At 72.8% G+C, this 57,671-nt stretch carries 45 protein-coding genes, 1 tRNA gene and 1 pseudogene (2 of these 47 running past the window's edge); 21 read left to right on the top strand and 26 right to left on the bottom strand.

Annotated elements, in window-relative coordinates; all coding sequences use genetic code 11:
• Together Pen02_RS34230 and Pen02_RS34225 are read left to right on the top strand one after the other, a co-directional pair.
• A protein-coding gene (locus Pen02_RS34230; protein WP_239141768.1) for a hypothetical protein crosses the window boundary here: on the top strand, window positions 1–115 show its 3' end. It extends 410 nt beyond the left edge of the window; only the last 115 of its 525 coding nucleotides appear in the window; the start codon falls outside the window, past its left edge; its stop codon occupies window positions 113–115.
• Between the two features lie 14 nt (window positions 116–129).
• On the top strand, window positions 130–954 hold the full coding sequence (locus tag Pen02_RS34225) for a class F sortase (RefSeq protein ID WP_203870308.1): 825 nt from the start codon (window positions 130–132) through the stop codon (window positions 952–954).
• Between the two features lie 114 nt (window positions 955–1,068).
• Here Pen02_RS34225 and Pen02_RS34220 read toward each other — a convergent pair whose 3' ends face one another.
• Window positions 1,069–1,602 (bottom strand): HNH endonuclease, encoded by a 534-nt coding sequence (locus Pen02_RS34220; RefSeq protein WP_203870307.1) that lies wholly within the window; start codon window positions 1,600–1,602, stop codon window positions 1,069–1,071.
• Window positions 1,603–1,985: 383 nt separating this feature from the next.
• Here Pen02_RS34220 and Pen02_RS34215 point away from each other — a divergent pair, with 383 nt between their 5' ends.
• The 3 genes from Pen02_RS34215 to Pen02_RS34205 all read left to right on the top strand — a co-directional run bounded on the left by Pen02_RS34215 (window position 1,986) and on the right by Pen02_RS34205 (window position 5,165).
• Entirely contained in the window at window positions 1,986–3,005 is a 1,020-nt protein-coding gene (locus Pen02_RS34215) for a mechanosensitive ion channel family protein (protein WP_203870472.1), read from the top strand.
• A gap of 264 nt (window positions 3,006–3,269) precedes the next feature.
• Window positions 3,270–4,643: an MFS transporter gene (locus Pen02_RS34210; protein WP_203870306.1), complete on the top strand. Its 1,374-nt coding sequence runs from the start codon at window positions 3,270–3,272 to the stop codon at window positions 4,641–4,643.
• 90 nt (window positions 4,644–4,733) lie between these two features.
• Complete coding sequence (locus Pen02_RS34205) at window positions 4,734–5,165, top strand: globin (RefSeq protein WP_203870305.1); 432 nt, start codon at window positions 4,734–4,736, stop codon at window positions 5,163–5,165.
• A gap of 57 nt (window positions 5,166–5,222) precedes the next feature.
• On the opposite strand, the gene Pen02_RS34200 is transcribed toward Pen02_RS34205, so the two are convergent.
• From Pen02_RS34200 to ettA, 4 genes are all read right to left on the bottom strand, one after another.
• Complete coding sequence (locus tag Pen02_RS34200; protein ID WP_203870304.1) at window positions 5,223–5,846, bottom strand: type III secretion system chaperone family protein; 624 nt, start codon at window positions 5,844–5,846, stop codon at window positions 5,223–5,225.
• A 131-nt stretch (window positions 5,847–5,977) separates the two neighbouring features.
• Window positions 5,978–6,736 (bottom strand): DUF8185 domain-containing protein, encoded by a 759-nt coding sequence (locus Pen02_RS34195; protein ID WP_203870303.1) that lies wholly within the window; start codon window positions 6,734–6,736, stop codon window positions 5,978–5,980.
• An 11-nt stretch (window positions 6,737–6,747) separates the two neighbouring features.
• Window positions 6,748–7,176 carry an acyl-CoA thioesterase gene (locus tag Pen02_RS34190; protein WP_239141791.1) on the bottom strand — a complete coding sequence of 143 codons (429 nt, stop codon included), beginning with the start codon at window positions 7,174–7,176 and terminating at the stop codon, window positions 6,748–6,750.
• 79 nt (window positions 7,177–7,255) lie between these two features.
• Window positions 7,256–8,932 carry an energy-dependent translational throttle protein EttA gene (gene ettA / locus Pen02_RS34185; protein ID WP_203870301.1) on the bottom strand — a complete coding sequence of 559 codons (1,677 nt, stop codon included), beginning with the start codon at window positions 8,930–8,932 and terminating at the stop codon, window positions 7,256–7,258.
• Window positions 8,933–9,264: 332 nt separating this feature from the next.
• Here ettA and Pen02_RS34180 point away from each other — a divergent pair, with 332 nt between their 5' ends.
• Both Pen02_RS34180 and otsB read left to right on the top strand, forming a co-directional pair.
• Window positions 9,265–10,665 carry an alpha,alpha-trehalose-phosphate synthase (UDP-forming) gene (locus Pen02_RS34180; RefSeq protein WP_203870300.1) on the top strand — a complete coding sequence of 467 codons (1,401 nt, stop codon included), beginning with the start codon at window positions 9,265–9,267 and terminating at the stop codon, window positions 10,663–10,665.
• Window positions 10,662–13,271, top strand: a complete 2,610-nt coding sequence (gene otsB / locus Pen02_RS34175; RefSeq protein WP_239141766.1) for a trehalose-phosphatase — start codon at window positions 10,662–10,664, stop codon at window positions 13,269–13,271. The genes Pen02_RS34180 and otsB overlap by 4 nt, the downstream gene beginning before the upstream one ends.
• Before the next feature lie 118 nt (window positions 13,272–13,389).
• Here otsB and Pen02_RS34170 read toward each other — a convergent pair whose 3' ends face one another.
• The 4 genes from Pen02_RS34170 to Pen02_RS34155 all read right to left on the bottom strand — a co-directional run bounded on the left by Pen02_RS34170 (window position 13,390) and on the right by Pen02_RS34155 (window position 19,164).
• Window positions 13,390–14,883 (bottom strand): glycoside hydrolase family 10-like protein, encoded by a 1,494-nt coding sequence (locus Pen02_RS34170; protein WP_239141764.1) that lies wholly within the window; start codon window positions 14,881–14,883, stop codon window positions 13,390–13,392.
• Between the two features lie 443 nt (window positions 14,884–15,326).
• Window positions 15,327–16,868 carry a uroporphyrinogen-III C-methyltransferase gene (cobA, locus tag Pen02_RS34165; RefSeq protein WP_239141762.1) on the bottom strand — a complete coding sequence of 514 codons (1,542 nt, stop codon included), beginning with the start codon at window positions 16,866–16,868 and terminating at the stop codon, window positions 15,327–15,329.
• Between the two features lie 2 nt (window positions 16,869–16,870).
• A complete protein-coding gene (cobT, locus tag Pen02_RS34160; RefSeq protein WP_203870469.1) occupies window positions 16,871–17,953 on the bottom strand; it encodes a nicotinate-nucleotide--dimethylbenzimidazole phosphoribosyltransferase in 1,083 nt (360 codons plus the stop codon).
• On the bottom strand, window positions 17,953–19,164 hold the full coding sequence (locus Pen02_RS34155) for an aminotransferase class I/II-fold pyridoxal phosphate-dependent enzyme (protein WP_307837756.1): 1,212 nt from the start codon (window positions 19,162–19,164) through the stop codon (window positions 17,953–17,955). Before Pen02_RS34155 ends, cobT begins: the two co-directional genes overlap by 1 nt.
• A gap of 138 nt (window positions 19,165–19,302) precedes the next feature.
• Between Pen02_RS34155 and Pen02_RS34150 the strand changes: the two genes are divergently transcribed.
• Window positions 19,303–21,468 (top strand): transglycosylase domain-containing protein, encoded by a 2,166-nt coding sequence (locus Pen02_RS34150; RefSeq protein ID WP_203870297.1) that lies wholly within the window; start codon window positions 19,303–19,305, stop codon window positions 21,466–21,468.
• A 138-nt stretch (window positions 21,469–21,606) separates the two neighbouring features.
• Here Pen02_RS34150 and Pen02_RS34145 read toward each other — a convergent pair whose 3' ends face one another.
• The gene (locus Pen02_RS34145) at window positions 21,607–22,176 is read right to left on the bottom strand and encodes a GNAT family N-acetyltransferase (protein ID WP_203870296.1); all 570 of its coding nucleotides are present in this window, start codon (window positions 22,174–22,176) and stop codon (window positions 21,607–21,609) included.
• Window positions 22,177–22,210: 34 nt separating this feature from the next.
• Window positions 22,211–24,760, bottom strand: coding sequence for a cobyrinic acid a,c-diamide synthase CobB (locus tag Pen02_RS34140; protein WP_239141760.1), 2,550 nt, complete (start codon window positions 24,758–24,760; stop codon window positions 22,211–22,213).
• A 229-nt stretch (window positions 24,761–24,989) separates the two neighbouring features.
• Here Pen02_RS34140 and Pen02_RS34135 point away from each other — a divergent pair, with 229 nt between their 5' ends.
• On the top strand, window positions 24,990–25,823 hold the full coding sequence (locus tag Pen02_RS34135) for an SURF1 family cytochrome oxidase biogenesis protein (protein ID WP_239141758.1): 834 nt from the start codon (window positions 24,990–24,992) through the stop codon (window positions 25,821–25,823).
• Window positions 25,824–26,031: 208 nt separating this feature from the next.
• Window positions 26,032–26,661: a hypothetical protein gene (locus tag Pen02_RS42200; protein WP_239141756.1), complete on the top strand. Its 630-nt coding sequence runs from the start codon at window positions 26,032–26,034 to the stop codon at window positions 26,659–26,661.
• Window positions 26,662–26,686: 25 nt separating this feature from the next.
• Here Pen02_RS42200 and uppS read toward each other — a convergent pair whose 3' ends face one another.
• From uppS to Pen02_RS34110, 3 genes are all read right to left on the bottom strand, one after another.
• On the bottom strand, window positions 26,687–27,463 hold the full coding sequence (uppS, locus tag Pen02_RS34125; RefSeq protein ID WP_203870294.1) for a polyprenyl diphosphate synthase: 777 nt from the start codon (window positions 27,461–27,463) through the stop codon (window positions 26,687–26,689).
• A gap of 51 nt (window positions 27,464–27,514) precedes the next feature.
• Window positions 27,515–29,425 (bottom strand): ATP-dependent DNA ligase, encoded by a 1,911-nt coding sequence (locus Pen02_RS42195; RefSeq protein ID WP_239141754.1) that lies wholly within the window; start codon window positions 29,423–29,425, stop codon window positions 27,515–27,517.
• A gap of 169 nt (window positions 29,426–29,594) precedes the next feature.
• Window positions 29,595–29,801: a hypothetical protein gene (locus Pen02_RS34110; protein ID WP_203870293.1), complete on the bottom strand. Its 207-nt coding sequence runs from the start codon at window positions 29,799–29,801 to the stop codon at window positions 29,595–29,597.
• Window positions 29,802–30,112: 311 nt separating this feature from the next.
• Here Pen02_RS34110 and Pen02_RS34105 point away from each other — a divergent pair, with 311 nt between their 5' ends.
• Complete coding sequence (locus Pen02_RS34105; protein ID WP_203870292.1) at window positions 30,113–31,750, top strand: LPXTG cell wall anchor domain-containing protein; 1,638 nt, start codon at window positions 30,113–30,115, stop codon at window positions 31,748–31,750.
• 253 nt (window positions 31,751–32,003) lie between these two features.
• Here Pen02_RS34105 and Pen02_RS34100 read toward each other — a convergent pair whose 3' ends face one another.
• The 3 genes from Pen02_RS34100 to Pen02_RS34090 all read right to left on the bottom strand — a co-directional run bounded on the left by Pen02_RS34100 (window position 32,004) and on the right by Pen02_RS34090 (window position 35,366).
• Window positions 32,004–33,368 (bottom strand): dipeptidase, encoded by a 1,365-nt coding sequence (locus Pen02_RS34100; RefSeq protein ID WP_203870291.1) that lies wholly within the window; start codon window positions 33,366–33,368, stop codon window positions 32,004–32,006.
• 86 nt (window positions 33,369–33,454) lie between these two features.
• On the bottom strand, window positions 33,455–34,654 hold the full coding sequence (locus Pen02_RS34095; RefSeq protein ID WP_203870290.1) for a M48 family metallopeptidase: 1,200 nt from the start codon (window positions 34,652–34,654) through the stop codon (window positions 33,455–33,457).
• Between the two features lie 91 nt (window positions 34,655–34,745).
• The gene (locus Pen02_RS34090; RefSeq protein ID WP_203870289.1) at window positions 34,746–35,366 is read right to left on the bottom strand and encodes a uridine kinase family protein; all 621 of its coding nucleotides are present in this window, start codon (window positions 35,364–35,366) and stop codon (window positions 34,746–34,748) included.
• A gap of 49 nt (window positions 35,367–35,415) precedes the next feature.
• On the opposite strand from Pen02_RS34090, the gene Pen02_RS34085 reads away from it, so the two are divergent.
• Complete coding sequence (locus Pen02_RS34085; RefSeq protein WP_203870288.1) at window positions 35,416–35,826, top strand: rhodanese-like domain-containing protein; 411 nt, start codon at window positions 35,416–35,418, stop codon at window positions 35,824–35,826.
• Window positions 35,827–36,094: 268 nt separating this feature from the next.
• Here Pen02_RS34085 and Pen02_RS34080 read toward each other — a convergent pair whose 3' ends face one another.
• Together Pen02_RS34080 and Pen02_RS34075 are read right to left on the bottom strand one after the other, a co-directional pair.
• On the bottom strand, window positions 36,095–37,666 hold the full coding sequence (locus Pen02_RS34080) for a cobyric acid synthase (RefSeq protein ID WP_203870287.1): 1,572 nt from the start codon (window positions 37,664–37,666) through the stop codon (window positions 36,095–36,097).
• Window positions 37,663–38,742: a cobalamin biosynthesis protein gene (locus Pen02_RS34075; RefSeq protein WP_239141790.1), complete on the bottom strand. Its 1,080-nt coding sequence runs from the start codon at window positions 38,740–38,742 to the stop codon at window positions 37,663–37,665. Before Pen02_RS34075 ends, Pen02_RS34080 begins: the two co-directional genes overlap by 4 nt.
• Before the next feature lie 588 nt (window positions 38,743–39,330).
• On the opposite strand from Pen02_RS34075, the gene Pen02_RS34070 reads away from it, so the two are divergent.
• Window positions 39,331–40,668 (top strand): acyltransferase family protein, encoded by a 1,338-nt coding sequence (locus Pen02_RS34070; RefSeq protein ID WP_239141752.1) that lies wholly within the window; start codon window positions 39,331–39,333, stop codon window positions 40,666–40,668.
• A gap of 252 nt (window positions 40,669–40,920) precedes the next feature.
• On the opposite strand, the gene ssb is transcribed toward Pen02_RS34070, so the two are convergent.
• Entirely contained in the window at window positions 40,921–41,817 is an 897-nt protein-coding gene (ssb, locus tag Pen02_RS34065; RefSeq protein ID WP_203870285.1) for a single-stranded DNA-binding protein, read from the bottom strand.
• A gap of 171 nt (window positions 41,818–41,988) precedes the next feature.
• Here ssb and Pen02_RS42190 point away from each other — a divergent pair.
• From Pen02_RS42190 to Pen02_RS34030, 7 genes and pseudogenes are all read left to right on the top strand, one after another.
• A pseudogene (locus Pen02_RS42190) lies at window positions 41,989–43,020 on the top strand (alpha/beta hydrolase); the annotation flags it as partial.
• Between the two features lie 1,119 nt (window positions 43,021–44,139).
• Window positions 44,140–44,212 (top strand) — tRNA-Arg (locus Pen02_RS34055).
• Between the two features lie 163 nt (window positions 44,213–44,375).
• The gene (locus tag Pen02_RS34050; protein WP_203870283.1) at window positions 44,376–44,936 is read left to right on the top strand and encodes a hypothetical protein; all 561 of its coding nucleotides are present in this window, start codon (window positions 44,376–44,378) and stop codon (window positions 44,934–44,936) included.
• A gap of 48 nt (window positions 44,937–44,984) precedes the next feature.
• Window positions 44,985–45,608 (top strand): ATP-dependent Clp protease proteolytic subunit, encoded by a 624-nt coding sequence (locus Pen02_RS34045; protein ID WP_203870282.1) that lies wholly within the window; start codon window positions 44,985–44,987, stop codon window positions 45,606–45,608.
• An 83-nt stretch (window positions 45,609–45,691) separates the two neighbouring features.
• Entirely contained in the window at window positions 45,692–48,880 is a 3,189-nt protein-coding gene (locus Pen02_RS34040; RefSeq protein WP_239141750.1) for an AfsR/SARP family transcriptional regulator, read from the top strand.
• Window positions 48,881–49,011: 131 nt separating this feature from the next.
• Entirely contained in the window at window positions 49,012–49,518 is a 507-nt protein-coding gene (locus Pen02_RS34035) for a GNAT family N-acetyltransferase (RefSeq protein ID WP_203870281.1), read from the top strand.
• A gap of 195 nt (window positions 49,519–49,713) precedes the next feature.
• Entirely contained in the window at window positions 49,714–50,682 is a 969-nt protein-coding gene (locus tag Pen02_RS34030) for a DNA polymerase domain-containing protein (RefSeq protein ID WP_203870280.1), read from the top strand.
• A 12-nt stretch (window positions 50,683–50,694) separates the two neighbouring features.
• Here Pen02_RS34030 and Pen02_RS42185 read toward each other — a convergent pair whose 3' ends face one another.
• The 6 genes from Pen02_RS42185 to Pen02_RS34000 form a co-directional block, all read right to left on the bottom strand.
• Window positions 50,695–50,928, bottom strand: coding sequence for a hypothetical protein (locus Pen02_RS42185; protein WP_239141749.1), 234 nt, complete (start codon window positions 50,926–50,928; stop codon window positions 50,695–50,697).
• A gap of 839 nt (window positions 50,929–51,767) precedes the next feature.
• Entirely contained in the window at window positions 51,768–53,102 is a 1,335-nt protein-coding gene (locus Pen02_RS34020; protein WP_203870279.1) for an extracellular catalytic domain type 1 short-chain-length polyhydroxyalkanoate depolymerase, read from the bottom strand.
• 225 nt (window positions 53,103–53,327) lie between these two features.
• Complete coding sequence (locus tag Pen02_RS34015; RefSeq protein ID WP_203870278.1) at window positions 53,328–54,368, bottom strand: LacI family DNA-binding transcriptional regulator; 1,041 nt, start codon at window positions 54,366–54,368, stop codon at window positions 53,328–53,330.
• 93 nt (window positions 54,369–54,461) lie between these two features.
• Window positions 54,462–55,457 carry an asparaginase gene (locus Pen02_RS34010; RefSeq protein ID WP_203870277.1) on the bottom strand — a complete coding sequence of 332 codons (996 nt, stop codon included), beginning with the start codon at window positions 55,455–55,457 and terminating at the stop codon, window positions 54,462–54,464.
• A gap of 171 nt (window positions 55,458–55,628) precedes the next feature.
• Complete coding sequence (locus tag Pen02_RS34005) at window positions 55,629–56,402, bottom strand: Clp protease N-terminal domain-containing protein (protein WP_203870276.1); 774 nt, start codon at window positions 56,400–56,402, stop codon at window positions 55,629–55,631.
• A gap of 54 nt (window positions 56,403–56,456) precedes the next feature.
• The gene (locus tag Pen02_RS34000) at window positions 56,457–56,894 is read right to left on the bottom strand and encodes a hypothetical protein (protein ID WP_203870275.1); all 438 of its coding nucleotides are present in this window, start codon (window positions 56,892–56,894) and stop codon (window positions 56,457–56,459) included.
• 499 nt (window positions 56,895–57,393) lie between these two features.
• Between Pen02_RS34000 and alaS the strand changes: the two genes are divergently transcribed.
• A protein-coding gene (alaS, locus tag Pen02_RS33995) for an alanine--tRNA ligase (RefSeq protein ID WP_203870274.1) crosses the window boundary here: on the top strand, window positions 57,394–57,671 show its beginning. Its footprint extends 2,395 nt past the window's final position; 278 of the gene's 2,673 nt are visible here — the first part of the coding sequence; its start codon is at window positions 57,394–57,396; the stop codon falls past the right edge of the window.

Below are 57,671 nucleotides of genomic sequence, written 5' to 3'. Positions count from 1 at the left end.
GGCCAGCGGCCCGGGCGGGACGCTGATGGTCGTCGGCGGCCTCGGCATCGTCGCGCTCGGCATCGGCTTCGGGCTGGCCGGGCGGCGTCGACGACGTACCGAGCCGAGTAGCTGACCTGCGGACGGACCATGTTCCGCTTCCCCACGGCCGGTGGCACGTGGCGGGGCCGGACGGGCCGGTGGTGGGCGCGGACGGGACGGTGGCGACGCCGTACGGCCCGACTGGCCCGGCAGGCGACCGCGGCGAGCATCACCAGCCCGGATCCGGCCGACGGCACGCCACCGGGAACCCTGGACGCGACGCCGCCCCGGCCGGCCCGACGGTCGAACCGGCGCGGGCTGTCCCGCCGGCCCGGTCCGGTACCCGTGATCACCCTCCTGCTGGGCCTGCTGGTCACCCTCTTCGGGGTGCAGAGCGTCACCGGAATCACCCTGCTGCCGAGCGGGCTGCCGTTCGGCGCTCCGGCGCCACCCCGCAAGTTCCCGGTCATGGAGTCGAGCCCGCCGGTCGGGATCGGCATCCGGTCGCTCGGCCTGACCGCGCCGGTGCATCCGGTCGGGGTCGCGCCGGACGGCACCATCGAGGTACCGGCGTCGGACCGCCGCGACGAGGCCGGCTGGTACCGGCAGAGTCCGACCCCGGGTCAGTACGGCCCGTCGGTGATCGTCGGTCACGTCGACACCCGGACCGGACCGGCCGTCTTCCACGACCTGTCCGGGCTGCGTCCCGGCGCCAAGATCGAGGTCGACCGGGAGGACCGGTCGGTGGCGGTCTTCGAGGTCAACTCCGTCAAGCGGTTCAACAAGTCGGAGTTACCGGTCGACCGGGTCTACGGCGACTTCAGCCGGCCGTCGCTCCGGCTGATCACCTGCGGCGGTCGCTGGGTGGGCGGCTCCACCGGGTACGCCGACAACGTCATCGTCTTCGCGTCCCTGGTCTCGGCCCGGCAATGAGCGTCCCAGGTCTCCACTACACGATCAGCCGCACCGGCGAGCCGGCCGACGGCGGCCAAGCGCTCAGGCGCTCGGCGCGGAACCGGCCAGGCCGCCTCGGCCGCCGGAATCCGGTCAGGCCGCCTCGGCCTCGCGCAGGTCGAGCCAGTCCGCCCAGCGCGGGTCCGGCGCCCGGTGCCCGAGCACCCGCCAGGCGATGCCCTTCGGCGCGGCCGGCAGCGAGTGCAGCCGCCAGCCCAGCTCCGCCGGGGTCTTGTCGCCCTTGGTGTGGTTGCACTTGGCGCAGGCCGCGACGACGTTCTCCCAGGCGTGCCGGCCACCCCGACTGCGCGGGAAGACGTGGTCGATGGTCTCGGCCGGGCCTCGGCAGTAGACGCAGCGCCAGTTGTCCCGGGCGAAGATGGCCCGCCGGGAGAGCCCGACGTGCGTCCGGTAGGGCACTCGGACGAACCGGGTCAACCGAACCACCGAAGGCACTGGCAGGGCATTTCGGGCACTGTGCAGGATACCGTCCCCGTCGGCCACACAGACGGCCTTGGCGGAGAGCACCAGGATGGCGGCCCGACGCACTGAAACGACACACAGCGGCTCATAGGTGGCATTGAGCACCAACGCTCCGGAGCCCACCGTGGGTCGTATGTCAGGCATCGCGCTCACCCTCTCGGTCGTACTCGTCCGCTCCCTCGCCCGCCTGGTGCCGGCCCCGCCCCGGCTGGTCGGTCGGACAGCACTGACCGACAGACCGCCAAGACCACGGCCGACGCCGGCAGATCACCGGCGTCCGTGCGCCAATAGTCCCCGATAGCCGGCGTGATTGCACGTACTAATCGGGGGTCCCGCAGAAAGCTTTCACGTCCCGTGGCAAGATGACCGGTTCCGTCCCGTCGCCGGGGCCGACCTCGACGGCACCCCCGGTCGGCGCCGGGCGGTGTCCGCCACGGGCCGGCGGGTCGGCCGACACCGACGGACGCCGGTACGGTACGAAGACAACCGTGAACCCCGCGACGCTGATCACTGCCGCCGTGCTCGGGATGCCGGAAGCCGAGACGCCGAATCCCGAGCCGAGCTGCCTGGACAACCCCTTCTGCAAGCAGGTCTGGCAAGTGACCAAGTCGGCGTGGTTCGCCGAGGGCAGCAACTACCTGCTGATCAAGCCGGCCACCATCGTGCTGATCCTGCTGGTCGCGATCCTGCTCCGCTTCCTGTTGCACCGGACGATCAACCGGCTGGTGCGGAGCACCTCGGAGAGCCGGATCCCCACCGTGCTCCGGCCGCTGCGGGAACGGATCCCGAGCGCCGCGCCGGACCCGCAGGCCGTCGTACCCGAACGGCGCCGGCAGCGGGCCGAGGCGATCGGATCGGTGCTGCGCAGCATGACCACGGCGGTGGTGTTCGCGATCGCCGGGTTGCAGATCCTCAGCGAACTCAGCTTCGACCTGGCCCCGCTGCTGGCCAGTGCCGGCATCGCCGGCCTGGCCCTCGGGTTCGGCGCCCAGACGCTGGTCAAGGACCTGCTGGCCGGGCTGTTCATGCTGCTGGAGGACCAGTACGGGGTCGGCGACACGGTGGACCTCGGCGAGGCGACCGGGGTGGTGGAGGCGGTCGGCCTGCGGATCACCACCGTCCGGGACGCGCGCGGGGTGGTCTGGTACATCCGCAACGGCGAGATCATCCGGGTCGGCAACAAGAGCCAGGGCTGGGCGATGGTCGTGGTGGACATGCCGATCGGCTTCGCCCGCACCGAGGAGGCCACCGCGGTACTGCGGACCGCCGCCGCCTCGGTCGCGGTCGACCCGGAACTGGAGCCGGAACTGGTGGAGCCGCCCGAGGTGCTCGGGGTCGAGCAGATCACCGTGGACGGTTCGGTGATCCGGACGATCGCCAAGACCACCGCCGACGGCCAGTTCGCGGTCTCCCGGGAACTGCGCCGCCGACTCGCCGAGGCGCTGGAGAATTCCGGCATCACCGCCGGCATCGCGGCGACCCGGATGTACCCCCGGCCGTCGACCCCGCCGGCCGACGGCGAGACCGGCCAGGGTGGAGCGACCTGACCGACCGATGCTCCACCGGACGGACCGGCCGGCGGGCCGCCCGGCAGGGGTCGCGTACCGCGCGGGCGGTCGGGTATCGTCCGTTCGACCAGTCGGGGATGCGACGATCTATCCGTTCGCCCTAGCCAGTTGTCATACGATCGGGCAGAATCCAGAACAAGCTCCCTCCCGGAGCGTGACGAAGACCTTGCTGATCCGAACGTCTAACGTTCCCGGCAGCCCCATCACAACTGGTCAGCGGTCGAGAACGATGGAGGCCCACCGGTGTCCGAAGAGACACGCGCTCCCGAACGGCCGGCAACCTTTCGGGAAGTGTTCGCCCAGCGTGAATACCGGGCGGTCTTCGCGGCCACCGTACTGACCTGGACCGGCGACTACCTCGCGAAGGCCGCCGTCACACTCCTGGTCTACCAGCAGAGCGAGTCCGTCGCACTCTCCGCCGCCGCCTTCGCCACCAGTTACCTACCGTGGCTGGTCGGTGGACCACTGCTCACCACCCTCGCCGACCGGTACCCGTACCGGACGGTCATGGTGATCTGCGACCTCGTCCGGCTGCCGCTGTACGCGGCCATCGCGATCGACGGTCTGGACACCCCGGTGATCCTGGCGCTGCTCTTCGCCGCGACGCTGGCGAACCCGCCCAGCCAGGCGGCCCGGTCCGCGATGCTGCCGCTCCTGCTCACCGGGGACCGGCTGGTCGTCGCGCTCTCGCTGCACGGCAGCGCGGGACAGGCGGCCCAGGTGCTCGGCTACGTCGCCGGGGCCGGGATCGCGTTGTACAGCCCGGCGCTGGCCCTGCTCGTCAACGCCGCCACCTTCGGCCTCTCCGCGCTGATCATCTTCTTCGGCGTCCGGCACCGGCCCGCCGTACCTCCCGAGCACGGCCGCCAGCACCTGCTCCGGGAGACCGCCGCCGGCTTCGCCCTGGTCTTCGGCACTCCGGTCCTGCGGGCCATCGCGATCCTGGTGTTCTGCGCGATGCTGTTCGCGATCGTGCCGGAGGGGTTGGCCGCGGCCTGGGCCACCGAGTTCGCGGGTGCGGGCGCCGACCGGAGCGCCACCCAGGCACTGATCATGATCGCCGCGCCGGCCGGCTTCATCCTCGGCGGGCTGCTGATCGGCCGGGGCGTCCGGCCGGACCTGCGCCGGTCCCTGGTGCGGCCGTTCGCGGTGCTCGCCCCGCTGGCCATGGTGCCCGCCCTGCTCAATCCACCGCCGCTGGTGGTCGCACTGCTGGCTGCGGTCGCCGGCGTGGCGGTCGCCGGCCTGCTGCCGGTGACGAACGGGCTCTTCGTGCTCTCCCTGCCGCACGGCTACCGGGCCCGGGCCAACGGCGTGATGAACACCGGCGTGCAGGTGATGCAGGGCGTCGCGGTACTCGCCACCGGCGTACTGGCCGAGCGGTTCACCATCCCCCGGGTGGTGGGGCTGTGGAGCGTCGCCGGAGTGCTGCTGATGCTGCTGCTGGCGCTGCGCTGGCCGCAGTCCGCGCAGTTCGACGCGGCGATCGCGCAGGCCGGGCGGGCCGGTGTCACGGACGGCCGGATCGCGTCGGCCCCGGCGGCCCGCAGGTCGGAGCGTACGCCGCCGCCGAACCCTCGGCCGCCGTCCTCCGAGGCCGGTATCGGCGCCGTCTGAACGGTTCCGCCGGGATGGTGTGAGCCAGCCCGCACCCGGCCGGCCGCTCCGGCTGCGGTCGATCACCGGGCCGGATGGCAGGATGGAGCGGTGAATCCCGCAGGTGAGCGAGAGCAGACCCGCCCGTCGCCGACCTTCTACGAGGAGATCGGCGGCGAACCGGCCTTCCGGAGGCTGGTCGACGAGTTCTACGCGGGTGTCGCCACCGACCCGGTGCTCCGGCCGATGTACCCGGAGGAGGACCTCGGCCCGGCCGCCGAGCGGCTCACGCTCTTCCTGATCCAGTACTGGGGTGGCCCGAACACCTACTCGGCACAGCGCGGCCATCCCCGGCTGCGGATGCGGCACGCACCGTTCCGGGTCGGGCCGGTCGAGCGGGACGCCTGGCTGCGGCACATGCGCGGGGCGGTGGACCGGCTGGAACTGACGCCGGAGCAGGCCGAGACGCTGTGGCAGTACCTCGAACGGGCCGCGTACTTCATGGTCAACACCATGGACGAGACACCTGGGCCGGCGCACTGAGCCCGGTCGGTCGAGCGGTTCGGGCCTAGCGTCCCCCTGGCACCGGGCTGACAGCCCCTAGAGCAGGGCGCCCTCGTCGTGCAGCCAGTCGACGAAGGTGGTCGCCACGGCGGCGCCGCAGTCGAGCATCTCGACGAGCAGGGCGTCGTGCGCCCCGGCGCTCAGCGGCACCTGTAGCTCGGCGTAGATCGGGAGCTGACCGCGCTCGGTGGGGTCACCGACGTACGCCTTGCAGAACCGGCGGGTGTGGTTCCACTCGTTGACCACCCGGTAGGCCCGGTCGGCCCAGTCCGGCGGCACGGTGGAGTGTGGACGGGCCCGCATGACGAGGATTTCGTCGTCCGGCCCCTCCAGGGCGAACAGCACGGCGTGCCGCTCCCACATGGCCAGCAGGCTGCCGTCGCCGTCGGCGAGATAGCGCACGTCGAGCAGGTCCAGCGCGTCCCCGACCCGGCGCAGGGTCACCGGTGCGATCACCGGGGGGATCTCCCTGATCGAGGCCCGGTCCCCCGGCCGGGAGTCCCGGTCACCGGGCCGGACGTCTGGCTCGGGTCGGCAGTCGTGCTCCGGCTCCCGAGGCGCCGGCGGCCCGACCCGGACGGCACCGTCCGACGGGATCCTGCTTCGAGTTTCCGGCTCGCCGCCACCGGCGTGGCCGGGGCGCCATGACCACCACGGCATCGCTTGCGCACCTCACTCCCCAGCGGATCCACATGCCTACGTTGCGTTGGATCCGAGGCCCGACGGTACCCGTACAGCCGGCTTGAAGCACCCCCCCAACTGCACCCCCAAGACAGATGGACCATGCCGGATCAGCCGTTCGGGTGATCACGCGCCGGTTTTATCGCAAGCTGACTGACTTTCTGTGACCATGCCACTCCGAATGGTGCGGCCAATCCGACCCAACGACCCATGATCCGCACCTGTACGGCGTCCCGGTCGGCCGGGCCGGAGGAGCCGAGAAAGCCCATCCGGACGATGGCCTGGACCAGTCGTTGAGAGACCTCGATCCGGCCGCCGTCCCGGGTCGGATCCGTCCCGCCGGCACCGCCGGTGACCACCACCGCGACGTGGTCGAGCAGCGCGTCCCGGACCGCCCGCTGGCCCACCGCCCGGCCGGCGACCCCCTCGGTGGCCGCGCCGCGCAGGGTCTCCGCCGCCGCTGCGGCGATTCGCCGCAGCTCGGGACCGGCGATCGTCTCCACCACCGACCCGGGCCCGCCGGGCACCGGCCACCGCCAGTCGGCGTCCCTACGTCGGGGCAGTGCCGCACCGCCGTCGGCGAGTTCCGCCAGCAGCTCGGCGGCGGAGACCGTGGCGTCGCCCGGTCCCGCCCCGGCCACCACCCGGCCCACCAGGACACCCCAGGGCAGTCGCGCCCAGAGCACCGTCCGGTCCGCAGGTCCGGCCGTCCCACCGGGTGTCCCCGACCGGAGTCGGACCACCGCCGCCGGGTCGAGCCGGGTCAGCCGGGCCAGGAACGCACCGGCGTCCGGCAGGCCGGACAGCCCGTGCCCGTGCCCGGTCGTCGCCACCACCGCACCACCCGCAGCCTTCTCCGCACCGGGCACCGAACCGCTCCCTACGCTCGCTTCTCCGGTACCGCCGGCTCGACCAGGTACCGCCGCAGGAACTCCTGCTCCGCCTCGGTCAGCCGGCGTGGACGCTGCTTCTCCAGATCGAACGGCACCAGTACGGACCGGGCCCGGCTGGCCAGTACGCCACCGTCGAACAGCTCGTACGCGATGGTGAAGCGGGCCTGCCGCAGGTCCTCGACCCACATCTCGATGCGTACCGTCGGGGCGCGCTCGGCGGTCGCCCGGCCGAGCGCGTACTCGACCGGGCGCAGGTAGTCGATCTCGTGCCGGTAGATCACCACACCGTCGGCGAACGAGCCGACGCCCCAGGCCCGGCCACCGGCGAACATCAGCGCGACCCGGGCCTCCTCGTAGAGGGTGAGGAAGCGGGCGTTGTTGACGTGCCCGTACGCGTCAAGGTCCGACCAGCGCAGCGTGCAGTCGTAGACGTACCGCCGGCCGTCGACCGGCTCGACCGGCGCGGCCGTCTGCGCCGGTCGGGCCTCGACCGGACTAGTCACGGGTGAGCTTGCGGTAGGTGACCCGGTGCGGCCGGGCCGCCTCCGCGCCGAGCCGGTCGATCTTGTTCTTCTCGTACGCCTCGAAGTTGCCCTCGAACCAGAACCACTTCGACGGGTTCTCGTCGTCGCCCTCCCAGGCCAGGATGTGCGTGGCGACCCGGTCCAGGAACATCCGGTCGTGCGAGATGACCACGGCGCAGCCGGGAAACTCAAGCAGTGCGTTCTCCAGCGAGGAGAGGGTCTCCACGTCCAGGTCGTTGGTCGGCTCGTCGAGCAGGATGACGTTGCCACCGATCTTGAGGGTCAGCGCCAGGTTGAGCCGGTTGCGCTCGCCGCCGGAGAGCACCTTGGTCGGCTTCTGCTGGTCCGGACCCTTGAACCCGAAGGCCGCCACGTACGCCCGGGACGGCATCTCGACCTTGCCCACCATCAGGTGGTCCAGCCCGTCCGAGACCGTCTCCCAGAGCGTCTTGTCGCCGGCCAGCCCCGCCCGGTTCTGGTCGACGTACGACAGCTTGACCGTCTCGCCGACCTTGACCGCGCCGTCGGTCGGCTGCTCCAGCCCGACGATGGTCTTGAACAGGGTGGTCTTGCCGACGCCGTTCGGGCCGATGATGCCGACGATGCCGTTGCGGGGCAGCGAGAAGCTGAGGTTGTCGATCAGCACCCGGTCGCCGAACGCCTTGCGCAGCCCCTGCACCTCGATGACGGTGTTGCCCAGCCGGGGGCCCGGCGGGATCTGGATCTCCTCGAAGTCGAGCTTGCGGGTCTTCTCCGCCTCGTTGGCCATCTCGTCGTAGCGGTCCAGCCGGGCCTTGGACTTGGTCTGCCGGGCCTTGGCGTTGGACCGGACCCACTCCAGTTCCTCGCTCAGCCGCTTCTTCATCTTCGCGTCGCGGCGACCCTCGACGGCCAGCCGGGCGGCCTTCTTCTCCAGGTAGGTGGAGTAGTTGCCCTCGTAGCCGACGGCGCGGCCCCGGTCGAGTTCGAGGATCCAGCCGGCGACGTTGTCGAGGAAGTACCGGTCGTGGGTGATCGCCATGACCGTGCCGGCGTACTTGGCGAGGTGCTGCTCCAGCCACTGCACGCTCTCCGCGTCCAGGTGGTTGGTCGGCTCGTCCAGCAACAGCAGGTCGGGCGCCTCCAGCAGCAGCTTGCAGAGCGCGACCCGGCGCCGCTCACCGCCGGAGAGCTGGGTGACGTCGGCGTCCGGCGGCGGGCAGCGCAGCGCGTCCATCGCCAGTTCGAGCTTGGAGTCGATGTCCCAGGCGTCGGCGTGGTCCAGCTCCTCCTGGAGCTGCCCCATCTCGGTCATCAGCTCGTCGGAGTAGTCGGTGGCCATCTGCTCGGCGATCTTGTTGAACCGCTCCAGCTTGGCCTTGGTCTCCGCCACCGCCTCCTCGATGTTGCCGAGCACGGTCTTGGCGTCGTTGAGCGGCGGCTCCTGGGCGAGCAGTCCGACGGTGTAGCCGGGCATCAGCCGGGCCTCGCCGTTGCTCGGCCGGTCCAGCCCCGCCATGATCTTCAGCAGGCTGGACTTACCGGCGCCGTTCGGGCCGACCACACCGATCTTGGCCCCCGGCAGGAAGCTCAGCGTCACGTTGTCCAGCACGACCTTGTCGCCGTGCGCCTTGCGCGCCTTCTCCAGGACGTAGATGTACTGGGCCACGGTGCGGCCTACCTCCCACGGATGTGTTTGTCCCCGGATGTCGTATGTTCGACCGACCACGACGTCGGGCTTGCGGTGGACCGCGCTGTCGGTTTCGTGCCGGCCACGCGGTGAGGCGAAGAGCGCCGTCGTCAATCCTGACAGGTCCGGCCCGGCCCGCCCACATCACCCTCCGCCGGACCCGCCGGCAGGCGTACCAGGTGGTCATGATCACCTTCGCGTTCTCCGGCGGATCCCGCAGGGCAGTAAGAGTGCCACTGGGGGTTAGGCACCGCAGCTACGCTCAGTACGCTCAGCGGTGGACACCCGTCATCACCGGAGGTGCACTGATTGTGACCGTTCGTAGCTCGTTCGTGGTCGTTGCGAATCGCCTGCCGGTCGACGAGGTGACCACACCGGAGGGGCGCCAGTGGCGGCGCAGCCCGGGCGGCCTGGTCACCGCCCTGCATCCGGTGCTCGCCCAGCACCAGGGCACCTGGGTCGGCTGGGCCGGTGGGGTGGGTGCGGCCCCGGAGCCGTTCGACCTGGAGGGAATCCGGCTGCACCCGGTGCCCCTGAGCGCCGAGGAACTCGAACGCTACTACGAGGGCCAGTCCAACGCCACGATCTGGCCGCTCTACCACGACGCGGTGGAGACCCCGGCGTACAAGCGTCGGTGGCGGGAGGCGTACCGGCTGGTCAACGCCAGGTTCGCCGAGGCCTCGGCGGAGGTGGCGGCCGAGGGCGCGACCGTCTGGGTGCAGGACTACCAACTCCAGCTCGTACCGGCGATGCTCCGCGAACTCCGGCCCGACCTGCGAATCGGCTTTTTCCTGCACATCCCCTTTCCGCCGATCGAACTCTTCATGCAGATGCCGCTGCGCGCCGAGGTACTGCGCGGGCTGCTCGGCGCCGACCTGGTCGGTTTCCAGCAGCGGCTGGCGGCGCAGAACTTCGTCCGGCTGGCCCGGCACCTGCTCGGGCTCCGCTACGAGGGCCAGATGATCCAGGTCGACGGCCGGCAGGTGAAGGCGGGCGCGTTCCCCATCTCCATCGACGTGGCCGAGATGGAGCGGATGGGCGCCGACCCGGCGGTGCAGGCGCGGGCCAAGCAGATCCGCACCGAGTTGGGCGACCCGAAGACCGTCATCCTCGGCGTGGACCGGCTCGACTACACCAAGGGAATCGAACTTCGGCTCAAGGCGTTCCGCGAGTTGCTGTCTGACGGAAAGTTGACAGTTCCCGACGCGGTTATGGTGCAGGTTGCTACGCCGAGCCGGGAACGGGTCGAGCACTACCAGGCACTCCGGGTCAAGGTGGAACGCGAAGTTGGTCGAATTAATGGCGAATTCGGCCGGGTCGGTGTACCGGCCGTCCACTACCTCCATCAGTCGTACAGTCGCAGTGAACTGGCCGCGCTCTACTGCGCGGCCGACGTGATGATGGTGACCCCGCTGCGAGACGGAATGAATCTGGTGGCCAAGGAGTACGTAGCAACACGCGCCGACTCGGGCGGCGCCCTCGTGCTCAGTGAGTTTGCCGGCGCCGCCACCGAGCTGCGCCAGGCATTCCTCTGTAACCCGCACGACCCGGACGGAGTCAAGGACGCACTGCTGCGTGCGGTCCACGTCGACAAGGTCGAGGCCCGGCGCCGCATGCGCATCATGCAGCGCCACCTGCGTACCCACGACGTCGGACACTGGGCCCGTTCCTTCCTCAACGAGTTGGGCGTACCCGAGACGGAGGACGAGTGAAGTCCGGCTCCCTACTCGACGGGGGTCCACGCACCCTCGACGCGATCGATCCCGAGCTGAGGGCCGCGGTCGGCCGGATCGCCCGGGTGCCACAGCTCCTGGTCGCCTGCGACTACGACGGCACCCTGGCGCCGATCGTGGAGGACCCGACCAAGGCCGTACCGCTGCCCGAGTCGGTCGCCGCCGTACGCGCGCTGGCCGCCCTGCCGCAGACCACCGTGGCGGTGGTCTCCGGTCGAGCCCTGCGTGACCTGGCCACCCTCTCCCGGCTGCCCAGCGAGGTGCACCTGGTCGGCAGCCACGGCTCCGAGTTCGACGTCGGGTTCGTCGAGCGGCTCTCCCCCGAGCTGATCGAGGTACGCACCCGGCTCCGTAACGAGCTGCGGCAGATCGTCGCCGGCAAGGTCCGGGTACGCCTGGAGACCAAGCCGGCCAGTATCGCGGTGCACACCCGTGGCGCCGAGCCCGAGGTGGCCGCCGAGGTGGTCGGTGCAGTCGACGGCGGCCCCGCCACCTGGCCGGACGTCACCGTCACCCGGGGCAAGGAGGTGATCGAGCTGTCGGTGATCCCCACCAACAAGGGCACCGCGCTCGAACAGCTCCGTACCCAGCTCTCGGCGAGCGCGGCACTCTTCCTCGGCGACGACGTCACCGACGAGAACGCCTTCGCCAAGCTGCACGGGCCGGACGTCGGCATCAAGATCGGTCCGGGCGAGACCCGGGCCACCTTCCGGATCAACGAGCCGGTCGACGCGGCCCGGGTGCTCGCGCTGCTGCTGGAGGTACGCCGGAACTGGCTCTTCGGCGAGCGGGCCGTACCGATCGAGCGGCACTCGATGCTGGCCAACGGGCGTACCGTCGCACTGGTCACCCCGGAGGCGAGCCTGAGCTGGCTCTGCCACCCCAAGCCCGACTCCCCGGCGATCTTCGCCGACCTGGTCGGCGGCCACCCGGCCGGCTTCTTCAGCATCGCCCCCGAGCGCGGCGGCCTGCCGCTCGGCCAGCGCTACCGGCCGGGCACGATGACCGTGGAGACCCGCTGGTCCGGGCTGACCGTCACCGACTGGCTGGACCGGCCGTCGACCGACAACGTGCCCACCGGCGCGGCGGTGATCAGCGGCGACTCGACCCTGATCCGGGTGCTCAGCGGCGCCGGCCGGGTCCGGCTGGACTTCGCCCCCCGCCCCGAGTTCGGCCAGGTCGCGGTGCAGCTCCAGCCGCTCGGCGACGGGCTGCTGGTGCTCGGCTCCAACGAGCCGATCGCGCTCTACTCCCCCGGTGTCGAGTGGCAGATCGTCAACGACGGCGGCTACGAGACCGCCCGGGCCGTGGTCGACCTGGCCGCCGCCGGTGGCCAGGTCACCTGCGAGCTGCGGTTCGGCTCGCACAGCCTGGAGCACCACCGGGTGCCGGTGCACGAGCGGCAGGCGGTGGCCGAGCAGCCGTGGCGGGACTGGGTCGCCGGGCTGCGGCTGCCGACCTCCGCCCGCGAGCTGGTCGGGCGGAGCGCGCTGACCCTGCGCGGCCTGGTGCACGAGGCCAGCGGCTCGATCCTGGCCGCCGCCACCACCTCGCTCCCCGAGGAGCTGGGCGGGGTCCGCAACTGGGACTACCGGTACTGCTGGCTCCGGGACGCCGCGATGACCGCGCGGGCGCTTGTCGACCTGGGCTCGCTGCCCGAGGCCGAGGGCTTCCTGCGCTGGGTCGACGGCTGCGTCGAGCGCACCGGCGGGCACCCGGAACGGCTGCACCCGCTCTACACCGTCGACGGGTTCGAGCTGGGCGCCGAGGCGGTCATCGACACCCTGCCCGGGTACGCCGGCTCCCGGCCGGTCCGGGTCGGCAACCTCGCCAACCACCAGCTCCAACTCGACGTCTTCGGGCCGGTCGCCGACCTGCTGGCGGCGGTCGCCGACCTGCGCGGCTCGGTACGCGACACCGAGTGGCGGGTGCTGGAGAACATGGTCGAGGCGGTTGCCCGACGCTGGCACGAGCCCGACCACGGGCTCTGGGAGGCGCGGCTGCCACCCCGGCACCACGTCTACTCCAAGGTGATGTGCTGGATGACGGTGGACCGGGCGCTGCACGTCGTACGCCAGCACGGCGACGGCGACCGGCCGGAGTGGGTCGAGCTGCGGGACCGGATCGGGCACAACGTGCTGGAGTTCGGCTGGCACGAGGGCGCCGGCGCCTACACCGTGGCGTACGGGGACGAGGAGATGGACGCCTCCTCGCTCTGGATCGGCCTGTCCGGGCTGCTGCCCGACGACGACCCCCGGTTCCTGGCCACCGTGCTGAAGGTCGAGGCCGACCTGCGCAGCGGTCCGGTGGTCTACCGCTACCGCTGGGACGACGGGCTGCCGGGTCGGGAGGGCGGCTTCCACATCTGCACGGCGTGGCTGATCGAGGCGTACCTGCGCACCGGTCGACGCTCCGACGCCGAGGAGCTGTTCACCCAGATGGTGGACACCGCCGGCCCGACCGGACTGCTCCCCGAGCAGTACGACCCGATCTCCGAACGCGGCCTGGGCAACCACCCCCAGGCGTACTCCCACCTCGGCCTGATCCGCTGCGCCCTCCTCCTCGACAACATGGTCAAGGCCTGACCGTCCTCGGGCGGAGATCGGCGCTGTTTCGGTGAAGTAGTGGCCTCACGGAGCCCGTGAGGCCACTACTTCCGGTTCAGAGCGCGATCTTGTCGTGTATGGAGGGCGATCTTGCGCGCTACGGCGCCACGGTGACCGCTGTGGGCGGGCTCTCGTGGTGCAGGCGGGAGACGGCGGTGACCAGGTAGCCCGGGGCGCCGACCGGGGGCGGTGCGGTGTCGGTGAAGCGCTGGGTGCCGGAGCCGGCCCGCTGGAGCCGGAGCAGGTTGCGGGCGGCGTCGATGCCGCAGCCGGCAGCGTCGGCGCGGTAGATCGCATAGTAGGCCGGTGCGGTACCGCCGGACGGGGCCGTCCAGGTCAGCTCCACGCCGGTACCGACCCGGCGGGCGGCCAGCGACCGGACCGCTCCGGGCGGCGTACCGCCGAGCCGGGCGTTGACCGGCACCAGCGCCGGATAGCGGTGGAAGTCGGTACGCAGCCGGTCGGCGAAGCCCAGCGGGTTGGCAAGCAGTTGCTTGACCGAGTAGTAGATGTCCCCGGAGACCCGGTGGTTCCGGTTCAGCAGCAGATGGTCCGGCATCTCCGCCGGGTCGCCCCACTCCGCGATCCGGTACGCCGCCTGGCCGACGTAGAGCTGCACGTCGGTGCCGGCGACGACCTCGGACCACCAGGGCACCAGCACGTCGTAGGCGGCGGCCGGGAAACCGATCGTCCAGTAGAGCTGCGGCGCCACGTAGTCGATCCAGCCCTGCTTCACCCACTTACGGGTGTCGGCATAGATGGCGTCGTAGGACTGTAGGCCGGTGGTGGCCGAGCCGAGCGGGTCGGTGCCGGCGTTGCGCCAGATGCCGAACGGTGAGATGCCGTACCTGACGTGCGGCTTGGCCTGCCTGATCCGAGCGCCCAACTCCTGCACCAGCGTGTCGACGTTGGACCGCCGCCAGTCCGCGAGCGACCGGCCCGCCCCGTACGCGTCGTACTCGGCCGCGTCGTCGAAGGTCTGGCCACTCACCGGGTACGGGTAGAAGTAGTCGTCGAAGTGCACCCCGTCGAGGTCGTACCGGGTCACCGCGTCCATGATCGCGTTGACCGTGTGCCGCCGGGCGGCCGGCACCCCGGGGTTGTAGTAGAGCTTGCCGTCGTAGCGTTCCACCCAGCTCGGGTTGACCCGGGCCGGATGCCCGGCGACCAGCCGGGCCGGATCGCCCTGGGTACTCACCCGGTACGGGTTGAACCAGCCGTGCAGTTCAAGGTTGCGGGCGTGCGCCTCGGCGACGGCGAAGGCGAGCGGGTCGTACCCGGGATTCCCGCCCTGGCTGCCGGTCAGATACTGCGACCACGGCTCGTGGGGTGACGGCCAGAACGCGTCGGCGGCCGGCCGGATCTGGAGGAACACCGCGTTGAGCCGGAGCGCGGCAGCCTGGTCGAGTAGGCCGCGCAGTTCGGCCTGCTGCGCGGCGGCGGTCAGTCCGGCCCGGGACGGCCAGTTGATGTTGGAGACGGACGCGATCCAGGTGCCCCGGAGCTGCCGCTTCGGGACGTCGCCCACCGGGCAGTCCACACTGGACCGGTCCGCGACGGTGGGCGGCGGCACGCCGTCCGCCCCGCCCACCGGACCTGCACCGCCCGCCAGACCTGCACCGCCCGCCAGACCTGCACCGCCCGCCAGACCTGCTCCGCTTGCCGGACCTGCTCCGCCGGCTGATGTCGGTGCTCGGTCGGCCGGCGGGAGCGCTCCGCCGGGCGTCGGGAGCGCCGCGCCGGCCGGTGTCAGGCCGGCGGCGGTCGTCGCCAGGGCCAGCAGCCCGGTCAGCAGCAGCCGCCGGGTACCGGTCCTGCCGTGCCACGAACGTCGCCGAATTCGCCCGTATGGGTCTGCCATCGCCAGCGCCCCTCGCCTCGTCGGCCGCACCGCCGACCGGGGTCGGCCGGCCTCGTCGGACGCCGGAACCGATCGCACCGCACACCGGGGCCGCCATCCTGAGTGGCGGCTGGATCAGCCCCGCCACCTATGGCGACAAGTTTCGCGCGACTCGATCGATATGTAAAGATGCTTCAATCGACTCGGCTGCCGGTGACGCCGCTGGTGGCGGGCAGTCCGGCCAGCGTCTCCACCACGTCACCGACGACCACCACGGCCGGCGGACGGAACCCGGCGGCCCGCACCTCCTCCGCGATCGCGCCGAGCGTCGACCGGAGCAGCCGCTGACCGTCGGTCGTACCCTCCTGCACCACCGCCGCCGGGGTCTCCGGCGACCGGCCGTACGCCCGCAGCGCGGCGGTGATCGCCGGCAGGTTGTTCAGCCCCATCAGTACGACCAGGGTGCCGCGCAGCTTCGCCAGCGCCGACCAGTCGACAAGCGAACCGGGATGGTCCGGCGGAAGGTGCCCGGAGACGACCGTGAACTCGTGCGCCACGCCCCGGTGCGTCACCGGGATGCCCACCGCTGCCGGCGCGGCGACCGAGCTGGTCACCCCGGGCACCACGGTCACCGGTATGCCGGCGGCGGCACAGGCCAGCGCCTCCTCGCCACCCCGGCCAAAGACGTACGGGTCGCCGCCCTTCAGGCGTACCACCCGGGCGCCGGCCAGGGCCCGGTCCACCAGGACCCGGTTGATCTCCTCCTGCGCGGCGGCCGGCCCGTGCGGGATCTTGGTGGCGTCCACCAGCTCGACCTCGGGGCGCAACTCGTCGAGGAGCAACCCGGGGACCAGCCGGTCGGCGACCACCACGTCCGCCTCGGCGAGCAGCCGCCGGCCACGGATCGTGATCAGCTCGGGGTCGCCCGGCCCCGCACCGACCAGCGCGACCCGGCCGACGGGACGCGTCGGCCGCCCGCCCGGGCTGCCTCCGTCCGCCATCGCCCTGTCGACCGCCGTCCCGTCGACCCTCGTCCCGTCGACCGCCGCCCCGTCGACCGTCGAGCCGTCCAACGTCAAGTCGTCCGGCATGGAGCCGTCGGCCGTCGAGTCGTCCATCGTCGCCGGGTCGGCCGTCGGGCCGTCGGTGCCGGTCCGCTCCGGCGAGACGCCGTTACCGGCCGCGTCCGCGCCGGTGGCGAGTGTTCCGCTGGCATCCGCAGCGGTGGCAAGTGCTCCGGTGGCATCCGCACCGGTGGCGAGTGCTCCGGTGGTGAGCGTTCCGGTGGCGAGCGTTCCGGTGATGAACTGCTCGCGGATCGCGTCCCGGACCGCCACGGCCCGACGCGGGTCACCGCCGCCGAGCACGGCGACGGTGAGCGGGCCGTACCGGGTCACCGCGGGGGTCCAGGCGGTCGCGGCGTCGCGGTCGTCGGCACGTACGCAGAAGATCTGCCGCTCCAGCGCGGCGGCGCTGACCGCCTCGGCGGCGGCCGGGTCGTCGACGGCCACCTGCACCAGCCAGGCTCCGTCGAGGTCGGCCGGCACGAACTCCCGGGCGACCCACTCCAGCCGGCCCGCGTCGACGTGCGCGCGCAGCGCCGGGGTCAGTTCGGGCGCGACCACCACCACCCGGGCCTCCGCGTCCAGCAGCGCCGGCACCCGCCGGGTCGCCACCGCACCGCCACCCACCACCAGCACCCGTCGGCCGGCGAGCCGCAGCGCAAGCGGATACATGATCATTTCTCCGACACTCCCGCCGCGTCGAACGTGGCCACCTCGTGCAGCACCCGCACCGCACCGGCGACCACCGGATAGGCAAGCAGGGCGCCGGTGCCCTCGCCGAGCCGTAGGCCCAGGTCGATTATCGGCAGCAGCCCCAACCGGTCCAACCCGGCGGTCGCGCCGGGCTCGGCCGAACGGTGGCCGGCGACCATCGCGCCGACCGCGTCCGGAGCGAACGCGGCGGCGACGAGCGCGGCGGCGACCGCGCTCACCCCGTCCAGCAGCACCGGGACCCGCCGTGCGGCGCCGCCGAGGATGAAACCGGCCAGCGCCGCGTGCTCCAGCCCGCCCACGGCCGCCAGCAGCCCGACCGGATCGGCCGGATCGGGTACGTGCCGGGCCAGCGCCGCCCGGACCACGGCCACCTTGCGGGCGTACGTGGCGTCGTCGATCCCGGTACCCCGACCGGTGGCCTCGGCCGGGTCGATCCCGGTACAGGCGGCGATCAGCGCGGCGGCAGCCGTGGTGTTGCCGATCCCCATGTCGCCGGTGACCAGGATTCCGGCGCCGGAGTCGAGCAACTCGTACGCCGTCCGGATGCCGGTCTCGACCGTCGCGCGTACCTCGTCCCTGGTCAGCGCCGGCCGGGCGGTCATGTCCCGGGTGCCGGCCCGCACCTTCGCGGTCACCAGCCGGGGTGCCGGGCTCCCGGACCGCTGCGCGGGCACCGGCGCGGGGGTCAGCGGGGTGGCCACCCCGACGTCGACCACGGTCACCGTGGCGCCGGTCTGCCGGGCGAACGCGTTCACCACCGCACCGCCGGCCAGGAAGTTGCCCACCATCTGCGCGGTGACCTCCTGCGGCCACGGCGTCACCCCCTGGGCGTGCACGCCGTGGTCGGCGGCGAAGATCGCCACCGCGGCGGGCTCGGGCAGCGGCGGCGGGCAGACGCCGGCCAGCCCGGCCAGTCGGATCGACAGCTCCTCCAGCGCGCCCAGCGAACCGGCCGGCTTGGTGAGCCGGGCGTGCAGGTCGTGAGCCGCGGCCATGGCCGCCTCGTCGAGCGGACCGATCTCGGCGAGGGTGGCGTCCAACATCATTCCTCCAGGATTCCGGCCAGCGCGGCCACGAACAGGTCGGTGGTGGCAGTGTCCCGTACCGCGAGGCGTAGCCAGTCGGGGCCCAAGCCCGGGAAGGTGTCCCCGCGCCGGACCGCGAAGCCCCGATCCCGCAGCGCCAGCCGTACCCGCGCCGCCCCGGGCAGGTGGATCAGCACGAAGGCGCTGGCCGGGGTACCCGCGACGCGTACCCGGGGCAGTTCGCCCAGCCGACGGACCAGGTACCCGCGTTCGGCGGCGAGTCGCGCGGCGATCCGGCGCTCGGCCGCCACCGCCTCGGGAGTGGCGCAGGCGGCAGCCGCCGCGAGCGCGGGAGTCGAGACCGCCCAGAGCGGTTGTACCGCCGCCAGCCGCCCGAGCAGCGGGGCCGGGCCGAGCAGGTAGCCGATCCGGAGTCCGGCCAGTCCCCAGGTCTTGGTGAGGCTCCGCACAACGACCAACCCCGGCAGGTCCCGCCGGCCGGCCAGCGACTCCGGCTCGGGCCGACCGTCCCCGGACTCAGGCTGACCGTTCCCTGGCTCGGAATGACCGTTCCCTGGCTCGGGCTGACGGCTGGATGGCTCGGGCTGACGGCTGGCGGGGTCGGGCTGACGGCTGGCGGGGTCGGTCTGGGGGTCAACGGGGGTGATGGTGGAGTCGGCGAACGCCTCGTCGACGACCAGGGTCCGGCCGGGACGGGCCAGGCCGGCCAGGACGTCGGCCGGGTGCAGTACCGAGGTGGGATTGGTCGGGTTGCCCACGAAGACCAGGTCGGCGTCGGCCGGTACCAGGTCGGGGTCCAGCCGGAAGCCGGTCTCCGGCGGCAGCAGCACCCGCTCGACCAGGTGTCCGGCCGCCCGCAGCGCGGCCTCCGGCTCGGTGAACTGGGGATGCACGACCACCGGCCGGCGGGCCCCCCGGAGAGCCTGGGCGAGCAGCACGAACCCCTCCGCCGCCCCGGCGGTCAGCAGCACCTCGTCGACCGGCCGCCGGTGCCGGGCGGCGACGGCGGCCCGGGCCGGGGCCGGATCGGGATAGGCGGTCAGCGTCTCCAGCGAGGCGACGATCGGCTCCCGCAGCCAGGCGGGCATCGGCTGCCGCTGGACGTTGACCGCGAGATCCACCAGGCCGGGGGCGAGCTCGACGTCGCCGTGGTGGCCGAGATCAGGCCCGACGGAGGGCGGAGCGGGTGCCGGCCGGTGCATGCGCATGATCCTGCCGGGCGGCCGACCGTGGCGGCCAGCGGACGTCTCGGAGCGGATCGGAGGTGATCGAACCGGTCGGGCCGGAGAGCGGCACATCCGCGAATCTTTATCATGTTTTGCCAGGACTTATCATAGCTTGGAAACGTGACCAACCCCACCACCCGCTCTGCCCCTGGTCGACTCGTACCCCTGCTCCGCTCCGGACTCATCGCCGGTGTGGTCGTCGCGGCGGCGCTGTTCCCGTTCGTCGCGGCCGGTGGCCTGGCCGCCAAGGCCGGCGCCGACCTGGTGCAGAAGACCCCGGCCGACCTGCTCGCCTCGTCGCCGGCGCAGACCAGCTATCTCTACGCCGCCGACGGCACCACCCTGATCACCACCTTCTACGAGGAACACCGGCGGTACGTGCCGATCTCGCAGATGTCGCCGTACATCCAGCAGGCGATCGTGGCGTCGGAGGACTCCCGGTTCTACGAGCACAACGGGGTCGACCCCAAGGGCGTGATCCGGGCCTTCGTCGCCAACCAGCAGGCCGGCGGGGTGTCCCAGGGTGCCTCCACACTCACCATGCAGTACGTCCGGATGGCCCTGCGGGACAGCGCGAAGACCCCGATCGAGGTCCGACAGGCGACCGAGCAGACGCCACTGCGCAAACTCCGCGAGATGCGGCTCGCCCTCGACCTGGAGAAGGAGACGACGAAGTCGCAGATCCTGGAGCGCTACCTCAACTCGGCCTACTTCGGCCACCGGGCGTACGGCATCTACTCGGCGTCGGAGATCTTCTTCTCCAAGCTGCCGAAGGACCTCACCCCGGTCGAGGCGGCCACCCTCGCCGGTCTGGTGAAGGCGCCGACGACGTACGACCCGGCCAGCTCGGACCGGAAGGCCGCCACCGACCGGCGCAACTACGTACTGGACCGGATGCAGGCGATGGGCTACCTGTCGCCGCAGGCCGCCACGGCGGCGAGGGCCGAGCCGATCCAGCTCCGCCTGAGCAGCCCGCCGAACGACTGCATGTCGGTGCCGGAGGGCCACAACTCCTGGGGCTTCTTCTGCGACTACCTGAAAGCCTGGTGGGCCGCGCAGCCCGCGTTCGGCAGCAACTCGCTCGAACGCCTCGACCGGCTGCGCCGGGGCGGCTACACCATCGTCACCAGTCTCGACCCGAAGATGCAGGAGGTCGCCGACGACCAGGTGCGGGCCGGCCAGTCCATCGGCAGCCCGTACGCGCACGGCCTGGTCGCCGTCGAGCCCGGCACCGGCTACGTCAGGTCGATGGCGGTCAACCGGGCCTACTCACTGGACCAGAGCGAGAACGGCACCCACTCCGACCCGAGCAAGCGCGGCCGGATGAAGGGCAACTACCCGAACACCGTCGTACCGCTGCTCGGCGGCGGGGACCTCCCCGGCTACCAGGCCGGATCGACGTTCAAGATGTTCACCATGCTCGCCGCGCTGGACGCCGGGCTGCCGCTGAGCACGGACTTCAACTCCCCGCACCGGTTCGTCTCGATCTATCCGGACGGCACCGGCGGCCCGACCGACTGCGGCGGATACTGGTGCCCGTCGAACGCCAGCGGCGCGATGAGCGGCAACCAGACCATGTGGTCCGGCTTCGGCAAGTCGGTGAACACCTACTTCGTCTGGCTTGAGCAGAAGGTCGGCGCCGAGAACGTGGTCCGGCTGGCCGAGCGGCTGGGCCTACAGTGGCGTACCGACATCGACAAGCGGCAGGCGTCGCCCAGCCAGGCGAACAAGTGGGGCTCCTTCACCCTCGGAGTCTCCGACGTCACTCCGCTGGAGATGGCCAACGCGTACGCCACGGTCGCCGCCGAGGGCCGGTTCTGCGAGGCGTTGCCGGTCACCTCGATCGTCGCGGCCGACGGCACACCGGCGACGTACCGGACCGGCGCCGGAATGGATCTGGAGATCGCCCTGCCCCGATGCAGCCAGGAGGTCGGCGCCGACGCGGCCCGGGCCGCCACCGACGCCGCCCGGTGCCCGACCGGGGACACCCCCGCCCGGGGCGGCTGCGGCGGCTGGTCCACCGCCGACCGGGTCCGAGGCATCGTCGGCCGGCCGGTCGCCGGCAAGACGGGTACCACCGACAGCGACCGGGCCGCCTGGTTCGTGGGCTACACCCCCGAGCTGGCCGTCGCGAGCTTCCTCTCCGACCCGGACAGCCCGATGAACCCGGTCGGCGGGGGCCCGGCGAACATACCCATCGACGCGGTCGCCGGCTTCCTGAAGAACGCGCTGAAAGACCAGCCGGTACGCCAGTTCAACCCGCCCTCGGACGAGATGACCGGCTGACGCGCGCAACGCCGCCACGCGGCGCGGGCCGGTTCACCGCCCGGCAGCCCAATGCAGGTCGCCTCGGCGCACGCCGCCTCGGTGCACGCCGCCTCGGTGCACGCCGGCACAGCGCAAGTGGGCTCAGTGCGGGTCGGCTCAGTGCAGGTCGGCCGCGACCAGGGACCAGACCTCCAGGTCGACCCGGCCGCTGTGCACGTACCCGGCGTTGCGCAGCAGCCCCTCGTAGGTGAAGCCGGCCTTCTCCGCGACCCGCCGGGACGCGGTGTTGCCGGGAGCCACCCGAAGTTCGAGGCGCTGGAATCCGTGCTCCAGGATCAACGCCACGGCTATCGCGTCGACCGCCTCCGCCGCCATACCGAACCCGCGCGCCTCCGGCGCGATCGCGTACGACACCTCGGTGACCCGGCCTCCCCAGTCGGTGCGTTTCGTCCACAGGCAGCCCACCAGCCGCTCGTCCTCGCGCCGGACCACGCCGTAGTGGTCACCGTTACCGCTGTCCCGCCGCTCCTGGGCCATCTCGGTGCACCACGCGTCGCCGTCGATCTGCCCGAGTTCGCGGTGGAACGGCAGCCAGCGCTGGGTCTGCTTGTCGGCGAAGATCGCCGATACCGCGCCCGCGTCCCTTGCCCGCAGCGGCCGTACGTGCACCCGGGGCGTCGACACGGTCAGGGTCGGAAAGCGGCGCACCGCCACCTCGCCGCTCATACCGTCGACTCACCCCACTCGCCACCGGAGCGGATCACGCCACCGGTCCACCGGCCGGGCTGCTCGGCACCGAGCCGGCCACCGGGTCGGGACCGGCCGCTCGCCCCGGTCCGGCGACGTCCGCCGCCGGGTCGGTCCCCGGCCGGCCGGAACCGGGCGGCCTGCCCGGGACGTACGCGGGGTCGGCCCCCGGCCTGGTAGCCGGCTCGCCGCTCCGGGCCGGCGCCGGTCGGTCGACGGCGCCCGTCGGCGCACCGTGCTCGTCGGCGGGTACCGGCCTCGGCCGGGGCGCGGCCCCAGTCCCGCCGGTGTCGGCCCCGGCAGCCGGCCGTTGCCGAGGCGCGGGAGGAACGATCGGACCGGCCCCGACCCCGTGCACGCCGGACGGCGGGTTGCCGGCCGGAACCGGGGGCGGACTACCGGCCGAACCGGGCGGTGAGCTACCGGGCGAGCCGGGTGACCCGGGAACGTCCCGCTGGGCAGCGGTCGACCCGGCCAACGGTGCGGGCGGACCCGAGTGTGGCCGGGGGGCGCCCGATCCGGCCGGCCCCGCTCCGGAGGGCGCGGCGGGGGCGCCGAACATCGAAGCAGGAGTACCCGGGCCACCGCCACCGGGTCCGGCCCAGCCCGGCCCGGACCGCCCAGGACCACCCGGCTGAGCGGGGCCACCCGCCTGAGCGGGACCAACCGACTGAGCGGGACCACCGGACGACACAGGGCCACCGGACGACACAGGGCCACCGGACGGAACCGGTCCAGCAGGCGAAACAGGGCCGCCGGGCGGAACAGGCCCGCCAGACGGAACAGAGCCGGCGGGCGGAACAAGGCCGGCAGGCGGAACGGAGCCGGCGGGTGGCACCGGACCGCCGGACGGTACGGGTCGGGCCGGAGCGCCCGGCGTCGGCTGGCCCGGTGCGGCTGACGTCGGAGCGGCGGGGACGGGCGGCCGGGCGGCCGGGCCGGACGGCGGAACCGGGGTGACCGGCCCACCCGGGGCCGGCGGCGAGACCGGCGCCGCCGGGCCCACCAGGCCCGACGGGGAGACCGGAGCGGCCGGGCCGACCAGCGCCGGTGACACCGGAGCGGCCAGACCCACCGGGCCGGGCGACACCGGAGCGGCCGGGCCCACCGGGCCGGGCGACACCGGGGTGGCCGAGCCGGCCGGGTCCGGGGCCGAGGCAGCGGCGCCGGCCGGGGCGGCGGACGGCACGGGCGCCGGTCCGGCCGGGTCGGGCGTTACGACCGACGCGGCGGCGGCGACCAGCCGGCTGGCGATCACCGGGCTGCTCGCCCAGTGCAGGGTCAACTGCGAGGCGTGGACCCGGCGCCAGACGAATCCCTCCGGCGGGCCACCGCCCCAGCTCCATGCCGGGGTCTGCCCGGCGCGCGGAGTCAGCAACCCGCGATGCTGCTTGTAGCCAACCACCCGGGCACCGAGCCGGGCCACCGGAGTGTCGGCGCGCGCTGTCGCCTCCCGGTAACCGACCACCGTCCGGTCCAGGCTCGCCCCGACGGCGTCCAGCACCCCGCACATCGGCCGCCCGTCGAACTCCCGGGCCAGCCAGAGCAGGCCGGCTCCCTCGGCGATCACGGGTCGACCGGTACGGGCCAGTTCGGCGACCGCGATGCAGAGCCGACGGTTCGCCGACAACTCCTCGGCGTACGCCTCCGGCAGCGCGCCGCCGATCACCAGCGCACCGGCACCGGACGGCAGCGCCTCGTCGCGGAGCGGGTCGAAGGTCACCACCTCGGCACCGGCCGCCGCCAGCAGTTCCGCAGTCTCGGCGTACGAGTACGACAGGGAGGGTCCACCGGCCAGCGCCACCACCGTACGCCGGGCCGGTGCCTCGTCGACCGGCCCCAGTTCGGCGAGCGCCTCCGCCGCCGACCAGGCGGTCACCGGCACCCGGGGTGCCGAGCGGGCCAGCGCCAGCAGCCGGTCGAGATCGACGGCTCCGGCGATCGCCTCGCCGAGCCGGCGCACCCCCCGGTACGCCTCGACCCCGCGCTGCATCACCGGCACCACCCCGTGCTGCCGGGACGGCAGGACGGCGGGCAGGTCCCGTCGGCGCAACGCCCCGAAGACCGGTACGCCGATGTCGTCCAGTGCGTCGCGGAGCAGTTGCTCGTGCCGGTCCGAGGCGACCCGGTTCAGGATCACGCCGCCGAGCCAGAGCATCTCGTCGTACGCCCGGAAGCCGTGCGCCAGCGCGGCGACGGACTGGCCCATCGAGCCGACGTCGACGACCAGCACCACCGGGGCGCGCAGCGCGGTGGCGATCGCGGCGGTCGAGTCGACCTCCGGCCGGCCGGCCAGGCTGTCGAAGAGCCCCATCGTGCCCTCCACCACCGCGATGTCCGCGTCCGCGGAGCCGTGCGCGAAGAGCGGCGCGATCCGCTGCGAGCCGACCAGCCGGGGGTCGAGGTTGCGGCCCGGCCGCCCGGCGGCGAGGCCGAGGTAGGCGGCGTCGGTGTGGTCGGGGCCGACCTTGAAACCGGCGGCGTCCAGCTCTCGGGCGGCGAGCGCGGCGAGCAGGCCGACCGCGATGGCGGTCTTGCCGTGTCCGGATGACGGTGCGCTCACCACTACACGTGGCGCAGCGATCATGGTCGGCTCCTCGGGGCGCGGTCACCGGCCCGGTGCGGGCGGTGCGGAGGGTGCGGTACGGACGGCGTGGGTGGTGCGCGGGACGGCCCGGCCCGACCCGTCGATCGAACCGACGCGCGTGAGGATACCCGGCACCGGGCGCCGCGCTCGCCCGCCGAGCCGGCCACCTGGGAAACCGCCGGAGGGGCCCGGGTAGCCTCGTGCTGTGTACCGGTTCCTGCTCACGCCCCGCTGGCTGGGCATCCTCGCGCTGACCCTGGCCGCGGCTGCGGTGATGGTGCTGCTCGGCAACTGGCAGTTGAGTCGCTACCAGGAGCGGGCGGCGATCAACGAGCGGATCGACGAGACCGCGACCCTGGCGCCGGTACCGGTGGACCAGGTGTTGCCCCGGCCCGACGGCGCGGCCGGCACGACCGGTCCGGCGCCGCCGGCCGGCGCGGCCTGGACCCGGGTCACGGTGACCGGACGGTACGACAGCACGAACGTGATCCTGATCCGCAGCCGCACCGTGGAGAGCAAGGTCGGGTTCGAGGTGCTCACCCCGTTGCGGCTGCCCGACGGAAGTGCGGTGCTGGTCGACCGGGGCTGGATCCCGCCGGCCGCCGGTGGCAGCGCGCTGGCCCGGCCGGAGATCCCCGCCGCCCCGTCCGGCGAGGTGACGGTGATCGGCCGGGTGCACCTGTCGGAGAGCAAGCCCGACGCCGTCACCCGACGGGACGGCCGGATCGAGACCCGGCGGATCGCCGTACCGGCGCTGGCCCGCGAACTGCCCTATCCGGTCTTCTCCGGGTACCTGCTGCTGGACGAGCAGACCCCGGCCGCCGACCCGACATTCTCGGCGATACCGATCCGGCACGAGAACGACTGGCAGAACGGCGGGTACGTCGTCCAGTGGTGGCTGTTCGCGCTGCTGACCCTGGTCGGCTTCGGCTGGGCGGCCCGCCGGGAGGCGCGCGGCGACCTCAAGGACGGCGACGACCGCCGGAACCGGGCCGGACTGGACCGACTGGACGAGCCGGCCAACACTCCCCGCTCCTGAACTCCAGCCGGCCAGCACTCCCCGCCCCTGAACTCGGGCCGGGCGTGGCACTCGGCGCAGCTACCGACGGCAGCGATCATGCTCCGGAGCTGAGGTGCGGTCGGAGGCTTCGGATCCGAGGGCTGGCGGGCGCTCCGGGGTGAAGGCTGGCGGGCGCTCCGGGTTAAGGTCTGCGGAACGGGCCGGTGTGGCAGTGGGAGGAGCCGGCATGAGCGTGGACCCGACCGGAGCGCCGGACGTACCTCCGCCGCCGACCGATCCGTGGCCGACCGACGCCTCGGTCTCACCCGGCTATCCACCGCCGCCGCAACCGCAGGACACTCCGTCCGGGCCGGCGACACCGCCTCCGGGCTACCCGGCCCAGCCGTACCCGCTCGGCGCGGAGCCGTATCCGGTAGCCGGGCAGTCGTACCCGGTGTCGGCGCAGCCGTACTCCGGTGGTGGCCAGCCGACCGGTGGGACCGGCTGGCAGGCGCCGGTCCCGGTGGAGCCGGTGGTCGCGCAGATCGGCGAGATCGCGGTCACCCCGTTGACGGTACGCACCCCGAGCGGCGTCCTTCCGCTGGCCGGCTCGCAGTGGCACGTCGCGGACTACTGGCACAGCGAACAGAAGACGCCGACCTGGGCGATCGTGCTGGCGGTGGTCGGGTTCTGCGTGCTGACCGTGTTCAGCCTGCTGTTCCTGCTGGTGAAGGAGACCGTCCACCGTGGAACGGTGCAGGTCACCGTGACCAACGGCGCGCGGCAATACGTCGCCCGGATCCCGGTCACCGCCGAGCCCCAGGTGCGGCAGATCCACCAGCAGGTGAACTACGCGCGATCGCTGGCCGCGATCTGAGCGGCGCCCGGGGCGCGGACCCGGGTCAGGCGCCGTACCGGCGCTGCCGCGCGGCGTACGACCGCAGGGCGCGCAGGAAGTCGACGTACCGGAACCCGGGCCAGTACGCGTCGCAGAAGTACAGCTCGGAGTAGGCCGCCTGCCACAGCAGGAAGCCGGACATCCGCTGCTCGCCACTGGTCCGGATGATCAGGTCGGGATCGGGTCGTCCCTGGGTGTAGAGGTGCGCCGCGATGTCCTCGTCGGTCAGTCGGCGTGCCAGCTCGGTCGGGGTCGCGCCGTCCCGGGCCGCCTCGTCCAGCAGGGCGCGGATCGCGTCGACGATCTCCACCCGACCGTCGTAGCCGACCGCGATGGTCAGGTGGAACCGGGCTCCACGCTCGGCGGTCGCGTCCCGGGCCAGTTTCAGCGCGTGCCGGGTCGAGTCGGGCAGCGTGTCCAGCCGGCCGGCGAGGTGCAACTGCCACCGGCCGGGACGTTCGGCGAGCCGGGCGGCGACGATCCGCTCGATCACCTCCATCAGGTACTGCACCTCGCCGGAGGCCCGCTTGCGCAGGTTGTCGGTCGAGGCGACGAAGATCGTCACGTGTTCGATGCCGAGTTCGGCACACCAGCCGAGCACCTCGTCGACGTGCTCCGCGCCGTACCGGTGGCCGACGCTCGGGTTCTCGAAGCCCTGCTGCCGTGCCCACCGCCGGTTGCCGTCCATCACCATGGCCACGTGCCGGGGCAACGACTTCCCGACGAGTTGAGCCCGCAGGCGGCGGACGTACAGCCGGTAGAGCGGGTGCCGGAAGATCATTGCCGAACGGTAGCAACCCGTCGCCGGTGGCGGTGGTAGCCGCGACGACCGTCAGTCGGGGCGCCGACCTGCGTGGATGGCCCGTACGGCCTCGATCGTGTCCGCCTCCGCCGCGCTCTTGTCGTCGCGGTAACGCACCACCCGGGCGAACCGCAGCGCCACCCCGCCCGGATAGCGCGGGCTGCTCTGCACCCCGTCGAAGGCGATCTCCACGACCTGCTCCGGACGTACCCGGACCACCCAGTCGCCGCGTTCCACCGCCAGTTCCTGGAAGCGCTCGGTCTGCCAGCGCAGCAACTCGTCGGTCAGCCCCTTGAACGTCTTGCCGAGCATCACGAAGCCACCGGTCTCGGGGTCGCGGGCGCCGAGGTGCAGGTTCGACAGCCAGCCCTTGCGCCGACCACTGCCCCACTCGACGGCGAGCACGACGAGGTCGAGGGTGTGCCTCGGCTTCACCTTGACCCAGGCGGCTCCGCGCCGCCCCGCGTCGTACGCCGCGTCCGGCGCCTTGACCACGATGCCCTCGTGCCCCGCGTCGACGGCGGCGGCGAACGCGGCGGACGCCTGCTCCACCGTGTCGACGGTGATCCGCTCGACGAGTTGCGTGGCCGAGACCGTGGCGGCCAGCGCGGCCCAGCGCTCGTGCCCCGGTGCGTCGAGCAGGTCGACGCCGTCCAGGTGCAGGATGTCGAAGAAGTACGGCGTCAGCACGACCCCGCCACTGGTGCTGGCCGCCGCGACCACCGACGGCGCGGCGGTCACCGGCCGGTCCGGCCCGGGAATCTCGGCGGGCGCTGTGCCGGAGGTGCCGATCCGGGGCACCTCGGAGATGTCCACCGGCCCCACCATCCGGGCCGCCCCGGCCGTCGACGGCGCGGCCGGCGCCGCCCCGAAACTCCGGGTACCGCCGCCTCCGACGACTTCGGCGTCGGTCTGCGCAGAACCGACCCCGGCGTCGCCTGCGGCATCCGGCGCGAAGCCGGCTTCGGCAGGTTCCGCACCGCCCTGGGCACGGCCCGCCTCGATGCCTGCCGGATGTCCGCCGCCCGCCTCGGCGCCTGCCGTAACGCCGTGAGCGCGGTCGGCCTCGTCGCGGACGGCTCGCCGGGCGCCTCTGGTCGCCGCCCGGCTGGCGGTCTCCTGGAACGGTCGGGGCCGGCCGGCGGCGTCGAGCGCGATCGCCTCGCCGTCCAGCACCAGCTCGCGGGCCGGCAGCGACCGGACCGCCGCCACCACCTCCGGAACCCGCGAGGTGATCTCGTCAAGGCTGCGGGTGAAGACCGCGATGTCGTCGCCGGAGCGGTGCACCTGGATGCGGATGCCGTCGAGTTTCACGTCGACCACCGCCGGCAGCCCGACGGCGGTCAGCGCCTCCTCGACCGAGGCGGCACTCTGCGCCAGCATCGGCGAGAGCGGACGGCCGACCTGCAACGCGAACCCGGACAGCGCGCCCGAGCCGCCGGTGAGCGCGGCCACCGCGACCGTCTTCAGGTCACCGGCCAGCAGCAGCGCCCGGCGGACCGTGGGCAGCGGCACCTCGGCCGCCCGGGCGATCGCCTCGGCCAGCAGGCCGGCCTGGGCGCCCTGCCGTAGCTCGCCGCTGAACAGGCCGAGCAGCATCCGCCGCTCGTCGACGGTGGCCGCCTCGAAGAGGGCGGACAGCAACTCGCGGCGGCGGTGCTGCGAGCCCGGCCCGCGCACCTCGGACAGCTCGGCTATCGCCGCGTCGACACCGGCCACCGTCAGGGTGGGCTGCTCGGCCGGTGGCGGCAGCTCACGGAGGCTGGCGTAGCCGACCCCGGTCTGCCGCTGCCGCAGCTCACCGGCAAGGTAAGCCGAACCAGCGGCGAGTTCGTCCGGCGCAAGGTCGCGCAGCGCCCCGGCAAGCAGCTCGACCTTGGCCCGCCGCCCGGAGGTGGCGGCGACGGCGGCGGAGGTGGTTGCCAGGTCAACGAAGCGCACGGCTCCATCCTGGCAGCCACCACCGACATCTTCCGGCCGTCCGACCTCATCCTCCGGCCGCCCGGCCACGTTCTCCGGCCGCCCTCGCTCCCCGTCCCGCCCTCGTCCTGGCCCCGTCCCGCCCTCGTCCCGGCTTCGGTCCGGCTTCGGCTCGGCGGGGTGTGGGCGGTCAGGCCGGGGCCGGCTCCTCGATGCGCAGGCCACGGGCACGCACGCTGTCGGCCACCCGGGCGAGGGCGGCATCGAGCGCACAGAGAACGGTGGAAAGATCGCCGAGCTGGTCCCGGAGCGCATCCTCGGACCACGCGGAGACGTCGACGTCCCGCAACGCACTGACCGCGGCGTCGAGCCGCGCGATGGCCTCGTTCGTACTCATGTTCGAATCCTATCGTCCCGACCGTCCCGCCGGGCGCTTTCTCCGCTTTCTTCCCACGGATCTCCCGTCGCGGCGGAAGTGGGCTATCTTTCGACTACGGACCTCCGTCCTCTGTCCACACTCCCCTCCAGCCGATCGCCGTCCCGCATCAGGGACCGGGCACCGGCGAGAGACCCCGGAGAGTCATGCCGAACGCCATCCTTCGCCCAGGCGGCAGACGGGTTGCCGCGGCCGCCGCCGCAGTCCTCGCGACACTCGCTCTCCCCGTCACGACCCGCCCGGCGTACGCTGCCGCGCAGCCGCAGTTGCAGGTGTCCAGCACCGCCGACGTCCGGATCGGCCCTGCCGGCACCACCGTCGGATTCCAGCTCCGCAACGCCGGAGACGCCCCGGCCACCGGGGTCGGCGCGGTCTACGACGCCGGGACCACCAGCGACGACGTGATCCTCTCGGTACCCGAGGGCAGCACCGACTGCCGCCAGGTGGGCCGGACGGCGGACTGTCGGCACGGCGAGCTGGCTGCGGGGCAGGACCTGCTGGTCTATCCGATCGTGCTGCGGAGTACCCCGGACGCCCGGCCCGGCCCGGCGGGCACCGTCAGGGTCAGCGTCTCGGCCCAGGGTCCTGACGGCGCGGTCTCGGCCAGTTACGAGCTTCCGGTCAGCATCCGGGCAAGCGGCTCGGGCCTGGTGGCCAGCGTCGGCGATCTCGGCTCCGCACAGCAGCGGGTCGGCGGCGGCGATCGGCGACCGCTGGACGCCACCGTCTTCAACTTCGGCGACACGGCGCTGCCCGGCTTCCTGCTGAACATCACCCTGCCGCTCGGCGCGACCTTCGGCGAACGGTACAGCGACTGCGTCTACGACGACGACTGGCCCGGCGAGCCACCGGCCGGCTACGTCTACGGCCCGCAGCGGGTGACCTGCCGGATGAACCTGATCCTCGAGCCCGGTGCCGGAGTCGCCTTCTCCGATCCGCAGTCCGGCGACGCGGCGTTCAACCTCGTCTTCGGCAAGAACCTGCCGGGGCCCGCCGAGGAGGCCGGCTGGTTCGAGGCCGCCGAACTGGACGACCAGGCCCTGCCGGACGCCCTGAGCCGGACCGGTACGACCGCCGGCCCGTCGCTGGCCGACAAGATCGCCGAGCTGCGCGCCGAGGCGGAACAGCGGAACGGGACCGGTCCGCCGAGCCGGGCCAAGCCTCGATCGGCGGGAGAGCGGACTCCCGACGAGCCGCCGACGACGGGACCACCGGCCACGGCGGGACAGCACGACACGGCGGGACCGCAGAACCCGGCGGGACCGCAGGCCACGACCGGTGGCGCCGGCCCGGCCCGGGTGGACGCCGAGGCCGGGACCAACGTCGACGAGTTCAGCATCTGGACCAAGGCCAACAGCCACGATCTCGAGGTACGCGCCACCGCGGTCACCGGCTCGGTCGGTGACACGGTGGAGGTGCCGTACACCATCACCAACCACGGCCCGTCGGACGGCGCTGCCACCTGGCGGATCGTCGCACCCAGCGGCACCGTCCTGCTGCCGAGCCAATGGTGCGCGTTCCGGGACGAGGCGGGCGAGTCGATCGCCGAACTGAGCGAGGTCGACTGCGGCACCGAGAGCCAGTGGCCGGCGACGGCCTCCGGCGAGGGAGTGCTGTCGTCCGTCGTCCGAGTGAAAATCAACTCCACGCCGGGTACGAACGGCACGGTCACGGTCCGCAGCGTCGGCCCGTCGACGGAGACCGGTCCGAAGAGCAACACCGCCAAGATCGTGTTCAACGAACCGGGTGGCGGCGGCGGTGCCGTCGACGGCGACGACGACGGCTTGCCGATCACCGGGGCGCGGACCGGCCCGATCGCGGCGGTCGGTGCCGGTGTCCTGCTCCTCGGCGCGGTACTGCTGCTCCTCGGCCGACGGCGCCGGTCGACGGTGCCTCCGCCGTCGGAGTAGCCGACCGGGTCACACCGCGACCCGGTCGACGGTGCCTCCGCCGTCGGAGTAGCCGACCGGGTCACACCGCGACCTCGACGGCTACGGCCGTCGCGCGAACAACGCCGGCTGGCCGGCTCCGGTGGACCGGAGCCGGCCAGCCTGAGCCCGGTCCGTTCGAGCCGGCCAGCCTGAACCGCCGCCCGCGTCGCCGTCACCGGGGACGCCGTCCGGGTCGGCCACAGGTCAGCCGGAGCAGGTCGAGCTGGGTCGGTCAGTCGGCGGAGGCGGTCTCGGCGACCTTGGCCAGCAGCAGTGCCTCGGCCAGGCAGACCCGGGCGAACTCCCCCAGGTGCAGGCTCTCGTTCGGCCCGTGCGCCCGCGCGTACGGGTCCTCGACGCCGGTCACCAGGATCGCCGCGTCCGGGAACATCCGGCGGAACGTCTCGATGAACGGGATCGAGCCGCCGATCCCCATGTCCACCGGGTCGACCCCGTCCCAGGCGGTCCGGAAGGCGTCCCGGGCCGCCTCGTACACCGGGCCCGAGGCGTCGATCACGCAGGGCTCCCCGTCGTGCTCCAGGGTCACCGTGACGCTCGCCCCGTGCGGGGCGTGCTTGCGCAGGTGCTCGGTCAGCGCGGCGTACGCCCGCGCGGCCTGGTCACCCGGGGCCAGTCGGACGCTCAGCTTGGCCTTCGCCGACGGCACCAGCGCGTTCGGCGCCTCCCCGGTCGGCGGCGCGTCCAGCCCGATCACCGAGATCGCCGGCTTGTTCCAGAACCGGTCGGTCAGCCGGCCGGTACCGACGAACGAGACGCCGTCGAGCATTCCGGCCTCGGTCCGCAGCCGCTCCTCCGGATAGTCGACGGTGGCGCCCGGCGCGCTGACCAGCCCCTGCACCGCCACGTCGCCGGCCGGGTCGTGCAGGGTGGCCAGCAGTTGGCAGAGCGTGGTCAGGGCATCGGGTACGCCTCCGCCGAACATGCCGCTGTGCACGGCCTGGGACAGCGTGCGGACCTCGACGAAACAGTTGACGATGCCGCGCAGCGAGGTGGTCAGCGCCGGTACGCCGACGTCCCAGTTGCCGGAGTCGGCGATCACGATCACGTCCGCCGCGATCTCGTCCCGGTGTTCTTCGAGCAGCCGCTCCAGCGAGTCGGAGCCGAACTCCTCCTCACCCTCGATGAACAGCACCACGCCGACCGGCAACGCGTCCCCGAAGGCGCGCAGTGCGGCGACGTGTGCCAGTACGCCGGCCTTGTCGTCGGCGGCGCCCCGGCCGTAGAGCCGGCCGTCCCGCTCCACCGGCTCGAACGGGTCGCTCTGCCAGAGGCTCAGGTCGCCCACCGGCTGGACGTCGTGGTGCGCGTACAGCATCACGGTCGGTGCGCCGGGCGGCGCGGGCCGGCGACCGATCACCGCCGGCTGGCCGCCGGACCGGACCACCCGCACGTCGAGGGAGCAGCCGCGCAGCAGTTCGGCGACCGCCTCCGCGGAGCGCTCGACCTGGGAGTGGTCGAAGCCGTCGAAGGCGATGCCGGGGATCCGGACCAACCGCTCCAGGTCGGCTCGTACGCCGGGCAGCTCACGCTCGATCGCGGCACGAAGTTCGGACTCGGTGCGGGCAGTCGTAGGCATGGGGAAGATCGTATGCGGCGCCGCGCCGGCCCGTCGACCTGGTGTTACAGGCAGCCGGCGCGGGCGGATGGTACGGGCGGCAGGTGTTACGCAGTGGCGTCGGTCGGGCCGTCCGGGTCGTCCGTACCGTCCCCGTGTCCGGCCCCGTGTCCGGCCCTGTCGTCGGTGCCCGGGCGGGACGGCCGGCTGGTACCCGGATTGCCGGCCCGGCGGTTGCGACCGGCGGCCCGGGCGGCGGCCTCGCCCGCCGCGCTCATCCAGGAACGGGCCCGGCCGGCACCACCGCCCGCCCATTCGCCGAGGTCACTGGCGCCGTCGCCGAGCCGGCGCAGCAGCCCGACCAACGGGTCCTGGGAACGTCCGAAAGCCTCCCGGTACGACTCCGCCGCAGCCTTGATCTCGGCGGAGACCGAGGTCAGGTCGTCGTCCTCCCGACGGGGATAGTCGCCACCGAGCAGCCGGGCGTACTCGCCGGAGTCGACCCACCGGCGCAGGTCCGCCGCCCTGGCCACCGGCACCGGGTGGGTGCTCCAGGCGGTCATCCGGATCTTGTGCAGGCTGTCCCGCAGGTCGCCGCCGCCCTCGTACTCGGATGCCTGTTCGAGGAAGGCGGTCGTGTCGATCTGGCTCAGGTCGCCGCCGCCGGCCAGCTTCATCAGTACCCGCAGCGCCGCCGCCGGGTCCTGGCTGGCGAGCAGCCCGGCCCGGTCGCCCGACAGTTCCGCCTTGCGCCACCACTCCAGCATCGCGGCGATGATCGCCCGGAGCGCGAGCGCACCGACCGGCAACCAGCTCAGGTTGGCCGCCCAGCGGGTGAGGATGGTCAGGATCGTCTTGTAGACGGCGTGCCCGCTGCCCACATGGCCCAGTTCGTGACCGAGCAGGAAGCGGAGTTCGTCGTCGTCGAGTTGGCTGACGGCGGCCGAGCTGATCACGATGAACGGCCGGTCGAGGCCGATCGCCTCACCGGTCAGCCAGGGCGACTGGGTCACGAAGAGTTCCGGCAGCTCGGCCACGTCCAGCGCGGCGCCCGCCTCGGCGTAGAGCCGGTAGACCCGCGGGTACTGCCGGTGGTCGGCCCGGATCGCGGCGGCCAGGTAGGAGAGTCGGAAGCCGCGCTCGTTCCACATCCCGAAGAACGCCTTGACCACGTCGTCGAAGCCGCGCAGTTCGCGCAGCGCGGTCAGCGCGCCACGGTCGGCGGGATGCTCCCAGGCCCGGGAACTGATCCCGGTGAGCACCACCCGCCGCCGGGCGGGAATACCACTCGTGCCGCCTGTCGTCATGGTGTGCCCCCCGCCCGCCGCGCGTCGGCCTGTTCTGCCGATCGTGCCGCAGCGATCCGGATACGTCCATAAGCGGACCAGGGTCAGTCCGTCACCGGACCCGGACGAAAGCGGCGCTGTCCAGCGGGCCGGCGGCGCCGTCCACCACGAGGTCGACCCGTTCGACGGTACGGTCCGCGGCGAAGTGCGCCCGCTCGCCACGGCGCCAGACCGTGAGCTGAGGTACCAGCGCGGCACCGTCCCGGGCCAGGGCACGGTCCCGGCACAGTCGCGCCGGTGCGGTCACGAATACCGAGAGAGCCAACTCGGGGGCGATCAGCGTGCGGGCGCTGGAGACTCCTTCGAGGATCACCACCGGGGCCGGAGGAACCACCGTCCAGCCCGGCTCGAAGCGGCCGAGCGTCCAGTCGTACCGGTGGTAGCGGCCGGGTCGGCCGGCGCGCAGCGGGGCGAGTACCCACTCGTCGAGCCGGGACCAGAAGGTGAACTGGTCGGCCCAGCCGTCCAGCAGATCGTCGGTGTGCACCACCGGGGTCACCGGCTCGACGCGTGCCGTGGCCGCGTCGAGCGCCACCGCCAGCCGGCCGGCGAAGAGGGTCTTGCCGGCCCCGCTCGGCCCGTCGACCGCGACCAGTCGGGTCTGCCCGAGCCGGGCCGGCCGGCGCAGGATCCGCGCCGCCAACTCGGCGTACGACTCGACCACGGGTGACATCTGGCGAACCCTACTCCGGGGCTGACCTGGGCAGGGAGAGAATGATCCAGTGTCAGATCAAGATCGGGGCGTGGCCGCGTTGCTGGCTCGGGCCCGTGCCGGGGTACACCGCCTGACCCCGCTGGAAACACTCGCGGCGGGCCGGCGCGGGGCACTGCTGGTGGACACCCGTACCGATCCGCAGCGGACGGAGCAGGGCGAACTGCCCGGAGCGCTGGTGATCGACCGTACCGTGCTGGAGTGGCGGCTCGACCCGGCGAGCGGCTCACGGATCCCGGAGGCGGTCGGCTACGACATCGAGATCGTGGTGATCTGCCGGCAGGGCTACAGCTCCAGTCTGGCGGCGGCCAGCCTGCGGGGCCTGGGGTTGTGGCGGGCGACCGACCTGGTCGGCGGCTTCGAGGCGTGGCGGCGGGCAGGGCTTCCCTGCGGCTCCGGACCGGGCGACGTGCGCAGGTAACCGGCCACCGCACACCGGAGGCCCGGCCACCGCACCCAGATAACCCGACCACGGCAGGTAGCCGACCCGAGCACCGCACCCGAATGGCCAACCACCGCACGTAGGTAACCCGACCGAGCGGGCGCAGGCGACCCGCCCGAATGGCCAACCACCGCACGTAGGTAACCCGACCGAGCGGGCGCAGGCGACCCGCCCGACGTGCGCAGACGCCCAAGCCGACGGGTACAGGCGAGCCGACTTGCCCGACGTGTCGCCGGAGGTGGGTCGGTTATCCCGCCGGGACGTGTGGCGCCGGGGCGGTTGCCGATGGTGCCCCGGGTGGGACGAACGGTAGCTCCGGGGGCGGCCCCTGCTCGACGAGCTGCCACAGGGCGGCCGTGTCGAGGTGCTCCTCCACCAGGTCGCCGAGCAGGTCCAGGGTGCGTTCCCGGGCTGCGGCGAAGGAGGTGTCCGGAGCGACCCGGAAGCCGTGTCGGCCGGCCAGCCGGGCCACCTCGGTGAGGAACCGGCGGCGGAACCCGTCGGAGGTGAACGCGCCGTGCCAGTGGGTACCGAAGAGGTGGCCGACCGCAGCCCCCTCCGGCTGGCCGTCGGAGTAGTGGATCAGCGGCGGCGGTGCCGGGTCGGCCCGGGAGACGTACCCGTGGTGGATCTCGTATCCCTGGACCGGAACCGATCCGAACGCGCTGCCGACCGAGCGGGTGACGGTCTTGGCCGCGCCGAAGGTGACCTCGATGGGCAGTAGCTGGAGCCCGGCGACCCGGCCCTGCCCGCTCTCCACCTCGTCGTCGATGTGCCGGGCGAGCATCTGGAAGCCGCCGCAGATGCCGAGCAGTGGCCGCCCGGCGGCGACGTGCGCCCGCACCACGTCGGCAAGGCCGGTACGCCGGAGCCAGTCCAGGTCGGCCACGGTCGACTTCGTGCCGGGCAGTACGACGAGGTCGGCGGCGGCGACCTCGGCCGGCTCGACGGTCAGCCGGACCCGTACGCCCGGCTCGGTGGCCAGTGCCTCCACGTCGGTGGCGTTGGAGATCCGGGGTAGCCGGATCACCGCCACGTCCAGCCACTCGTCGCCCTTCGGCGGCGCCGGCCGGCCGAGCACCCGTCCGTAGGCGAGCGAGTCCTCGGCGTCCAGCCACAGGTCGACGTGCCAGGGCAGCACCCCGTACGTCGGCCGACCGGTGAGCCGGGTCAGCATGTCGAGGCCGGGGCGGAGCAGGTCCAGGTCGCCCCGGAACTTGTTGACGACGAAGCCGGCCACGAGTTCCTGGTCGGCGGCGTCGAGCAGGGCCACCGTGCCGAACATCGACGCGAAGACGCCACCCCGGTCGATGTCGCCGACCACGATCGTCGGGAGCCGGGCGTGCCTCGCCAGGCCCATGTTCGCGTAGTCGGTGTCCCGGAGGTTGATCTCGGTCGGGCTGCCCGCCCCCTCGCAGACCACCACGTCGTACTCGGCGCGTAGTTCGGCCAGTGCCTCGAAGGCGGCGGTGGCGAGCCGGGGGCGGAGGGCACGGAAGTTGCCGGCGGTGACGGTGTCGACCGCCGTGCCGAGCAGCACCACCTGGCTGGACCGGTCACTACCGGGCTTCAGCAGTACCGGGTTGAACCTCAGGTCGGCCGCGACCCCGCAGGCGGCGGCCTGCATTGCCTGGGCCCGGCCGATCTCGCCGCCCCGCCCGTCCGGCCCGACCACCACCGCCGAGTTGTTGGACATGTTCTGCGCCTTGAACGGGGCCACCCGGACACCTCGGCGGTGCAGCCACCGGCAGATGCCGGCGGTGAGCACACTCTTGCCGGCGTCCGAGGTGGTGCCGGCGACCAGCAGCCCGCCGCTCACCGGGCCCGCCGGTCCGCCGCGCGTACCGTCCGTGCGGTCCTTCGCCGGGTCACGGGCGATGTCCCGGGTCCGCTCCATCGGCGGGTGAGCCAGCCGGCCGTGGCGCGGCGTGGCCGGCTGGTGGCCGCGTACGCCACCGTCAGGCCGAGCGCGGCGAGCCCGACCGCGCCGGAGAGCCGGGCGGCCCGGTCGATGTGCCGGGCCTCAGGTCTGGGTCCGTCGCCGAGGAACGGCCGGACCTCCGATCGTCCGAAGTAGACGTTACGACCGCCGAGCCGGACGCCGAGGGCTCCGGCCATCGCCGCCTCGCACTGTCCGGCGTTGGGGCTGGGGTGGTCCGCCCGGTCACGTCGCCAGACGTGCCAGGCGCGGGTCCGATCGCCCCGGACCAGCGGGGCGGCGGCGATGGTGAGCAGCCCGGTCAACCGGGACGGCAGCAGGTTGAGCAGGTCGTCGAGGCGGGCGGCGGCGGTGCCGAACCGGGCGTACCGGTCCGACCGGTGCCCGACCATCGCGTCCAGGGTGTTCGCCGCCCGGTAACCGAGCAGGCCCGGCAGTCCGGCCACCGCGCCCCAGACCAGCGGCGCGACCACCGCGTCGGAGGTGTTCTCCGCGACCGACTCGACGGTGGCCCGGGCGAGTTCGGACTCGTCCAGCGTCGCCGGATCCCGCCCGCACAGGTGTCCCAGCCGCCGTCGTGCCGCCGGCACGTCCGCCCGGCGAAGTGCCTGGCTCATCACCGTGGCCTCCCGCCGCAGCGTCCGCCCGCCGAGCACCGCCCAGGTGGCGGCGGCGACCAGCGCCGCGCGGGCGAGCGGTCGACGCCGCGTCGCGACCGCCGCCGCCGTACCGAGCACCACCGGTACGCCGACCGCCGCCGCCGCGAACCCCGCGCCAGTGGCACGTCGAGGCTGGTACATCCGCCGTTCGAGCGCACCCGCGAACTGCCCGAACCCGGCGACCGGATGGCCTCGGCGGGGGTCGCCGAAGATCGCGTCCAAGGCATAGCCGGCCGCCAGCCCGGCGGCGTTGGCCGTACCACCGGCGAGCCAACCCGCTGCCCTGCCGCCGACCAGCCAACCCGCAACGCTGCCCCGACCACCGGCATGCCCCATCCCGTCGCCGGTCCCCGCCGGGCCACGATCTCGTGCGGCGGCGTTGCCAGTTACGGCCGGCCCACGCCCTCGTGCGGCGGCACTGCCGGTTCCGGATGTGCTGTTTTCTGGCCGCACGGCGACCACCTCCCCCGCCCCGGAGCCTAGCCGGGCCGCCCCGATGACGATCAACAGCTCGCTGACCAGCGCCTCCACCGGTACGCCGAACCGGTTGGTGCCCGTGCCCACGGCACCCCGCCCCGGCACCGGATAGGGTCGCGGGCGGACCCGCCACAGCGGGCGTACCCGGCCGGGAGGCGCCGCGCGACCGGACATCCCGGCACAACTTTCCCGACGGGAGGCGTAAGTGCTGGCCATCGATGTGCCCATCGGGGAGGTCCGATGACCAGCGTGACGCCCGTCACGGAAATTCCGGCCGGCGGTCCGGCAGGCTCGGGCCAAACGGCGGAACCCGGCGACACGACGGTTGCCGGCGGAACGACTGCCGCCGGTGCGACGAGAAAACCGGACGGGACGGGACGAGGCGGCGCCGGGACGGCGCTGAACCGGTTGCCGTCGCTGACCGGGCTGCGGTGGGTCGCCGCGATGCTGGTCTTCGGCTTTCACGTCGGCACCATGCAGATCGTCGCCGAACCGGGGTATCGCCAGGTGGTCGACTGGGTCTTCACGCTCGGCCTCTCCGGGGTGCAGTTCTTCTTCATCCTCAGCGGGTTCGTGCTGGTCTGGTCTGCCCGGCCGGACGACACCAGACGCGCTTTCTGGCGGCGTCGGGCCGCGAAGATCTATCCGAACCACCTCGTCACCTGGGCCCTGGTCCTCGCACTCGCGCTCTACTGGGCCGACCCGGTCAACGTGAAGGCCGCGCTGGCCAACCTGTTCCTGGTCCAGGCGTGGATTCCCGTCAACGGCTACTTCTACAGCATCAACAACGTGAGTTGGTCGCTCGCCTGCGAGATGTTCTTCTATCTCGCGCTCCCGTTCGTCCTCCCGCTGATCCGTCGGATGCGGGCCTGGCAGCTCTACGCCGTCGTCGTCGCCATGCCACTGCTGATCATGGCGATGTGGCCGGGTCAGCAACTGCTGCCGGAAACCGCCCGCTGGTGGTTCACCCAGATCTTCCCCGTCGTCCGCTCCTTCGAGTTCTGGATGGGCGTCGCCGCCGCCGAACTGATGCTGCGCGGGAAGTGGCGGGGCCCCGGTCTGCTGCTCTCCACCGGTCTCTTCGTCGCGATCTGGGTGGCGTCGATGGAGTGGATCCGCGCTGAACTCTGGACCACCGTGTTGGCCTTCGGCTACATACTGGTGATCGCGAGCGCGGCCCGGGCCGACGTGACCGGGCGCTGGTCGCCGTGGCGGTCCCGGCCGCTGGTCTGGCTCGGCGAGGTCTCGTTCGCGTTCTATCTGGTCCATGTCTTCCTGATCAAGGCCATCTTCCGCTTTGCCGGGCACTCCGGCGGGTTCACCGGTTGGCGAGGGCCGGTCGTCGCGATCGTCCTGTTGCTGGTCAGTCTGGCCGCCGCCTGGCTGCTCTTCCGGTTCGTCGAGACACCGATGATGCGTGTGCTCGGTCCCCGGCGCCGACCACGAACGGCGGTACCGCCGTCGGGTGTCGTACGGCAGCGGCAGCCCGGCCAGCCACCCGTACCGGCCACCGAGGCTGGTGAGGTTGCCGACGTTGCCGAGGCTGGCCGGGCACCCGACCGGCCCGAGCAGACTGGCCGGGTACCGGACCGGACTGAGCAGACTGGCCGGGCACCCGACCGGACCGAGCAGACTGGCCGGGTACCGGAGCGGACCGAGCAGGCTGCGCGGGATGGTCTGCCGACCCGAGCGGTACCGGCGCCCCGCCGGGCGCAGACGTCCCGTGCCGAGGGCCCTCGGCCGTAAGGGCTATGGGGGTCGCGCCGCCGCCCATCCCGGGGCGGTACGGGCGGGGGTAATGCGCGAACGGTCGGGTGGGGAGGCCGGCGAGTGCCGCGACCGACCTCCCCACCCTCGGTCGGCCCGGATGGCGGCGGGGAGGCGACCACCGCTCTTTCCGGGCGACCCGTTGTCCGGCCGCCTACCCCCGGCCGGACCGCCGGATCAGGCACGTCCAGGCTGGATATCAGCCCGCCGATGTGCCCGGTCCGGAAGCGTTCAGACGGAAACCGGCTCTCGGCCCCGGCCACGCCGGCCGCGACCGGTGCCACCGGTCCGATCGAGCTGCACGGTGTCGTCGTGCTCGTTGCCGAGCCGCTGGTCGTCCTCGCCCCCGCCGGAGGTGCCGGGTTCGCCGCCCTCGCCCTCGACGGCGAGCGCGTCGCCGCCGTCCCGGCCGCTGGCCCCGCTGCCGTTGTCGCTGGCCTTCCGGCCGTTGTCGCTGGTCAGCGCAGCGTAGGCGGTGCCGGTCGACGAACCGGATCGCTCGTCCAGGTCGTCCTCCGGACCGGTCACGTCGTCGTCAGGCAGCCCGTCGAGGTCGAGCCGGCCGTCGAAGGACGTGGCCGACAGGTGCGCCGGGTCGAGCGCGGGGCTCGACGGCACAGGGAGGCCCCGGTAGTAGTCGTCGTCGCCGAACGGACGCTCGTCGGGCAGCGCCGGCGCCTCCTCGGGCGACACCGACTCGGTGGCCTCGCCGTGCACCCTGGCCTCGGCCTCGGCTTCCTCCATCGACGAGGTCGTCATCGACGGCCGGTTCCGGGCGAACCGTCCCCTTCCCCGGGACAGGTCATGGCCGACGGCCACCGCCTCCAACTCGTACATGGTGCGGTGGTTGCCCGTGTCGTCGGTCCAGTCGCGGGTGTAGAGCCGACCGACCACGACGACCGGGTCACCGACCATCACCGAGGAGGCCACCCCCTCCGCCAGCTTCCGCCAACAGTTCACCCTGACGCGCAGGCTGTTGCCGTCGACCCATCGGCCACTTTCCCGGTCGAGGCGACGAGCGGTCGAGGCCACCTTGAAATTGGCCACCAGGGTGCCACTCTGGCTGGTACGCCGCCATTCCGGTGCGGTCAGCACATTACCGACAATGGTCATATAAGTATCGAACATCGTCCCTCCACAGGGATCCGGTTGTTCCCGTCCGAGCCGACTCGACCGACAGCATCGCCACCGGAGACGGCGGGCTGCCACCATCGCCCACCCGACTGTGGACAACCAGGCACCCTGTGGAAAACGCCCTGATCAAGGGCTGGTCTGGTATCGCGGAGTAGCGTCGGCAGGGTGGAACCGGACCTGCTCGGCCCGCCGTACGAGCGGCAGACGATCGACCTCGGCCGGGACGAGGAGGGGCCGGTGGTGGCCACGCTGGTCCACCGCCGGGCGAGCCGGGCCAGCGACCGTGCCGTGCTCTACGTGCACGGGTTCGCCGACTACTTCTTCCAGACCCACCTGGCCAACTTCTTCGTCGAGAACGGCTGGCACTTCTACGCACTCGACCTGCGCAAACACGGGCGCAGCCTGCTGCCGCACCAGACGCCGAACTTCTGTCGCGACCTGACCGAGTACTTCCCCGAACTCGACGCGGCGGCCCGGATCATCCGCGAGACGGACGGCAACCGTACGTTGCTGGTCAACGGACACTCCACCGGCGGCCTGGTCACGGCGCTCTGGGCGCACGCCCGCCGATCCGCCGGCATCGTCGACGGGCTCTTCCTGAACAGCCCGTTCTTCGACCTCAACATGCCCTGGCTGGTCCGCCGGCCGGGCCTGGCGATGCTCGCCCGGGTCAGCCACCGGATGCCCTACCGGACCGTCCCCCGCCGGCTGTCCGCCGTGTACGGCCACAGCCTGCACACCGAGCACCGGGGCGAATGGAGCTACGACCTCGGCTGGAAGCCGGTGGCCGGTTTCCCGGTCCGGGTCGGCTGGCTCGCCGCGATCGGACGGGCGCAACGGCAACTGCGCGCCGGACTGGAGATCCCGGTGCCGGTCCTGGTCAGCATCTCGAACCGCACCTTCCGGGGACGGACCTGGGACGAGTCGGCGGCGCTGTCGGACGCCGTACTCGACGTCGAGCACATCGCCCGGTGGGCGCCGAAGCTGGGCCGGCACGTAACGCTGACCCGGTTCGACGGCGCCCTGCACGACCTCACCCTCTCCGGACCGGCCGTCCGTCGGCAGGTGTTCACCGAGCTCAACCGTTGGGCCTCGGCCTACGTCGTTTCGACCGACGCACCGGCGGACGCTCCGGCCAGTCCGTCGTCCCGCCGTCTCCCGACCGCTGCCGGGGCACCCGGTACGGACCCGGCTCCCGAGTCGGTCCACCCCGCCACCGACTCGGCTCAGGCTCGGGTTCGTCCTCCGGCTCCGGCCGGGGGCCGCTCTGCCATCGAGGCGTCGCCGGTCCCGGCTCCGGACGGGGCGCCGCCCGCCGCCGACCCGGCTCGGGCTCAGGCTCCCGTTCCGGCCCCGCGCCCCGCCAACGACCAAGCTCGGGCTCAGGCTCCCGCTCGGGACCCGCGCCTCGCCACCGACCCGGCTCAGACTCCCGCTCGGGACCCGCACTCCGCCACCGACCCGGCTCAGGCTCAGACTCCCGCTCGGGACCCGCGCCCCGCCAACGGCCGGGCTCACGGAACCGCTCCGGGTCCTCACGCGGGGTCTCCCGAACCCGCTCCGGACCCGCTCGACCGTCCCGGTCCCGGTCTCGGCCCCGATCCGGGTCCCGGTCCGGACTCTCCCAGCGATCCCGCTCCGGACCGGCCCGCTCCGGACCCGGCTCCTCCCACCGCTCCGGCTCCGGCTCGGACTCCGGCGTCGCCCGATACGGGGACCAGCCGCCCTGCCGCCACACCAACAGCTCGCGACTGAGCAGATTCTGGTCGCCCGCGAAGAAGATCCGGTCCACCGCCCGGCGTACCTTCTCCATGCCCGGCCGGGAGGCCGTACCAGTGACGATCACCACGTCCCTGGCCGGTACGCCGACGACCAGCTCGCCCGGCACGGAGCGTTCCAGGTCCTCCCAGACCTCGGCGGCGAGCAGGACGGTGGACTCCAGTCCGCCGAACGAGAGCATCGGCGCGGGTGGCTGCCCGTCGATCCGCAACCTCGGCAGGAGCCGGTAGAGGTTGTCGACCGCCACCTGCCGAAGCTCCGCCTGACTGACCTCAAGCTGGTCCAAGTCATCCCAGGTGACCAGGCGATTACCGTACGGCGGTCCGAACGAGTAGCCCACGTCGAGGTCCTGGGTGAAGTCTTCGAGCAGGTGACTCTCGCCGTACCTCGTGTCGTCGACCGACACCAGGAGCGGCAGAAACATTGTGCTCGTCAACTGCACGCTTCGAAACCTAGTATGTGCAGGCCAGATCGTCACGTCCTCGGCCGACCGATGTACCGGCAACGGTAGCCTGCTGAGGCACACGACCACGTCCCGCGCCCGTAGCTCAGCGGATAGAGCAGCTGCCTTCTAAGCAGTTGGTCGCAGGTTCGAATCCTGCCGGGCGCACCTCCTCCCCGGGTCCGAAACCGGCGCGGAATTGAAAATTCTGCCGAAACTTCGTCGCTGTACGCAAGCGAGACGCTACGCGATACTGAGGTCCCACCGTCGTTCGGAGGCGCTCGTGTCGTTCGCTGCGAGGTCGGAGCCGCACGGCTTGAGGTGGGACGAGGTGAGCCTGGGAGTTCTCCTCACCCAGGAGTACGACCGGCTCAAAGAGGAACAGAGCCACCGGATCAGCACCCGCGACAATCTCATGTACGCGACCCTCGTCTCGATCGCGGGCGTGGTGCTCGGGACGTTCCAGACCGGCAGTGTCAACCTTCTCCTGCTGCTGCCCCCGGTGTGTGTGGTGCTCGGCTGGACCTACCTCGTCAACGACGAGAAGATCTCGGCGATCGGGCACTACATCCGTACCGATCTCGGTCCCCGGCTGGGTGCCATGGTGGGCGCCGCCCAACCCGTGTTCGGCTGGGAGGGCAGCCACCGCTCCGATCGGCGCCGCCGCAGCCGGAAGCTGTTCCAACTGGCCATCGACCTGACGACGTTCTGCCTGCCCGGAATGATCGCCATCGTGATCCGCTGCGTTCGGGGCGACTTCTCGGTGCTGTCGGCGACGGCGGTGGCCGTGGAGATCGTCATGGTGCTGTTCCTGACCCAGCAGATCGCGGTCTACGCCGACCTGCGCCGCCACGGTGACGGGATTCCGCCCAGGGCTGAAGCCGTGCGCTGACAGCGTAAGCAGGCGATTTTTCCCGGTCGCCGTCACTACGTTGCTGACATGACTGACCTGCACACCCCCCAGGCGCGGGGCGGAGAACAGCCGCACGGCACCCTCGACGACTCGGTCTACAGCCGGCTGCTCAAGGAGCGCATCATCTTCCTCGGCAGCGAGGTCACCGACGAGGTGGCCAACCGGATCTGCGCCCAACTGCTGCTGCTCGCGGCCGAGGACCCGCAACGGGACGTCAGCCTCTGGATCAACTCGCCGGGCGGCTCGGTCTACGCCGGCATGGCGATCTACGACACCATGCAGTTCATCGACAACGACGTGTCCACTGTGGCCATGGGGATGGCCGGATCGATGGGACAGTTCCTGCTCTGCGCCGGAACGCCCGGCAAGCGGTACGCGCTGCCGCACGCGCGGATCATCATGCACCAGCCCTCCGGCGGCATGGGCGGTACGGCGGCCGACATCGCGATCCAGGCCGAGCAGATGCTGCACACCAAGCGGATGCTGCTGGAGATGATCGCCCAGCACACCGGGCAGACCTACGACCAGGTGGTGCGGGACGCCGACCGTGACCGTTGGTTCACCGCGACCGAGGCCAGGGACTACGGCTTCATCGACGCGGTGGTCAGCAACACCGGGCGGGTCGCCGAGGACGCCGGTACGCCCGGCTGAGCCCACCCGTCCCACCGCCCGCACACACGTAGACGCTCATGGATCGCGCGTGACAGCATTGTTCCGCGCATCTGGAGGTGGGCGTGCAGGTACGCGGCGTACGGGTGCAGGTGCTCGGTCCGGTACGCGGCTGGCGCGGCGGCCGGGAGCTCGACCTCGGTCCGGCGGGCCGGCGGGCCGTACTCGGCCTGCTCGTGCTGGCTCGCGGTCACCCGGTGCCGCGCACCGAACTCATCGACGCCCTCTGGGGCGAGCGACCACCGCCAAGCGCCGCGAACATCCTCCAGACGCACGTCAAGCACCTGCGCCGGCACCTCGAACCCGACCGGCGGGCGCACTCGCCGAGCGAGTTGCTGCCGGCGGTGGGCAGCGGCTACGCCCTGCGGCTCGCCGCTGACGGCGTGGACCTGGAAGAGTTCCGCGCGCTGGCCGACGCCGCGCGCTCCGCCGAGCGGGACGGCGACCCGCGGCGCGTCGCAACACTGTCCCGACAGGCACTCGCGCTGTGGCGGGGCGACCCGATGGCCGACGTACCGGTGCTCGCCGACCATCCGAGGGTGCTGGCTCTGACCGGGGAACGGCAGGCGATGCGGGCCCGGCTCTGCGCGGCGCTGCTCGACCTCGGTGCCGCCGCCGAGGCGCTGCCGACGGTGGCCGAGATGGCGGCCGGCCAGCCGCTCGACGAGGCCGTGCAGGCCCTGCTGATCCGGGCCTACCACGCGCTCGGGCGCCCGGGGCAGGCGTTCGCCGCCTATCGGGCGGCCCGGACCCGGCTCGCCGACGAACTCGGCGTCGATCCCGGTCCCGTGCTCGCGGCGGCCCACGCGGCGCTGCTGCGCGGTCCGGCACCGGACCGACCCGCTCCGGCCGGGGGCGGTGCACCGGCGACCGACCCGGACGGGGCCGACGGCGGGCCGCCCGGCACCGCCGCTGCTGCCGCTCCACCAGGAGCCGAGCTTCCGGACCTTGCCCGCCCGCCGGCACGAGTTCGGCCGGTTCCGGCGTCCGTGCCGAGACAGCTTCCGGCCGACGTGTACGGCTTCACCGGCCGCCGGGCCGAACTGCGCCGGCTCGACCAGTTGTTCGCCCCGGCCGCGCGAGCCGACCGGCCGCCCGCGCCGACCCCGTCCCCGCCCGGCCCGGCGGTGATCGTGGCGATCTGCGGTACCCCGGGCGTCGGCAAGACCGCGCTGGCGGTGCACTGGGCGCATCGGGCCCGGACCCGGTTCCCGGCCGGTCAGCTCTATCTCGACCTGCGCGGTCACGACGACGGCCAGCCGGTTCCCGCCGGGGACGCGCTGGCCCGGTTGCTCGGCGCGCTCGGCGTACCCGAGGACGACATCCCGACTGACCTCGACGAGCGGGCCGCCCGCTACCGGACCGAGCTGACCGACCGGCCGGTGTTGGTCGTCCTCGACAACGCGGCCTCGGTCGAACAGGTTCGCCCGCTGCTGCCCGGTGCCGCGCCGGGGATGACCGTGGTGACCAGTCGGAACAGCCTGGGCGGCCTGGTGGCCCTGCACGGTGCCCGCCGGCTGGCCCTGGAGCCGCTTCCACCGGCCGACACCGTCACCCTGCTCCGGCTGCTGATCGGTGCCCGGGCCGAGGCGGAACCACGGGCCGTGGCCGAGCTGGCCGAGCAGTGTGTCCACCTACCCCTCGCGCTGCGGGTCGCGGCGGAGTTGGCCGGCAACCGGCCGGACGACCGGCTCGCCGACCTGGTGGCGGAGCTGGCCGACCACGGCCGGCGGGTACGGCTGCTCGCGGCCGGGGACGACCCCCGGGCAGCGGTCCGGACGGTCTTCTCCTGGTCGTACCGGCAGCTCCGGGCCGCCGACGCCGTGACGTTCCGCCGGCTCGGGCTGCATCCGGGCGCCGACGTCGGGTTGTCGGCCGTGGCGGCGCTGACCGGGCTGACCGGAGAGCAGGCCGAGCAGGCGCTCGCCGTACTGGTCCGGGCGCATCTGGTCCAGCCGGTCGGCCGGTCCAGGTGGTCGATGCACGACCTGCTCCGGGCGTACGCGGCGGAGGTGTGCCGGGCGGCGGATCCGGAGCCGGAGCGTCGGGCGGCGCTGACCCGGCTGCTCGACCACTACCTGGGCACCGCCGCGGCGGCGATGGACGAGTTGTACCCGGCGGAACGGCACCACCGGCCGGCGGTTCCGCGCTCGGACCGGCCGGCACCGCCGCCGGCAGGCGTCGACGCTGGCGGGGAGCATGCCGCCGCCGCCCGGAAGGCGGCGCGCGACTGGCTGGACGGCGAGCGGTCGACTCTCGCGGCCGTCTGCGGGTACGCCGCCACGCAGGGCCGGCCGGCGTACGCGGTGCTGCTCTCCGACATCCTCTACCGATACCTGGAGAGCGGTCACCACCTGGACGCGCTGGAGATCCACACCTTCGCCCTGCACGCCGCCCGGCACGGCGCCGACGAGCGCGGACAGGCGCACGCGCTGACCAACCTGGGCGCGGTGCTCCGGTTGCAGGGCCGCTACCAGGAGTCGATCGAGCATCTCGAACGTGCCCTGGCGATGCACCGCCGGGGCGGCGACCGGTACGGCGAGGCGCGTACCCGGTCGAACCTCGGCATCGTCCACGAGCGCCTGGGCCGGCGCGAGCCGGCGGTCGAGCACCAGCGGCAGGCGCTCGACCTCTACCGTCGACTCGACGACCGGTACGGCGAGGCCGGTGCGCTGACCAACCTCGGCAACGTCTACAGCGAGTGGGAACGGTACGAGGAGGCGGCCGAGTACCTCGGGCTGTCGCGGGACCTGTTCCGCTCGCTCGGCGACCGGGTCGGCGAGGCGATCGGCCTGTGCAACCTGGGCGACGTGCAACGCGAGCTGGGCCGGTACGAGGAGGCCGGCACCGCCCTGCGGCGGGCGCTGGCGCTGTTCCGGGCGGCCGGTCACCGCGACGGTGAAGCCACCGCGCTGTCCAACCTGGGCCGGGTGCACACCTGGCTGGGCCGGTACGACCTGGCCGTCGAGGAGTTCGCCGAGGCGCTCGGCCGGTTCCAGGAGACCGGCCACCGGTACGGCGAGGCGAGTGTGCTGAACAACCTCGGCGACGTGCTGTACGCCGCCGGCCGTCCCGCCGACGCGGCCGGCCGGTACCGCGCGGCGCTGACGATCACGCTGGAGACCGGCGACCGGGACGAGCTGACCCGGGCGCACCGGGGACTCGCCCAGGCGGAGGCGACCGTGCACGCCGCACCGGGCGGGCAACCGGTGGACCGGTCCGCCGGTGCCGCCCCACTGGCTCCGGCGAGCTGACCGCCCCCGCACAGACATCGGCGGCCGAACGCGCCCCGACGTCGCCGAGCGGCAGGTCACCGATCACGACCGTCCCGACGGCGGGCGATATCTCGGTTGTCCCGTCCGGCCGCCGTGGCTAGCGTCGCGCCGTGCAGATCCGCGAGTTCGTGCCGGCCGACTGGCCGCAGGTGTGGCCGATCGTCCGGGACGTCGTACGGGCCGGGGAGACGTTCACCTACGATCCGCGGTTGACCGCCGAGCAGGCGTACGGCCTCTGGGTCGAGTCGGCGCCGGGGCTGACCGTGGTGGCCGTCGAGGAGAGCGCGACCGGCCCGAGCGGCGGCCGGCTGCTCGGCACGGCCAAGATGGGACCGAACCGGCCCGGTCCGGGCGGGCACGTCTCGACCGCCAGCTTCATGGTCGCCGCCGACGCCCGGGGACAGGGCACCGGGACCGCCCTCTGCCGGTACGCCCTGGACTGGGCGAAGCGGCAGGGATTCGCCGGCATGCAGTTCAACGCCGTGGCCGAGTCCAACCATCGGGCCGTGGCGCTCTACCAACGGCACGGGTTCGCCGTGGTCGGCACCGTTCCGGGCGCCTTCGCCCACCCGACCCTGGGCAGGGTCGGCCTGCACGTCATGTACCGCGAACTCTGACCCGGTTCGGAAACTCCACGCCGCCCGGGAAGTCCGCGCCGCCCGGGAACTCCACGCCGCCCGGGAAGTCCGCGTCGTGCGGGAAGTCCGCGCCGCCCTGCGGAACAGCGGCGAACGCCGGGGAACGGCGGAACGGCGGGGACCGGGGAGCGTGGCGGAGTTGACCGTACGGCGGGTTCCCGGGAGGGTGGTTCGATGACGGGCAGCGCCGACGAGGTACGCGACGGGGTCTCCCTGACCAACCTCGACCAGCCGCTCTTCGACGGGGCGGACGCGACCAAGCGGGACCTGGTGGACTATCTGGACCAGGTGCGTGAGCCACTGGTGGCCCAGTTGCGGGACCGGCCGCTCTCGGTGGTCCGGGTGCTGCGCGGCCAGAAACCCTTCATGCAGAAGAACGTCCCCCGCTACACGCCGTCCTGGATCTCCACGGTCTCGGTCTGGGCGGAGGCGTCCCGGCGCGAGGTGTCGTACGCCCTCTGCAACGACCGCCGGACCCTGCTGTGGTTCGGCAACCAGCGGGCGGTGGAATACCACCCGACGCTCACCACTGTGCAGCGGCGGGATCGGCCGAGCCACCTGGTGCTGGACCTCGACCCACCGGCCCCGGACACGTTCCCGCTGGTCGTGAGCGCTGCCGAACTCGTCCGGCAGGTACTGGTCGAGGCGGGTCTGACCGGGGTGGTGAAGACCAGCGGGGCGAAGGGCGTGCACGTCTTCGTACCGGTCGACGACAGCGTGCCGATCGAGGACGTCGCCGCCGCGACCCGGGCGCTGGCCGCCAGGGCGGAACGGCTCGATCCGGCGCTGGCGACCACGGCGTTCATCCGGGAGGACCGGGGCGGGCGGGTCTTCGTCGACTCGACCCGGTCCGGCGGCGCGACGGTGGTCTCGGCGTACAGTCCGCGGCTCCGGCCGGGGGTGCCGGTGTCGTTCCCGCTGGACTGGGCGGAGTTGGACCAGGTCACCCCGGCGGACTTTACCCTGCGTACGGTGCCGGGCCTGCTGAACGGGCGTGATCCGTGGACCGAGCGGATGCCCGGCCCGCAGCGGCTGCCGGCCGACCTGGTGGCGGAGGGGCACACCATCCCGATCGCCCGGGTGCAGGCGATGCACGAGGGCAAGCGCCGGGCCCGCGCCCGCCGGGCCGCCGAGGCGGACTGAGCGCCGGCCCGGTCAGGCCGGTGCGTAGTACGAGGCGACGGCGGGCTGGCCGGTGTAGTTGGGACCGGCGCGGTCGTCTGCGCCGAGATAGCGGTACGGCAAGGAGAGCGCGACCGGCCCGACCCGGCTGATCCGCCGTCGGCGCGGGTCGACGGCGAACCCGGCCGACCGCAGCAGACCGCCAAGCCGACGGCCGGCGGCCCGCCCGTCGGGCAGTCGTACGCTGCGCAGGTCGAGGTCGGCCACGAACCGGCCGTCGTCGGGCGAGCCAGCCGGCGATCCGGGCGAGCAGGCCGAGCTTGTCGCCGACGTAGTGCAGCCCGTGTACGCAGGTGATCAGGTCGTACCGGCGCGGTGGTGTCCAGGCGCCGACCGGGGCGCAGACCAGCTCCGGTGCGCTGTCGCCGGTCGGGCTCCGGTCGAAGTAGTCGACCAGGTCGACGCCGGTGACCGTCACCCGGTCGGCCAGGCCGAGCCGGTGCAGCCGGTGCGTGGCCTGGAACAGCGCCCGGCCGGTGCCGCAGCACAGGTCGAGCCAGCCCACCGTCGGGCCGTCGGTCGCGGGGGCGTCGCCGGACCCGACCCGGGCGACCAGCCAGTCCAGCGGGTTGAACCCGAGTTCCCGGGCGTAGCTGTTCACGCCGTCGAGCTGCCGTTCCCGGTTCATCGCCGAGTTCGCCACCACGGCCGACGAGGCCAGCGCCTCGTCGTCGAGTAGTCCCTCGCCGTCGAGTGGTGCCTCGCCGTCGAGTGGTCCGCCCATGACGGGACACTCTCGCAGAGCGCGGCGTCGCCCGACCGCCGGCCCCGGTGCGGGAGTCAGCGGGGGTGCTGGCGCCAGGCACTGGCGGGCCGCGTTGGTGCGCTCTCCGGAGCGCGGCTGGTCGACGCGCTGCGTACCCTCGCGGCGACAGCCGACCCCGCCGGAGCCCCGGCGGGCGCCCCGACCACGACGGACTGACCGGGGCCCGGCCGAGGCCGCCCCGGCGGGTTGCCGGCGGACCAGGTCCGCCGACAACCCGCCCTCCCTCGCGCGGCCCGTCGCGCTTCGATAACGACTGACTGACCTCGGGTACGGAGCCGGCTCAGCTCAGCGTGCACGCCGTCCCGTTGAGGGCGACCGCGGCCGGTCTACCGGTGTTGCCGGTGTGGCTGGCCTGGAAGCCGATCCCGACCGAGGCGTTCGGGGCGATGGTGCCGTTGTAGCTGGCGTTGCGTGCGGTCACCGCTCCGCTGGTCGGGCTGTAGGACGCGTTCCAGCCCGAGGTGATGGTCTGCCCGGCGGGCAGGGTGAAGGAGAGCGTCCAGCCGTTGACGGCGGCGCTGCCCCGGTTGGTGATGGTGATCGCGGCGGTCAGCCCGGAGTTCCAGGCGTTCACCGTGTAGCTGACCGCGCAGCCACCGGTCGGCGGCTGGGTCGGCGGCGGCGTCGTGGCGGGCGGCGTCGTGGGAGGTGGCCCGGTCGGGGTCCTGGTCGGCGTCGGCGTGGCGGTGGGTGGGGTGCTGCTGTCCAGCCCGAAGAACCGGATCGCCTCGGCCGCGTTCACCGGCAGGTTGTGCGACACCCCCTGCATGCTGATCGCCTCGACCGGCGCCTGTGGACCACTGCTGCCGTACCGGGTGCGGGTGTAGCCGGACTGCGGCGTGTCGGTGGAGGTCGGCGTCTGGCTCAACCCGTGCACGTTGGTCCACTGCTTGATCTCTTCACCGAAGTTCGGGTAACGCAGCGTCTCGTCGTTCGTGCCGTGCCACAACTGCATTCGGGGCCGGGCGCCGCTGTAGCCGGGGTACGCGCCCCGGACCAGGTCACCCCACTGCTGCGCGGTACGGATGAGCTGGCCGTTGGCACACTCGCTGTTCCAGGTGGAGCCGCCGGTGGTGGCGAAGCAACTGTGCGGTACGCCGGCGAACGCGGCCCCGGCGGTGAAGACGTCCGGATAGTTGCCGAGCAGTACGTTGGTCATCATCGCGCCCGAGGAGGTGCCGGTGGCGAAGACCTGCCCGGTGGTGTAGCGCTGCTGGACGTAGCGGACCATCGACAGGATCGATACGGGGTCGCTGCCGCCGTCGCGTCGCAGCGCCTGCTGGGAGTAGACGTCGAAGCACTGGCCGCTGCGGGTCGCCGAGGGGTAGATGACGATGTAGCCGTACCGGTCGGCCAGCGAGGCGAACTGGGTGCCGGAGTAGAACGCCGGGCCGGTGCCGGTGCAGTAGTGCACCGCGACCACGATCGCGGGACGTGCCGCCAACCGGTCCGGCACGTAGAGGTGCATCCGCAGGTTGCTGGGGTTGGTGCCGAAGTTGGTCACCTCGGTCAGCGACGCCGCCGAGGCCGGCGTGGCCACCGTCAGGCTGACCAGGCCCGCGGCCAGCACCACCGCGCTTCCCGCGACGACGAGCGCGCGTACGAGTCGTCCCATCCTGATCCTCTCTCGACCCGGCGAGGCACCATCGCGGACGGACGGTCCGGGACGTCCTGCCAGTTGAAACATCCCAAAGTATCGATGGGAATGTTTCACCGCACAAGACATAGACGGACATGAGTTCGTAACGACGGCGTGCGACCGGTGCGGATCCCGGGGCCCGGGCGCTGGCGGATTCACCGGTCTGGGCTGGCCGCCGACCGCCGGGTGGAGCGGGCGACCTCAGCGCCGCGACGGTGCGGCGGTACTCTCCCGTACGACGAGTTCGGTGGCCAGCTCGACCCGGTGCTGGTCCAGGGACTGACCGGCGGCGAGATCGATGATCATCCGCGCGGCGGTCACCCCCATCTGCTCCAGCGGCTGCCGGACGGTGGTCATCGGCGGGCCCGACCAGCGGGTGAAGGACAGGTCGTCGAAGCCGACCACGCTCAGCTCGTCCGGGATGCGTACCCCGGCCCGCCGGGCCGCCTCGTAGACCCCGAGCGCCTGGAGGTCGTTGGCGGTGAAGATCGCGGTGGGCGGGTCCGGCAGCGCCAGCAGCTCCCGGCCGTCGGCCAGGCCGCCCTCGACGTACAGGGTGCTGATCCGGACCAGTTCGGGATCCACCGGTACGCCCGCGGCGTCCATCGCCGCCCGGTAGCCGTCGAGCCGGGCCCGGCAGCACGGCCACTGGGTCGGCCCGCTCAACATGGCGATCCGCCGGTGTCCCAGGTCGAGAAGGTGCCGGGTGGCGGCAAGTCCCCCGTTCCAGTTCGTCGCCCCGACCGACGGGGTCTGGTGCAGCGGTTCACCCGTCGGATCCAGCACCACCAGCGGAATCGACCGGGTGGCGAGCTGCGACTGCTGGGCGACGGTCAGCTCGGAGAAGACCGCGATCACCCCGGTCGGTCGCCGGGTGAGTACCTGCTCGGTCCAGGCCCGACCCGGCGTCAGCCGCCCCTGCATCTCGGTGAGTACGACGGCGAGGTCGTGCTCCCGGGCCACCTTCTCGACCCCTCGGATGATCTCCAGCGCCCAGAGGCTCTCCAGCGCGTGGAAGACCAGCTCCACGATGGCGACGGAGGTCGAGCCGCCCGGCCGGCGGTAGCCGTGCTCCCGGAGGATCTCCTCGACCCGCTGCCGGGTCTCCAGCGCGACCCCGGTCTGTCCGTTGATGACCCGGGACACCGTCGGCGCGGAGACCCCGGCCAGCCGGGCGATCTTGGCGACGGTGAGCACCCTGCCACGCCCGCTCCGGGCCGCCTGCGGGTTGGTGCCGGTCATCGCCGCAGCCTACGCGAACATCGACCGACGGCACCGTCCCGACCTCCGGCCCGGATCACCGGCCGGCCGGTAACGCCAGCCGGTCAAAGCGGATCACCGGCCGGCCGGTGGCGCCAGCCGGTCGAACCAGTCCCGGGCCGCCGCCACCCCGCCGCCGTCGCCGAGCGCCACCATCAGCGCGACCCAAGCCTTGCCGGCGGCCAGCCCCCGGGCTCCGATCGCACCGACCCGGGCGGCCAGCCCGGCCGGCGGCGGCAACTCCGCCAGGCCACCCGTTCCGGTACGACACCGCGAGGCGACCACCACGGGAACGTCCCACTCGATCAGCTCACCGATCGCAGCGAACAGGCTGGCCGGCACGTTGCCCGGCCCGGTCCCCTCCAGCACCACGCCCCGGGCACCCGCGTCGACGACGGTGCCGAGCAGCCCGGCGTCCATCCCCGGCCAGGTCTTCAGCAGCACCACCGCCAACTCCGGCTCGCCGTACGCCTCGGGTGGCCGGGGCGGTGCGACGCCCACCGGCTCGACCCGGTCGCCGACGACCCGGCCGAGCGGCGCGAACGGCGCCGACGAGAACGCCCGGACCGTGGTGGCGTCGACCATGGACACCCAGCGCGCGGCGTGCACCTCGTCGTCCACGCAGACCACCGCACCCGCCCCGCGCAGCAGCGGATCCGTCGCGGCGGCGATCGACGACGCCAGGTTGCGCGGACCGTCGGTGGAGAGTTCGTCCAGGTGTCGCTGCGCGCCGGTGAAGACGATGGCGCCGCGTCGGGCGGCCGGGCCGGCCACCAGGTCGGCGAGGTAGGCGCTCTCCTCCAGCGTGTCGGTGCCGTGGCTGACCACCACGCCGTCGAACCCGTCGGCGAGCAGGGCGGTCCGGGCCCGCCGGGCCAGCCCGAGCATCGTGGCCGGGGTGCTGTCCCAGCTCGGTTCGGCCAGCACGTCCTCGACCACCACCTCGGCGGTGAGCCGGTCCGGCGGAACCGTGGCGAGCAGTTCCGCGCCGGACGCGACACCCTCGCCGCCCGGCCTGGTCGAGTAGGCGATGGTGTCCTTGGTCGCGAGCAGCAGTACCCGGTTGCCCATCTGGGTTTTCCTCCGGTCGGCCACCTGCGCCGCCGGCCGGCCTGCGGGATCGTGGCGACTCCCGGGACGGCCGGTCAGGGCAGGTCGGTCAGTAACGGCAAGGCGAGCAGCAGGAGGAAGATCGCCGTGGCGGCGACCGTCGGCACAAGCCTGGACATCGGGGCGACCGGGTCAGTCCGTACCGGTGCCGCCGACCCGCTCCTCCAGCCGGTCGAGCCGCGCGACGACCGGCTGGAGCTCGCGGCGGATCGCGGCGGAGAGCAGTGCGGCGATCTCGGGCGAGGGTCCGGCGGCGCCCGCCGACTCCGCCTGCGGCGGGGTCTGGGCCCGCAGGTGTACGTAGCCGGCCAGTGCCGCGACCACGGCCCGGCGGGTCAGCCGCAGCTCGGCACCGAGCGACCGGAGGAGCTGGCCGCCGACACCGTCCGGCTCGGCGATCAGCCCGAGCAGCAGGTGCTCGCAGCCGACGTAGTTGTGCCCGAGCGCGGTCGCCTCGGTGACGGCCAACTCCAGGGCGTTCGCCGCCGGTCCGGTGAAGCGCAGGACGTCGTCCGGCTCGACGCCCGGCTCGGCGGTCGGCTGGCCGGCGAGATCCCGGAGCACCCGCTCCGGCTCGATCTCCTCCGCCCGCAGCACGTGCAGGGCCAGGTTGGTCCCCTCGGCCAGCATCCCGGCGAGCAGGTGCGCGGTGCCGACCGCCGCCGAGCCGTCGTCCCGGGACCGGTCGACCGCCAGCAGCACCACCGCCCGGGCCCGGGGCGTGAAGTGCGGCAGCCGGGCGGCCAGGTCGGCGTCGTCGAGGTCGCCGAGGGCGGTCTCCCGGATCGCGCTGACCCGGCGTACGGCCTGTTCGAGGGCGCGTTGGCAGACGGCCGAGACCGGGATGCCAGCAACCCGCACCGCCTCGGCCAACTCGTCGGGCAGATAGACGTTGATCTTCGGCATCACTGACTCCCCGGATGTCGGTGGCGTGACACCCCCACTATAACCCCGATGGGGTTATCGGCTACCCCCATACTTCGACCGCAGGTCCGCCTCGTCGTCGGCGACCGGGCCACCCAGCTCGCCGGTCCCGTACGGGTCGAGCACCTCCAGCACCCGCCGACCCCAGCGCTCGTGCGCGGCCTGCCGGCTGACCCCGGCCGCCCTGGCGATCAACTCCCAGGTCACCCCCCAGCGACGCAGCCCCAGCACGCTGGCGAACGCGTCGACGCCGGAGGCCAGCAGGATCCGGAAGTGCAGCAACTGCGCCGCGACCTCCCGTTGCCGTCCGGCCGGCCCCTCCTGCTCGGCCGTCCACTCCGGACTGCCGGGCAGTGGGCGACCGCCGAGCAGCAGGTCGGCCTGCCGACTCGCCTCGTTGACGGCGGCGTCGGCGGACGCCGTGGCAGCTCCGGTCACGTCGACGGTGAGCGCGGTCTCCAGAAATCTGTCCATGCCGTCAGGTTAGCCTTGACAAGATTTTGCCGTCAAGGCTGTCTTGACGGAGCAGTGGGTACGCATGCCACGGTGCGGCGTGCGGAGGACGGTCGTCCGAGGGTTTATCCGGCGACCGCCGGGGTGGAGGTGCGCTAGTCTCGACGGATCGATCCGCCGACCGAGCGGTGCCGGCGGACGACACCGGTCCAGGGGTCGGCACCACGACGAGCCGGCGCCACGGCCACGATCCAAGGTCGACGGAGTGATACGGATGGCGACGGCAGGGCGGCGAGCTAGCCACGCCGAGCTGGGGAACGAGGACAGCGTCCTCGCCTGACCCCCTCGGCCCGGCTCGGCGTACGCCTTCTCGGCCCCGACCATCCACTCCGCGCGAGCGCCTCCGGGCGGACAACCGCGAGGAACCCGTACGACTTCCGCGCACCCCCGTCGAAGGGCTGCCCGCAAGCACGCCGGGCTCCGGTACGCCTCGCCACCGACCCGAACAGGGCCTCCTCTGATGCGATCCACCGATATCCGCCGGACCTTCCTCGACTACTTCACCGCACGCGGCCACACCCCGGTACCCTCCGGTCCACTGATCCCGGACGATCCGGGACTGCTGCTCACCATCGCCGGGATGGGCCAGTTCAAGCCCTACTACCTCGGCGAGTCCCGGCCGCCCGCGCCCCGGCTGACCACCGTGCAGAAGTGCGTACGCACCAACGACATCGAGAACGTGGGCCGGACTGCCCGGCACGCGACGTTCTTCGAGATGCTCGGCAACTTCTCCTTCGG

Source organism: Plantactinospora endophytica, assembly GCF_016862915.1.
GTDB lineage: Bacteria > Actinomycetota > Actinomycetes > Mycobacteriales > Micromonosporaceae > Plantactinospora > Plantactinospora endophytica.
Note: the sequence above shows the minus strand (reverse complement) of the source record. Positions and strands in the feature narration are given on the sequence as shown.

What these genes read in the sequence shown, in the direction of transcription:
- Pen02_RS34225 (WP_203870308.1), top strand. Translation starts at nt 130, where the DNA reads ATGTTCCGCTTCCCCACGGCCGGTGGCACGTGGCGGGGCCGGACGGGC.
- Pen02_RS34220 (WP_203870307.1), bottom strand. Translation starts at nt 1,602, where the DNA reads ATGCCTGACATACGACCCACGGTGGGCTCCGGAGCGTTGGTGCTCAAT.
- Pen02_RS34215 (WP_203870472.1), top strand. Translation starts at nt 1,986, where the DNA reads ATGCCGGAAGCCGAGACGCCGAATCCCGAGCCGAGCTGCCTGGACAAC.
- Pen02_RS34200 (WP_203870304.1), bottom strand. Translation starts at nt 5,846, where the DNA reads ATGCCGTGGTGGTCATGGCGCCCCGGCCACGCCGGTGGCGGCGAGCCG.
- cobA (WP_239141762.1), bottom strand. Translation starts at nt 16,868, where the DNA reads ATGTATCCGCTTGCGCTGCGGCTCGCCGGCCGACGGGTGCTGGTGGTG.
- cobT (WP_203870469.1), bottom strand. Translation starts at nt 17,953, where the DNA reads ATGTTGGACGCCACCCTCGCCGAGATCGGTCCGCTCGACGAGGCGGCC.
- Pen02_RS34155 (WP_307837756.1), bottom strand. Translation starts at nt 19,164, where the DNA reads ATGCGCATGCACCGGCCGGCACCCGCTCCGCCCTCCGTCGGGCCTGAT.
- Pen02_RS34145 (WP_203870296.1), bottom strand. Translation starts at nt 22,176, where the DNA reads ATGAGCGGCGAGGTGGCGGTGCGCCGCTTTCCGACCCTGACCGTGTCG.
- Pen02_RS42200 (WP_239141756.1), top strand. Translation starts at nt 26,032, where the DNA reads ATGAGCGTGGACCCGACCGGAGCGCCGGACGTACCTCCGCCGCCGACC.
- uppS (WP_203870294.1), bottom strand. Translation starts at nt 27,463, where the DNA reads ATGATCTTCCGGCACCCGCTCTACCGGCTGTACGTCCGCCGCCTGCGG.
- Pen02_RS34110 (WP_203870293.1), bottom strand. Translation starts at nt 29,801, where the DNA reads ATGAGTACGAACGAGGCCATCGCGCGGCTCGACGCCGCGGTCAGTGCG.
- Pen02_RS34100 (WP_203870291.1), bottom strand. Translation starts at nt 33,368, where the DNA reads ATGCCTACGACTGCCCGCACCGAGTCCGAACTTCGTGCCGCGATCGAG.
- Pen02_RS34095 (WP_203870290.1), bottom strand. Translation starts at nt 34,654, where the DNA reads ATGACGACAGGCGGCACGAGTGGTATTCCCGCCCGGCGGCGGGTGGTG.
- Pen02_RS34090 (WP_203870289.1), bottom strand. Translation starts at nt 35,366, where the DNA reads ATGTCACCCGTGGTCGAGTCGTACGCCGAGTTGGCGGCGCGGATCCTG.
- ssb (WP_203870285.1), bottom strand. Translation starts at nt 41,817, where the DNA reads ATGTTCGATACTTATATGACCATTGTCGGTAATGTGCTGACCGCACCG.
- Pen02_RS34045 (WP_203870282.1), top strand. Translation starts at nt 44,985, where the DNA reads ATGACTGACCTGCACACCCCCCAGGCGCGGGGCGGAGAACAGCCGCAC.
- Pen02_RS34030 (WP_203870280.1), top strand. Translation starts at nt 49,714, where the DNA reads ATGACGGGCAGCGCCGACGAGGTACGCGACGGGGTCTCCCTGACCAAC.
- Pen02_RS34020 (WP_203870279.1), bottom strand. Translation starts at nt 53,102, where the DNA reads ATGGGACGACTCGTACGCGCGCTCGTCGTCGCGGGAAGCGCGGTGGTG.
- Pen02_RS34015 (WP_203870278.1), bottom strand. Translation starts at nt 54,368, where the DNA reads ATGACCGGCACCAACCCGCAGGCGGCCCGGAGCGGGCGTGGCAGGGTG.
- Pen02_RS34010 (WP_203870277.1), bottom strand. Translation starts at nt 55,457, where the DNA reads ATGGGCAACCGGGTACTGCTGCTCGCGACCAAGGACACCATCGCCTAC.
- Pen02_RS34005 (WP_203870276.1), bottom strand. Translation starts at nt 56,402, where the DNA reads ATGCCGAAGATCAACGTCTATCTGCCCGACGAGTTGGCCGAGGCGGTG.
- Pen02_RS34000 (WP_203870275.1), bottom strand. Translation starts at nt 56,894, where the DNA reads ATGGACAGATTTCTGGAGACCGCGCTCACCGTCGACGTGACCGGAGCT.